Origin of the sequence: Stenotrophomonas sp. JAG2 (assembly GCF_041080745.1) — a bacterium.
GTDB lineage: Bacteria > Pseudomonadota > Gammaproteobacteria > Xanthomonadales > Xanthomonadaceae > Stenotrophomonas > Stenotrophomonas maltophilia_AA.
The window spans coordinates 403271-460941 of record NZ_JBEUMH010000001.1; the positions used below are offsets into that span (position 1 = coordinate 403271).

Consider the following 57671-nt stretch of genomic DNA (forward strand, 5'->3'; position numbering starts at 1 on the left):
GCGCGCGCGCGCAAAGAAGTCCGTCCGGAGACAGCCACGCCAGGGGGTTTCCGGCGCAATTTCAGACAGTTGCGGCAGGGGCCGGAAACCGCCTTGCGGGCACCTCGTCGCACGGCCGCGCAGCCGGCCGGCGCCCGCCCACCGTCCCGCCTTCACACGCCCGGCCCCGGACGCCCGCCCCCAAACCCGGCCGGACCCCCTACACTGCCCCCGTGCCAGAAGGGGAGTTCCGGCGTGTCACCCAGTGCTTCATTGATCGACCGCATCGAATCGATACCGCGGCGCGAACTGTATTTCTTCGCGTTGTACCGCCTGCTGATGGCCACCGTCATCGGCGCGCTGCTGTTCAGCCCGTTGACCAGCCTGGTCGGGGCCGCCGACCACCCGAAGCTGGCGACGATCGTGGCCAGCGGCTACCTGCTGGTGGCCGTGCTGGTGCTGCTGTTCGGCCGCAACGAGCGCTGGCTGCGCACCATCGTGGTGTGGAGCGTGGCCGCCGACATCATCGCCGCCACCCTGCTCGCCCATGCCCTGCCCGGGGCCAGCGCGGGCATTTCGATGTCGCTGCTGTTCAACATCGCCGCGGCCGCCACCCTGCTGCCCTTGAGCATGGGGCTGGGCCTGGCCGCTGCCGCCAGCGCCGCCACCGCCGGCGAATACCTCTGGAAACAACTCGAAGGCGGCGACCCGACCCGCACCCTGGCCGAGCTGGCGATGTTCGTCACCAGCTACCTGGCCATCGCCTTCATCAGTTACCAGGTCGGCAACCGCGCCCGCATGAACCAGCAGCTGGCCAACCAGCGCGGCGATGAAGTGGCCAACCTGTTCCAGATCAACGAGCTGATCATCCGCCGCATGCGCACCGGCGTGATCGTGGTCGATGGTGCCAACCGCATCACCCTGGCCAACGAGGCCGCCTCCACCCTGCTCGGCGATGCCGACGGCAACAGTGGCAGCGGCCGGCTGGAACTGGGCAGCGCCGCGCCCGAGCTGAGCCGCCGGCTGCTGCGCTGGCGCAACGGCTGGACCAACGAGGAAATGCCGCTGCAGCTCTCGCCGGACCAGCCCGAAGTGCAGCCGCGTTTTGCCCGCCTGCTTGCCGGCAGCGACCTCACTCTGGTGTTCCTGGACGACTCCACCGTGGTCTCGCGGCGTGCCGAGTCCTTGACGCTCTCGGCGATGGGCCGCTTCTCGGCCAGCCTCGCCCATGAGATCCGCAACCCGCTGGCGGCGATCAACTACGCCGCCCAGCTGCTGGAAGAATCCGCCGACATCCGCGACACCGACCGCCGCCTGCTGCAGATCATCAACCAGCAGTGCCAGCGCACCAACGGCATCGTCGAGAGCGTGCTCGGGCTGGCCCGGCGCGAGCGCGCCAACCCGGAGAACGTGGACCTCGCCGCGTTCGTGCGCCGCTTCGTGCTCGAGTACAAACAGGGCCTCTCGCTGGAGACCGACAGCGTGGAGCCGATCATCAGCGAGACCTCGGTGCACGCCCTGGTGGACCCGCGCCACCTGCACCAGATCCTCACCGTGCTGGTCCACAACGCGCTCAAGTACGGCCGCGTGGCTGAAGAGCCAGCGCGCGTGCGGCTGCGCGTGGCGCGCCAGGACCGCACCGCCATCATCGATGTGATGGACCGCGGCCCCGGCATTCCCGAGACCGTCGCCAGCCAGCTGTTCCGGCCGTTCTTCACCACCTCCGAGCATGGCACCGGGCTGGGCCTGTACATCGCCCGCGAACTCTGCCGGGCCAACCAGGCACGGCTGGAGTACGTCTCGGTGCCCGCCGGCGGCGCCTGCTTCCGGCTGGTGCTTGCCGGCCCGCACACGATGATGGCCGGATGAGCCGCGCACACCTGCACACCCCCGTCAAACATTTGTCGCCAACGACCGCCCTCGGCTATCTTCCTTCCTTATGAATGACACCCGCAGCGCCCTCGTCGTCGACGACGAGCGTGACATCCGCGAACTCCTCGTACTGACCCTGGGCCGCATGGGCCTGCGCATCAGCACCGCGGCCAACCTCGCCGAAGCCCGCGAGCTGCTGGCCAGCAACCCGTACGACCTGTGCATCACCGACATGCGGCTGCCCGATGGCAACGGCATCGAGCTGGTCACCGAAATCGCGCAGCACTACCCGCGCACGCCGGTGGCGATGATCACCGCGTTCGGCAGCATGGACCTGGCGGTGGAAGCATTGAAGGCCGGCGCGTTCGATTTCGTCAGCAAGCCGGTGGACATTTCGGTGCTGCGCGGCCTGGTCAAGCACGCACTGGAACTCAACAACACCGAGCGTGCCGCGCCCGCTCCGCTGGCTCCGGAACAGGCCGCGCGCCTGCTCGGCGATTCGCCGTCGATGGATCTGCTGCGCGCCACCATCGCCAAGGTCGCGCGCAGCCAGGCGCCGGTCTACATCCTCGGCGAATCCGGCGTCGGCAAGGAACTGGTCGCCCGCACCATCCACGCGCAGAGCGCGCGTGCGCCGGGCGCCTTCGTACCGGTCAACTGCGGCGCGATTCCCTCGGAGTTGATGGAGAGCGAGTTCTTCGGCCACAAGAAGGGCAGCTTCAGCGGCGCGCATGCCGACAAACCCGGCCTGTTCCAGGCCGCGCACGGCGGCACCCTGTTCCTGGATGAAGTGGCCGAGCTGCCGCTGCAGATGCAGGTCAAGCTGCTGCGCGCGATCCAGGAGAAATCGATCCGCCCGGTCGGTGCCGCCACCGAGGTGCCGGTCGATGTGCGCATCCTCTCGGCCACGCACAAGGACCTGGGCGAGCTGGTCGAAGACGGCCGCTTCCGCCACGACCTGTATTACCGCATCAACGTGATCGAACTGCGCGTGCCGCCGCTGCGCGAGCGCCGCAGCGACCTGCCCGCGCTGGCCGCCTCGATCCTGGCACGGCTGGCCCGCACCCACGGCCGCCCGACCCCGCTGCTGGCGCCCTCGGCGCTGGACGCCCTGGCCCAGTACCACTTCCCCGGCAACGTGCGCGAACTGGAGAACATTCTCGAGCGCGCCTTGGCCTTGGCCGAGGAAGACCGCATCGGCGCCAGCGACCTGCGCCTGCCGCAGCACGCGCCGCGTTTCGGCGCCGGCAATGCACCCGCCACCCAGGAAGAAGCGGTGGTCGATCTGCCGGCCGGCAATGGCGCCCTGCCCTCCTACATCGAGCAGATGGAGCGCACCGCGATCCAGAAGGCGCTGGAGGAGAACCGCTGGAACAAGACGCGTACCGCCGCGCAGCTGGGCATTACCTTCCGCGCGTTGCGGTACAAGCTGAAGAAGCTCGGCATGGAGTAGAGCCACCCCATGGGTGGCTGCCCTGCATCCACCAGCCCAGAAACAAAAAGGCCCGCTTGCGCGGGCCTTTCCGTGTCAACCAACCGCGCTGATCAGTCCTTGGTCACCCGGTTGATCTCCGCCAGACCGGTCACACCGGCCGCGGCCTTGATCAACGCCGACTGGCGCAGATCGTTGACCCCGGCCAACTGCGCTGCTTCGGCAATCTGCAGCGCATTGCCACCGGCCAGCACGATCGTGGAAATCTCATCGGTCATCGGCATGACCTGGTACAGACCGGTACGGCCCTTGTAGCCCTCGGTGCACTCATCGCAGCCGACCGGCTCGAACAGCTTGATGCCGGCGTCCAGCTGGGCCTGGGTGAAACCTTCGGCCAGCAGTGCGTTGGCCGGCAGCTCCACCGGGCGCTTGCAGTTGTTGCACAGCCGGCGGGCCAGGCGCTGGGCGATCACCAAGGTCACCGAGCTGGTGATGTTGTACGGCGCGATGCCCATGTTCATCAGGCGCGCGATGGTCTGCGGCGCATCGTTGGTATGCAGCGTGGAGAGCACCATGTGGCCGGTCTGCGCGGCCTTGATCGCGATCTCGGCCGTTTCCAGATCGCGGATTTCGCCGACCATGATGATGTCCGGATCCTGGCGCAGGAACGAGCGCAGCGCCGCGGCGAAGGTCATTCCGCGCTTGACGTTCTGCTGCACCTGGTTGACGCCGGGCAGGCGGATTTCCACCGGGTCTTCCGCGGTGGAGATGTTGCGCGTTTCATCGTTGAGGATGCCCAGCGCGGTATACAGCGACACCGTCTTGCCCGAGCCGGTCGGGCCGGTGACCAGCACCATGCCATACGGCTTGTGGATCGCATCCAGGAACAGTTTCTGCTGGGCCGGCTCATAGCCGAGCTTGTCGATGCCCAGCTTGGCCGCGCTGCCATCGAGGATACGCAGCACCACTTTCTCGCCGAACAGGGTCGGCAGCGTGCTGACGCGGAAGTCGATCTGGCGGGTCTTGGACAGGTTGAGCTTGATGCGCCCATCCTGCGGCACGCGCTTCTCGGCGATATCCAGCTGCGCCATCACCTTCAGGCGCGCGGCGATGCGCTGGTTGAGCTTGACCGGGGCCTTGGCCACGTTCTTGAGCAGACCATCGATGCGCAGGCGCACCCGATAGTCGTCTTCGTAGGGTTCGAAATGGATGTCCGAGGCGCCTTTGCGGATGGCGTCGACGAGGACTTTGTTGATGAACTTGACTACCGGGGTGTCGTCGCCCTTGGCGTCGATGCCGGAATCGGTGGCAGCGCCCTCCTCGTCGCCGGACGAAACATCCAGGTCGCCCATGTCGTCGTCGCCGCCGCCCAGCGCGGAGCCCAGGCTGTCCTGGGTGGTCTGCCACTGCTCCAGCGTACGGCGGATCTGCTCTTCGTCGACCAGGATCGGCTCGACCACCAGGTTGGTGTGGAACTTGATCTCGTCCAGCGAATGGGTGGGGTTGCTGGTGCCGACGAACAGCTTGCCGCCACGTTTCAACAGCGGCAGGACGTGGTGCTTGCGCAGCAGCTCCTCACTGACCAGCTTCATGGCGTTGTGGCTGCTGTCGAACGCGGTCACGTCCAGCAGGGGCATGCCGAACTCAAGGGAGTTGGCGGCGGCCAGTTGCGCGGCAGTGACGAGCTTCTTGTCCGCGAACCACTGCGGCAGCGGCTGGCGGGCGGCCGTGGCGTCGGCCATTGCGGCGCGGGCGGCAGACTCCTCCAGCGCGCCATCCTGGACCAGGCGGCGGGCGATGCCTGTGATGCCTACTAGGTTGGCGGTGGCGCTGGAAACGACAGAGTTCATGGCAGTGACTCAATCAGAAGTAGATAGGTTATAGGCGCTAATGCCACCTGTTACAAACGCAGATGCCCGCGATCTCTCGCGGGCATCTGCATATCTGTCTTCATTAAAACAAGCTGACAGCTATACAGCGATTACGGCTCCAGTGCGTCGCAGGCATCGCCCTCGTAGCCTGCAACGCTGGAAGTGGTGACGCTGCACGCCCAAGTGACAGTGTCCGTGCCATCGCCGAAGTCCGGAACCAGACTGATGACTGCAGTGGTGTCGTTCGACGTGCCGGTAAGAGTACCGTCAGCGCAAGCGGCCGAAGTTGCAACACCAGTGCAAACGTCAGCAGCCTCGGCGGCATGATTTTCAGCAACCTTGATCTTCTCGCCGGCAACGCTGGCAACGGCCTGCGTAATCTTGGCCTTGGCGGTGTAGTTGCGGTACTGCGGCAGCGCGATGGCAGCCAGGATCGCGATGATCGCCACAACGATCATCAGTTCGATCAGGGTAAAGCCCTTCTGGTTCTTCATGTGTACATCCCCTAGAGATAGATAATTTTTAGGGCACTGGGCCGTCGCCGGACCGGCTAGCCGGTTGAGCGGGGCGGGCGCCCTGTGCGGGTGGATCGAAGCAGGTTGCATGCCAAGTGGATCGGCAATGCTCCCCAGCATTCCCCGGCGCAATGATGGCAGCAATCTTCCGGATTGGAACCCCCCGCACAATAATTTGCGATGGACCCGGCAATGTGACCGGTTGCGTCACCTTCTGACCCACCCGGTCCGGCCAGCCCATCGCTCCTGGGCACCTCCGAAGGACTGCCCAGCGTCCCCGGAACCGGCTAACATGCCGCGAGATAGCCCGCCTGGGGATGGTGTGGCTGGGGAGCCTGAAATGTCTGTCAGCCGTAGTGCGATCAAGAAAGAGCCCGTGGTCCGCAACACCATGGAGTTGCAGCCGTTTGTCTGGGTGGGGACCGACAAGCGGGGCGTCAAGATGAAAGGCGAAACGCCCGCCAAGAACGCCAACCTGCTGCGCGCCGAGCTGCGCCGCCAGGGCATCACGCCCACGGTGGTCAAGCCAAAGCCCAAGCCCTTGTTCGGCGCGACCGGCAGCGCGATCAGCACCAAGGACATCGCCTTCTTCAGCCGGCAGATGGCGACGATGATGAAGTCCGGCGTGCCCATCGTCAGCTCGCTGGAGATCATCGGCAGCGGGCACAAGAACCCGCGCATGCGCAAGATGGTGGAGAGCATCCGCACCGACATCGAGGGCGGCTCGTCGTTGCACGAGGCGATCAGCAAGCACCCGGTGCAGTTCGACGAGCTCTACCGCAACCTGGTCCGGGCCGGCGAAGGCGCCGGTGTGCTGGAAACCGTGCTCGACACGGTGGCGAACTACAAAGAGAACATCGAGGCCCTGAAGGGCAAGATCAAGAAGGCCCTGTTCTACCCGACGATGGTCATCGCGGTGGCGCTGATCGTCAGCGCCATCCTTCTGATCTTCGTGGTGCCGCAGTTCGAAGACGTGTTCAAGAGCTTCGGGGCCGACCTGCCCGCCTTCACTCAGCTGATCGTGGGCGCATCACGGTTCATGGTGGCGTGGTGGTGGTTGATTCTGTTCATTGTCATTGGCGCGATCGTGGGCTTCTTCTTTGCCTACAGACGCTCGCCCTCGATGCAGCACGGCATGGACCGCTTCATCCTGAAGGTGCCGGTGATCGGCCAGATCATGCACAACAGCTCGATCGCTCGTTTCGCACGGACCACGGCGGTGACCTTCAAGGCCGGCGTGCCGCTGGTGGAGGCACTCGGCATCGTGGCCGGCGCCACCGGCAACAAGGTCTACGAAGAAGCCGTGCTGCGCATGCGCGACGACGTCTCGGTCGGCTACCCGGTCAACATGGCCATGAAGCAGGTCAACATCTTCCCGCACATGGTGGTGCAGATGACCGCCATCGGCGAAGAGGCCGGCGCGCTGGACACCATGCTGTTCAAGGTGGCCGAGTACTTCGAGCAGGAGGTCAACAATGCGGTCGACGCCTTGAGCAGCCTGCTCGAACCGATGATCATGGTCTTCATCGGTGTGGTCGTCGGCGGTATGGTGGTCGGCATGTACCTGCCCATCTTCAAACTCGCCTCCGTGGTTGGATAATCAATAAATGGCATTTCTCGACCAGCATCCCGGTCTCGGCTACCCCGCCGCGGTCGGACTGGGACTGCTGATCGGCAGTTTCCTCAACGTGGTGATCCTGCGCCTGCCCAAGCGGCTGGAGTGGGAGTGGAAGCGCGATGCGCGCGAGGTCCTGGAAGAACCGGACATCTACGAGCCGCCACCGCCCGGGATCGTGGTGGAGCCCTCGCACTGCCCGCACTGCAAGCACAAGCTGTCCTGGTACGAGAACATCCCGCTGTTCAGCTGGCTGGCCCTACGCGGCAAGTGCCGCCATTGCCATGCCCCGATCTCGATCCAGTACCCGCTGGTGGAGCTGCTGACCGCCGTGCTGGTGGCTGCCAGCGTCTGGCAGTTCGGCTTCGGCTGGCAGGGCTTCGGTGCAATCGTGCTGAGCTGCTTCCTGGTGGCCTTGTCCGGGATCGACCTGCGTACCCAGCTGCTGCCCGACCAGTTGACCCTGCCACTGATGTGGCTCGGCCTGATCGCGGCCAGCGACAATCTCTACATGCCGGCCAAACCGGCCCTGCTGGGCGCGCTGGCCGGCTATCTGTCGCTGTGGTCGGTGTGGTGGCTGTTCAAGCAGCTGACCGGCAAGGAAGGCATGGGCCACGGCGACTTCAAGCTGCTGGCGGCCCTGGGCGCCTGGTGCGGGCTCAAGGGCATCCTGCCGATCATCCTGCTGTCGTCGATCGTGGGCGCCATCATCGGCTCGATCTGGCTGTACTCGCGCGGCCGCGACCGGGCCACGCCGATCCCGTTCGGACCGTACCTGGCCATCGCGGGCTGGATCGTGTTCATGTGGGGCGAGCCGTTGATCAACGGCTACCTGAGCTACGCCGGCCTGCGTTGAGGGCCGCGCGATGAGCCGCTTCGTGATCGGGCTGACCGGCGGCATTGCTGCCGGCAAGAGCGAGGTCAGCCGCCGCTTCGAGGCGCTGGGCATCACCGTGGCCGATGCCGACCTGGCCGCACGCGCGGTGGTGGCCCCCGGCAGCGAAGGGCTCGCCCGGATTGCCGCCCACTTCGGCACCGACATCCTGCTGGCTGATGGCCAGTTGGACCGCGCTGCACTGCGTGCGCGCATCTTCGATTCGGCGCAGGACCGGCAGGCGCTGGAGGCGATCACCCATCCGGCGATCCGCCAGCAGCTGCGCCAGGCCTGCGAGCAGGCCGAGGGGCCGTATGCGATCGCAGCGATTCCCCTGCTCATCGAGGCGGGTGGCCGCCAGCAGTACCCCTGGCTGGACCGGATCCTGGTGGTGGACGTGCCGGTGGCCGTGCAGCACGCGCGGCTGATGCAGCGCGATGGCATCGACGCCGCCCTGGCCGACCGCATGATCGCCGCGCAGGCCAGCCGCGAGGCGCGCCTGGCCCTGGCCGACGACGTGGTGGCCAATGACGGTCAGCCGGACCACCTGCAGGCGCATGTGGAGCGGCTGGACCGGGCCTATCGGGAGTTGGCGGCGCGGTAGATCTGGAGGAGCCGACCAACGGTCGGCTCGACCGTGTCAGGCGGGGGAGAAGGTCAGCGTGGCGATCACGCCGCGCCCGGCACCCGGACGGACGTTGACCTGCCAGCCGTAGAGATCGCACAGGCGGCTGACGATGGACAGGCCGATACCACCGCCCTGCGAATGCCCCGCGTGCGTGCCGCGGTAGCCACGCTGGAACAGCTTGGCCGCATCTTCCTCGCTCAGGCCCGGGCCGCTGTCGATCACCTCGACCGCGTTGGCACCGACGCGTACCCGCACCGCGCCTTCCTTGGAGTACTTCACGGCGTTGCCGATCAGGTTGCCGAGTGCGACCGACAGGGCCGACTCCGGCGCATCGATCACCAGATCGTGGTTGCCTTCCAGGACCAGCTCCAGCGGCTTGCCACCCAGCTGGGCGCGATGCGAATCCAGCAGCTGCTCCGAAACCCGGGCGACATTGCTGCTGCCCTGCCCGCGCTCGTTGCGCGAGAGCAGCAGCAGCGCGCCGATCAGATCGGTGCATTGCTGTTCGGCACGCTGGATGCGCTGCAGGCGCTGCAGCACCTTGGGATCGAGATCCGGGCGGGTCAGCAGCAGCTCTGTGGCGCCGCGGATCACGGCCAGCGGCGTGCGCAGTTCGTGGCTGACGTCCGCATTGAACTCACGGTCGCGCTGCACCACTTCGGTCAGTCGCGCGGAGTAGTCATCCAGCGCCTGGGCCAGCTGGCCCACTTCATCGTCCGGGAAACGCGGCGCCAGGGGTTCGGGCTCGCTGGTGCCACCGCGGTAGGCGCGCAGGCGGGCGGCCAGGTCGGACACCGGCTTCATCACCTTGGAGGCGGACCACCAGCCCAGAACGAGGGACAGCACACTGAACACCAGGACCGAGAAGAACAGCGCGCGGTTGAGCTGACTCTCGCCTCGGATGCTCTCCGTCATGTCATAGGCGAGGAAGAACCACACCTCTGGCGTCTTGCGTACCGCCAGCTTGTAGGAAAACGGCTTGCCGCCGTCATCCACGCCGCTGACACCGTGGATGCCATCGTTGAACTCATACCAGTCCGGCTGCTCCAGGCGCAGCGCCTCGAACTTGTCCGGCCGGACCAGTCGGGCGTACATCTGCTGCACCGGAAGGTCGGGGCTGCGCGAGGGGTCTGCCGCGAAACGCTTGGCGTACTCGTTGATGTTGCGGTTCATGACATCTTCGACCAGCTGGTTCTCCACGCGGGCGCGGGTCCAGTTGGTGGCGAACGCAAACAGCGTGGTCAGGCAGAAGCCCAACAGCACGAACGAGACGATGATGCGGCTGCGCAGCCGGCGCCGATATGGCGCGCGGCGACGCCCCCCCCTGCCCGTCACCGGATCAGGCTTCCGGCGCGGCGATGCGGTATCCGATGCCATGACGGGTCTGGATCATCGGAACCTCGAAAGGCTTGTCGACCACGGCGCGCAGGCCGTGGATATGCACGCGCAGGGAATCCGAATCCGGCAGCTCTTCGCCCCACACGCGGGTTTCCAGCTCCTGGCGGGTGACGACGGCCGGGGAGGCCTCCATCAGCGCCTGCAGGATCTTCAGCGCGGTCGGGTTGAGCTGGAGCAGCTTGCCCTGGCGACGTACTTCCAGCGTATCCAGGTTGTACTCCAGGTCACCGGTTTCCAGCACGCGGGTCTGCACGCCCTTGCCGCGACGCGACAGGGCGTTCAGACGCACCTCGACTTCCTGCAGCGCGAACGGCTTGATCAGGTAGTCATCGGCACCGGAATCGAAGCCGGCCAGTTTGTTGTCCAGGGAATCGCGGGCAGTCAGCATCAGCACCGGGGTCTGCTTGCGCGCCTCGTTGCGGAGCTTGCGACAGACCTCGATCCCATCCATGCCGGGCAGGTTGAGGTCCAGCACGATCGCGTCGAACTCATGGACGACGGCCAGGTGCAGACCGGTGACGCCATCGGCAGCGAAGTCCACGGTGTGGCCGCGGTCTTCGAGGTAATCGCCCAGGTTGGCGGCAATGTCGCTGTTGTCTTCGATTACAAGGATTCGCACTGTGACCTCTAGTTGGAAAAACGACCGACGCGCTGCGCTTGGTCCATGCTGCTCTGGGACGTGTTCTTGATCCGTTCCCGCTGGGCGACCGTCATGCACTGCGTCTGCGGCATGTTGGAGCCCACCACGCGCTCACGCCTGCATATTAGACGGCTATCTTCGCGCGCCTGTGTCAAAACGGTGTTCACCACCTGCTGGTCGTTGAACAGTTCGTTGCGGTTGGCCGCAGAAAGGGTGGCCTCGCTGCCGCTCCGCTCGATGATGCCACGCATATGCCCCAAGGCCTGACGGACCCGGCTACGCTGATCCACGGTGATTTCCGAGTAGGTCTCGCCGCCGTTCAAGTCCGCTTCGATCTTGGTGATCTGTTCAGCCATGGGCTTGCCCGGCTCAAAGATTTCCTTGTTCTTCGGCGCCGCTGCGGCGCTTCCCATTGCCAGTGCCAGTGCCGCGGCCGCCATGGCCATCGTCAAACGCTTCATGTCGAGCTGATCCGTGCTTTGAAGTGAACGCCGAATGTATGCCGGGCCTGCCAGTGGCAGCAAGTGCTGGAGGTCAGGGAGAAAAAGGCCCAGGCGTTTCCGCCTGGGCCTGAAGGTGTTTCCCGATTACCGATCCTGCTGAGGAGGGCAGAGCTGCGGTTCGACAGAGCCTACGCCGGGGTCGATTAAACCGATGTTAAGACCCTACCCCACCTTGAAAAAACGCATCAACCCTTTGTATTTGCTGGCTTTTTCAGCGATGCAACGTGGTCGATGATGCGTCCGGCGAGGTCGGCCTGGCAGATCGCCTCGATGCCTTCCAGCCCGGGGGTGGAATTGACCTCCAGCACCAGCGGGCCGCGGCTGGAGCGGATCAGGTCCACCCCGGCCACCCCCAGCCCCAGGGCTTTGGCCGAGCGCACGGCCACCAGCTGCTCGGCCCGGCTGGCCTTGGCGGCGCGGGCGCTGCCGCCGGCATGCAGGTTGGAGCGGAAGTCGCCGTCCGGGGCCTGCCGCTGCATGGCCCCGACCACCTGGTCGCCGACCACCAGGCAGCGCAGGTCGGCGCCCTGCGCCTCGCCGATGAACTCCTGCATCAGGAAGTTGGCATACAGCCCCCGCAACGCCTCCACGATGCCGCGCGAGGCGCTGGCCTTCTCGGTCAGGATCACGCCACGGCCCTGGGTGCCCTCGTTGAGCTTCACCACGTGCGGCGGCGGGCCGAGCATCGAAAGCAGATCGACGGTGTCATCCGGGTTGTCACCAAATACCGTGACCGGCATGTCGATGCCCTTGGAGGCCAGGATCTGATGCGCCCGCAGCTTGTCGCGCGCACGCAGGATCGCATCGGAGGGATTGGGGGTGCGCGCGCCCATCATCTCGAACTGGCGCAGGACCGCCGTGCCATAGCGGGTGACGGAGGCGCCGATGCGCGGGATCACCGCGTCCACCCCGGTGATCGGCCGCCCCTTGTAATGCATGGTGAAGCCGTCCGCCGCGATCCGCATGTAACAGCGCAGCGGATCGAGGATGCGCACGGTATGGCCACGCGCACGCGCGGCCTCCACCAGGCGGCGCGTGGAGTACAGCTTGCTGTTGCGGGACAGGATGGCGAGTTTCATCGCGGCGCAGGGGGCGGGAAAGCGCGAAGCATAGCGCGCTGGGCGCATGGGGGAAGTAAGGTCGCGCTCACTCGAGATGGACGTCGAAAGGGCAGCAGGCCGCCTCCCCTCTCACACCCACATCACGCTGCAACGAACACATCGAGTGCATGCGGGCGCTTGAGCAAAGGGCTGCCCTCGCCAAGAAGAGCGATGACCTGCTTCAATTATCCACAGGGGGCCGCTCGGGTTTCATTGGACCGGTGGTGACACTGCCGCCACTACTGCCCCCACCTCCACTGCCCCCGCTGTAACCACCGCCCGAATTGCCTCGTCCGCCTCGGCCACTGCTATTGCCGTCCCCGCCAGTGCCACCAGCCGGATCACCAGGCGCCGTGCGCGCAACTGGCTGCCCACCTGTGAAGTTCTGCGAGTTGCGGGTGTAAATGACACAGTAGCCCGCATTGCACACCATGAATTGATCACCGGCCATTGGCGTATAGGTGGCTTTTGTGGCCGAGAGCCAATTGCTCATGTACTCCAAGTAAGCCACGGTGCCCGGTTCGGGGCCAGGTGATTTCAATTGGCAGGCATTGCAATCGAAACTTCCGTAAAACTCTGGCTGACCAACCGCTCGGTTTCCTGCAACTCCTATAACAACTCCCGACGCGAATACAACCGACCCTAGCAGCAACTTCCTGATCATCAATGGCTCCATTTAATTTCCGCATCAGTCATCCGTAGCGACCTTTTGACCACGATCGCCCCCGAGCACCCCTCTCTTATTCATCAACGATCGCAACGAATCAGTGCCCACAGCACCTCGACACTATTTCTTGAGCAACTGCATGCGCTTCTTCCTGCTGCGACACGGTCAGTCCAGTCATGGCCAGGCCAATTGGCTTCGAGGGCACTTCAAGGGGAGCGACGCGCTCCGCCGCCAATCGATACGCAGCAGATCTCACCCGGTCGTGAGGCATCAGTTCACTGGCGCCATACATGATCGACAGCGCGAGCATTGCACCGGGATCCCCCTGATCAACGAGACCATCCATGAAGGCCACGCTGCGCTCCACATAGTCTGCAACCCGCTCAGGGTCCATCTCTGAAATAAGCCCATCGCCAAGGATTGCAGCAGGGTCTGCGGCATACAGCATCATGCCCTCGGGGTCGCCTTGACCTGCAGCCAGCTCCAGCCATTCACCCCTCGATGCAACAAGCTGTTCAGCGCCTTGGCAATCGTCACGCAGACGGCGCCCAGCCCTGTCGAGCTCTTCGTCGCCAACGCCCGCCGACCGATACGCTGCTCTGATCTGCTCTGTCACCTCATGAGAGGCGTGATCAAAACAGCGCGAGAGTTTTGCGTAAATTCTGAAGGCAGCATCTGCATCACCCCGCTTCGCAGAGACGCCCAGACGCTCCACGATATCAATCGCCCTGCCAGCAGGGACGTCATCAAAGCCCGGCGTGCGCGATGAAGCTCGGCGACTGGCGGCAGCGCTCTCAGCCGAGTCGACAGCCGGTAGTGCCAGTACGCGCTGGGCACCATCAGCGCCATTGATATGCAGCGACTCATTGCCTGCAAAGAAGACCTGCCAGATAGCTGCCACCACGACCAAAATTCCCAGCACTAACGACAGGAACCCAATACTGTTTCTCATTGCCCCTCTTCGATACCGATAGACTGCGCAGGAGTCTCAACTTTCGATAAGACACGATGCCCTGCCTGCACGCGCCTGAGTACAGGGCATGTCCGCCAAATTGGGTAGGGATAAGCCGTTGCAACGCGCCACCATGAAAGGTCGAATGCGAAGCAGGATTGGAGACTGGCGGGAAAGATGCCTTGCGGACGCATCGCTTACTGGCGAAACACGCAGGCGACCCGCGCGACCGACAAGTAGTTCGGTGGGCTGGGCTTTGCAGAGGGGAGCAGCAGGTACGGCGCGGGCTTTCCGAACAAAAGCCTTGGGAGACATGGAGCGGGTGAAGGGAATCGAACCCTCGTCAGTAGCTTGGGAAGCTACAGCTCTACCATTGAGCTACACCCGCAAGGCGCGGCGTAAGTCTATTCGGGCGGGGCCCTCAAACGCAACGGGCGGCACTGGGCCGCCCGTTGTTTCACGCTTTCAGCATGCGTGCGCGGCGCCCGCGGACGGGCGCTGCGCACGTTGGATCAGAAGCTACCGCCGAAGCTGGCGAACAGCGACACGTCACGGGCGCGCTTCTGCATCGAGGTGGTGCTCATGCCGATGTTGCTGCTCAGGCCCCACAGGTTCAGGCGCGCACCCAGCACGGCGGTGGCGTAGTCCTTGTCGAATTCGAGGCCCGGCACCTTGTACATGCCCACGTCCGGCATGGACTGCAGCCAGGCGCTGGCCTGCTTGCCGTCCTCGAACTCGTGGTCATAGGTCACCTGGACGTACGGCTTGACGTTGCCGCCGTCGAAGCGGGCCTGCCAGCCGACGCGGCCGACGGTCGAGTCCGTGTCCTGGTCGGCATAGCCCAGCGCCGAGGCGCTCGGGTTGGACTCGGTGTAGCCGTCCAGCTTCACCTTCTGCCAGATCACGGCGGCGACCGGACCGTGGCGGAAGCCGCCCTCGGTGCCGAACTCATACCCGGCGTTCAACGCGGCGGTCAGGTTGCTGCCTTCCGGCGAGCCCTTGTGGATGCGCGTGGCCGGGCCGAGCTGCAGCTTGCGGGTCACGTCGTAGTCCAGCCAGCTGTAGCTGAGCTGGCCATTGACCCAGGCGCGGTCGCCATACCAGCCGGCGAACAGGCCCAGCGTGGTGTCGGACTGGGTGAAGTCGCCCTTGTTGTGGCCGAAATCGGCGTCCATGCGGCCGTAGCCGGCGAAGCCGCCGACCACCATGCCGTCACGCGCCCAATCCACGCCGAACAGGCCGGCCGGGGCCATGCCGTCGTACAGATCGGCGTGGGCATAGCGCTGCATGTCGCCGCGCAGGTTGCCCCACCAGCTCAGGCCGTCGGCCGGACGGCCGTCGACGTGCCAGCTCACCTGGTCGGCGCGCGAGCGGCCGATGGTCTGCGCGGAGTGGGTCAGGATCTGCTGGTTGCGCGGGGCTTCCAGGATCGACAGCGTGTACTCGCCCAGCATCTGGTGGGTGGCGGTGGTCGGGTGCACGCCATCAGCGAACACGTAGCTGTTGGCCGCGTCCGGGGTGGCGTAGCTGGTCGGGTTGCAGGTCAGCGACGAGGCCGTGGTGCAGGCCGGGCTGGTGACGTTGACGAAGCCGTACTGGCCCGGGTTGGCGACGATTTCCTGCAGGATGTGGAAGGTGTCGACCGGGATCACCTGCAGGCCGGCGGCCTTCAGGCCACCGAACAGGGCGTCGTTGTAGGCCTTGGCCAGCGCGGTACCGGCGGCCATGCCGGCCGGGCCACCGGCGCGGGCGCCCGGGGTCAGGCCGACGTCCGGAATGGTCGGTACGACGATGTATTCGGCGCCGGCCGCCTTCAGGGTGCCGACGATGCCGACCTGGTCGCGGACCGCGTTGGTCAGGGTCGCGACCAGCGGTGCGCCGGCCTGGATGGCGAACAGGTCATTGGCACCGCCCCACACGGTGTACAGGGCGTTCGGGTCGGCCTTGCCGCCGTTGGCTGCCAGGTACTGCGCGGTCTGGGTCTTGAGCGAGTACACCGGCACTGCCGGCGCGCCCGGGGCGAGGATCTGGCTGGTGTCCACGCCGACACGGGCGCCGCCGATGGCGTAGTTGTCACCGTTCTGGCCGTTGCCGTGTGCAGCACCGTTGGTGCCGTAGTAATGCGCCACGTGCTCGGCCCAGACCCAGCCCGGGTTGGTGGTGAACTGGCCGGTCACCGGCTGCACCGAGGCCGGCAGCAGCGGACGGAAGTAGCCCGCATCGGACAGGCTGTCGCCGATGAAGACGGTCTTGGTGTACGGCGACTGCGCCATGGCCGGCATCGCCGCCAAGGCGATGGCCACGGCCATGAGGGAGCGGATCGGGCGTTTGGTGAGCAACATGAAAACTCCTTGAAGGTGGGGAAGACGGCGGACGTACGCCGGCGCACGGTGCATGGTTCCACTGCACCCCGCCGGCATCACGCTGCGCTGCGGCATGAACGCCCCAGCCCCGCCGCCCGGCCATCGTTGGCCTGGCGCTCGCGGCACCTCTGCCGCGGGGCGCACAGGGTACGCACTGTGGTGTGATTGGGGGACAATACCGTCATGAACATCCAGCTCAACGGCGAGAACCGCCAGCTTCCGCACACCGCCACCGTCCATGACCTGCTGCACAGCGAGCAATTGCTCGAGCGCCGGGTGGCGGTCGAGGTCAACGGCGAGATCGTCACCCGCAGCCAGCACGCCAGCCACGGCCTGCGCGAAGGCGACGTGGTCGAGATCGTGCATGCACTGGGCGGTGGTTGAGGCAGCATCGTGACGCGTGATAGGCGATAATTCGGGCCATGAATGCACCTGCCCCCACTGATTCGCTGGTGATCGCCGGCAAGACCTATGCTTCCCGCCTGCTCACCGGCACCGGCAAGTTCAAGGATCTGGAAGAAACCCGCCTGGCCACCGAGGCCGCTGGCGCCCGGATCGTCACCGTGGCGATCCGCCGCACGAACATCGGGCAGAACCCGGGCGAGCCGAACCTGCTCGACGTGCTGCCGCCGGACCGCTACACCATCCTGCCCAACACCGCCGGCTGCTACACCGCCGAAGACGCCGTGCGCACCTGCCGGCTGGCCCGCGAGCTGCTGGACGGCCACAACCTGACCAAGCTGGAAGTGCTCGGCGATCAAAAGAGCCTGTATCCGGACGTGGTGCAGACCCTCAAGGCGGCCGAGCAGCTGGTCAAGGACGGCTTCGAGGTGATGGTCTATACCTCCGATGATCCGATACTGGCCAAGCGCCTGGAAGAGATCGGCTGCGCCGCGGTGATGCCGCTGGCTGCGCCGATCGGCTCGGGCCTGGGCATCCAGAACAAGTACAACCTGCTGCAGATCATCGAAGACGCCAAGGTGCCGATCATCGTCGATGCCGGCGTGGGCACCGCCTCCGATGCGGCGATCGCGATGGAGCTGGGCTGCGATGGCGTGCTGATGAACACCGCCATCGCCGGCGCGCGCAACCCCGTGTTGATGGCCAGCGCGATGCGCAAGGCCGTGGAAGCGGGTCGCGAAGCCTTCCTGGCCGGGCGCATTCCACGCAAGCGCTACGCCAGTGCCTCCTCGCCGATCGACGGGTTGATCGGCTGATGACCAATCCTTTCGACAGCGCCGGTGCCAAGGCACCGCCCAAGCCCTTCACCATCACCGAAGGCCGCCGCGAGGTCCGCAGTTTCGTGCTGCGCCAGGGCCGCTTCACCCCGGCCCAGCAGCGTGCGTTCGATGACCGCTGGCCGCGCTTCGGGCTGGACTTCACCGGTGAGCCGCGCGATCTCGATGCCACCTTCGGGCGCGATGCGCACAAGGTGCTGGAAATCGGCTTCGGCAACGGTGCGGCGCTGCGCTTCGCCGCGCAGCAGGATCCCAGCCGCGATTACATCGGCCTGGAAGTGCACGCCCCCGGCGTGGGCCGCCTGCTCAACGCCCTGGCCGACGACGATGCCGACCACGTGCGCCTGTACCACCACGATGCCGTGGAGGTGCTGGAGAAGGAAATCGCCGATGGTGCGCTGGATGAAGTACGCATCTATTTCCCGGACCCGTGGCACAAGAAGCGCCACAACAAGCGTCGCCTGATCCAGCCCGGCTTTGCCGCGCTGCTGGTGCGCAAGCTGCGCGTGGGTGGCCGCCTGCACTGCGCCACGGATTGGGAAGACTATGCCGAGCAGATGTGGGAGGTGCTCGACGCCACCGCCGGGCTGACCAACCGCGCCGGTCCGCGCGGCCAGGTCGAGCGTCCGGAATGGCGCCCGCAGACCCATTTCGAAACCCGTGGCCAGAAACTCGGCCATGGCGTGTGGGACCTGTTGTACGACCGCACCTGATCCCTCAAGGAACCGCGCCACCCCATGGATACCGCGCTGACGCTGACTACCGACATGAAGCTCGTCCTCGGGCTGGTCGGCTTCACGATGGCGATGTTCCTGTTCGAGCGCATCCGCGCCGACGTGGTGGCGCTGGTGGTGCTGGTGGTACTCGGCGTCACCGGGCTGATCGCGCCGGAGGAGATCTTCGGCGGCTTCTCCGGTAACGCGGTGATGAGCATCATCGCCACCACCATCCTCGGTGCGGGCCTGGACCGTACCGGGGCACTGAACCGGTTGGCGGCATGGCTGCTGCGGCGCGGACACGGCGTGGAAACGCGCCTGCTGATGATGACCACCGCGATCGCCGGGTTGAACTCCTCGTTCATGCAGAACCCCTCGGTGATGGCGCTGTACCTGCCGGTCGCTTCGCGCCTGGCCGCGCGTACCGGGCTGACCCTGCAGCGCCTGCTGCTGCCGATCGCCGCGGCCATCGTGATGGGCGGCGCGCTGACCATGGTCGGCAACTCGCCGTTGATCCTGCTCAACGATCTGCTGGCCTCGGCCAACAACAACCTGCCCTCGGGCCTGGCCACCATCGAGCCACTGCGCATGTTCGCGCCGCTGCCGATCGGCGTGGCCCTGCTGATCGCCTCGCTGCTGTATTTCCGCTACTTCGGTGATCGCAAGCTGGTCGAGGAAGAGACGCTGGCCAACGACGGCGTCACCCCGTCGCGCACCGAAAGCTACTTCGCCAAGACCTACGGCATCGAAGGCGATGTGTTCGAGCTGGTGGTCACCGCCGAAAGCCCGCTGGTCGGCATGACCCTGGGCGAGGCCGAGAACGTGCATGACGCGCCGCTGCTGCTGGCGCTCAAGACCGGGAACGACACCCGCCTGGCACCGCCGGCCGAAATGCGGATCTGGGTCGGCAGCGTGCTCGGCGTGATGGGCGCGCGCCAGCAGGTCAGCGATTTCGCGCAGAACCAGTTCCTGCGGATGTCCTCGCGGCTGAAGCACCTGGGCGATCTGTTCAACCCGAGCCGCGCCGGTATTTCCGAAGCGGTGGTGCCGCCGACCTCCGATGTGATCGGCAAGAGCGCCTCGGACCTGCGCCTGCGCAAGCAGCGCGGCATCAGCCTGCTGGCGATCAACCGCGACAAGCAGGTGATCCGCGAAGACGTGCGCAACGTAGCGCTGCGCGCGGGCGACATGCTGGTCTTCCACAGCATCTGGACCGATCTGGCGCAGGCGGCCAAGAGCCGCGACTTCGTGGTGGTCACCGATTACCCGAAGGGTGAGCAGCGGCCGCACAAGTTCAAGATCGCGATGAGCATCTTCGCCATCACCATCCTGATCGCGCTGACCTCCAAGCTGCCGGTGGCGCTGACCCTGATGACCGGCGTGGCCGGCATGCTGCTGACCGGCGTGCTGCGCATGGACGAGGCCTACGCCTCGATCAACTGGAAAACCGTGTTCATGATGGCCGGGCTGATTCCGCTCGGCTGGGCGATGGACAGCAGTGGCGCGGCGGCGTGGATCGCCGGCCATACCATCGACCGCCTGCCGACCGGCATCCCGGTGTGGGTGCTGGAGATCGCGCTCGCCTTGTTGACCACGATGTTCTCGCTGGTGATCAGCCATGTGGGCGCGACGATCGTGATGGTGCCGATCGCGGTGAACCTGGCGCTGGCGGCGGGTGGCAGCCCGACCGCATTCGCGCTGATCGTGGCGTTGTCGGCGTCCAACAACCTGATGACCGCCTCGAACCCGGTGATTTCGATGATCACCGGCCCGGCCAACTACACCCCGCGCGAGCTGTGGCGCGTCGGCGCCCCGCTGTCGTTGATCTATACGGCGGTGGTGGTGCTGATGATCAACCTGATGTTCTAGGGTTTGCCGGCCAGCGGCCGGCACTACCCGTCGGGTGCGACCGACACCGGGGCGTAGCGACCAACGGTCGCTACCTACCCGTGGGTTGGCGACCCGCCGTTCGTTGTCACCCCAGCCAGACCTGGCCGTCGCGCACCTGCACGGGGACCGTGCGCAGGCGATCACCGCGGCACGGGCCGGCCACGCAGTCGCCGTTGTCCAGCGAGAACGAGGCGCCATGCGCCGCGCAGACCAGGTGTCCTTCCCTGCTTTTCAGGAACTGCCCCGGCGCCCAGTCCAACCGACGGCCCGCGTGCGGGCAGATGTTCAGCCAGGCGCGCACCTCATCACCCTCGCGGTACAGCACCACCGATTCGCTGTCGCCGTCGATACGCACGTCGGTTTCGGCAAATCCCCCGTCCGCCAAGGCGTCCAGGGCGATGAGAGCGGTGGTGGTGGTCTCGGGAACGGACATGGCATCCAGGTAACGGGCAGTGGAGGCACAGTGTCTCACGCGCTCATGTCACTGGCTCCCGGATGAATACAAGTCATTGATTTGCAATGAGTGCGCGGTACGTTTAACGACTTTTTCACTCAATGACAAAAGCCAGCACGGATACTCGTCCACTGCTGACCTCAGCCAAAAAGAGTGCCATGTACAGCCGCTTCTTCCAGTTCAACCAATTCCGCACCCTGTTCGCGCCGCGCAAGCCGCGCCATCCGCTGGTGCGCGTCGCGGTCGGTCTGTTGGGCCTGGCGATCCTGGCCGCGCTGGTGTTCGTCGGTGTGTTCGTGGGCGCGGCGATGATCATCGCCGGCCTGGCATGGAAGCTGCTCGCCCAGCGCAAGAGTGCGCGCACCGCTCCGTCGCAGGTCGTGGACGGTGAATACCGCGTGGTCCGCAAGCAGGCCTTGCCGATGTCGCGTTGATCGACGCGCTTCCCTCCTGATGACGGCCGCGCCCTGCGCGGCCGTTTCTGTTTGTGGGACCGGAAAAACGCTCTAGACTGCGGCGAAACCTCTCCACAGGACGCACGCATGACCGATGTAATCCCCACGCCCGAGCAGCCCCGCATTCCGGTCGCCGGTGGCGGTACGTTTCCGGTGCGTCGCATCTACTGTGTCGGCCGCAACTTCGCCGATCACGCGCGCGAAATGGGTGCAGCGGTGCCGTCTGCCGATGATCGCGGCCGCCCGATGTTCTTCAGCAAGCCGGCCGATGCGATCGTGGTCGGCCATGACGATGTGATCCCCTACCCGCTCGCCACCCAGGACCTGCACCACGAGGTGGAGCTGGTGGTGGCGATCGGCAAGGACGCGCCCGCCGGCGAGCTGCCGGTCGACCAGGCCGAAGCGCTGGTGTTCGGTTATGGCGTCGGCCTGGACCTGACCCGCCGCGACCTGCAGGCCCAGGCCAAGGCCAAGGGCTACCCATGGGATCCGGCCAAGGGCTTCGATCAGTCCGCCCCGGTCAGTGAGCTGGTCCCGGCCGGCGAAGTCGGTGACCTGGCCGCGCTGAACCTGTCGCTGGAGATCAATGGCGAAGTGCGCCAACAGTCGCTGCTGGACCAGATGATCTGGAACGTGCCGGAGATCCTGCACGAGCTGTCCAAGCTGTGGGCGCTGCGCGCAGGCGATCTGGTGTTCATGGGCACCCCGTCGGGCGTAGCCGCGTTGAAGCCGGGCGACCGTTTCAGCGCGCGCCTGGAAAACGTGGCCGAGCGCCACGGCGTCATCGCCGGATGACAATGCCTGCGTTACGCTGCGGCGTCATTTGATTCCCCACTACGACAGGAGAGCCCGATGGGTGTACTGACTGAGTTCAAAGAATTCGCCATGCGTGGCAACGTCATCGACCTGGCGGTCGGTGTGGTCATCGGTGCGGCGTTCGGCAAGATCGTCACCGCGCTGGTGGACAAGATCATCATGCCGCCGCTGGGCTGGATGATCGGCCGCGTGGACTTCTCCGAGCTGGCGTGGACCCTGGCCCCGGCCCGGATCGCCGCAGATGGCAAGGAGATTCCGGCGGTGGTGATCGGCTACGGCGACTTCCTCAACACCGTGGTGCAGTTCGTGATCGTGGCCTTTGCGATCTTCATGGTCGTGAAATTCATCAACCGCCTGGCCCGCAAGAAGCAGGCCGAGCCGGCCGCCCCGGCGGCGCCGAGCGAAGAAGTGCTGCTGCTGCGCGAAATCCGCGACAACCTGAAGCACTGAGGCAGCGACACCGGTAGTGCCGGCCGCTGGCCGGCAGCACGGAAACGGTAGTGCCGGCCGCTGGCCGGCTCCACGGATATCCTGCATCGCGCAGAGCCGGCCAGCGGCCGGCACTACCTGAAAGCCCCGCTCCGGCGGGGGTTTCGCTTTTGGAAAACAGCATTCGCCGGAGCATGACCTACCGCCCATGTGCGCGCCGGACAGGCTGGTAAGCTCGGACGCTTCCGCCCCGTTTCCGGAGTTCGTCCATGCGTCGCCGCGTCCTTGCCATCGCATCTTCCCTCGCCCTGCTGGCCGCGCCCGCGTTCGCGGCGACCGGTATCACCACGCTGCCGCCGAAGTCGCTGGCCACCGCCGCCGAGCTGCGTGAGCAGGCCCTCAAGGACGACACCGGCTGGAAGGTGGTCGAGTCGCTGACCACCGAAATCGGCCCGCGCATCGCCGGCAGCGAGGCCGACGCGCGCGCGGTGGCCTGGGCGGTCGCCAAGTTAACATCGCTCGGCTTCGACAAGGTCTGGACCGAGCCGGTCACCTTCCCCAAGTGGGAGCGCCGCAGCGAGCATGCCGCGGTGATCGGCAAGCATGCCCAGCCGCTGGCCATCACCGCCCTCGGTGGCAGCCCGGGCGGCACGGTCGAGGCCGAGGTGGTGCGTTTCGCCGATCTGGCCGCGCTGCAGGCCGCGCCGGAAGGTTCGCTGAAGGGCAAGATCGCCTTCGTCGATTACCAGATGACCGCCTACCGCGATGGCCGCGACTACGGCAACGGCGGCGCGGTGCGCAGCAAGGGCCCGTCCGAGGCGATCCGCAAGGGTGCGATCGGCTTCGTGATGCGCTCCGCCGGTACCGACTCGCATCGCGTGCCGCACACCGGCATCACCCGCTTCGATGACGGCCTGACCCCCGTGCCGGCCGCCGCGCTGTCGGTGCCGGACGCCAACCAGCTGGCGCGCCTGGTCGCGCTGGGCAGCACCACGCTCAAGCTCAGCCTGGATTGCGGCTGGGACGGCAAGGCGACCTCGTACAACGTGATCGGCGAGATCACCGGGCGCAGCCTGCCCAAGGAAGTGGTGGTGATCGGCGGCCATCTCGATTCCTGGGACTTGGGCACCGGCGCGGTCGATGACGGCGCCGGCGTGGGCATCACCATGGCCGCCGGTCATCTGATCGGCCAGCTCAAGCAGGCGCCGAAGCGCACCATCCGCGTGATCGCCTTCGCCAACGAGGAGCAGGGCCTGTACGGCGGCAAGGCGTACGCCGAAGCGCACGCCAAGGATGTGGTGCTGCACCAGCTCGCGGCCGAGAGCGATTTCGGCGCGGGCCGCATCTACGCCTTCAACACCGGCTCACCGAACCCGGCCAACTCGCGCGAAGCCACCCGCCAGATCGCCGAGGTGCTCAAGCCGCTCGGCATCGAGTACGCCGCCGACAAGGGCGGCCCGGGCCCGGACGTGGGTCCGCTGGCAGCCAAGGGCGGTGCGTGGGCGTGGCTGGCACAGGATGGCAGCGACTACTTCCACCTGCACCACACCGCGGACGACACGCTCGACAAGATCGACCCCGCCGCCCTGGCGCAGAACGTAGCGGCGTATACCGTGTTCGCCTATCTCGCCGCCGAGGCCGAGGGCAGCTTCGGCAGCGAAGCCAAGCCGACCACGCCGCCGAGCGAGTAATCCCAACAGGCAGGTACCCGACGTTGGCAAATGGTAGGTACCTGACGTGGGCAAATGGTAGGTACCGACCGTTGGTCGGTACAAAAAAAAGCCCGGTCGCATTGCGACCGGGCTACCGGGATAACGTCACACCCCACGCGGTGAGCGCCGCTAGACCTTCGCGGTCCGGACAAGCGGATCGCCGCGCTGCGGGGGTGTCTCTCCTCACCCACGCAGCACAGCGTCCACCCGGCACTGTGCGCAGTTTTCACTGCGTGCACTATGCGATTAATCCGAAAGCGATGTAGTCACGACGATTTCGGTGAAACCGATCACACCGTGGGTGGCGCGAATGACGCCGCGCTCTCCCCGAAAACGCACATACGGGTCAGACGCGACTGCGTCCGAACCACTGCGCCAGCAACACTGCCGTCGCCGAGGCGACGTTGAGGCTTTCCACCGCACCCGTGCCCGGGATGGACACCTGGTGGTCGCACGCCTGCGCCAGCTCGCGATCCATGCCTTCGCCTTCGGCGCCCATCACGTAGACCAGACGCGCCGGCAGCGTGCTGGCGAACAGATCATCGCCGCCCTCCACCAGCGTGGCGGCCAGGCTCAAGCCGGCGGCACGCAGCTGCTCCATCGCTTCGGGCAGCGCCGGCAGCCGCACCAGCGGGACCGATTCGGCGCCCCCTTCGGCTACGCGCGCCGCTGCACCGGACAACGCCAACGTCGCGCCCGGCGGCAGCAGCAGCCCGGCCACACCGAAATGCGCGGCCGAGCGCAGGATCGCGCCGAAGTTGTGCGGATTGCCCACGCCATCCAGCCACAGCGCCAGCACCGGCGCGTCGGCGGGCAGCGTGGCCAGCCACTCCTCCAGCTCCAGCATCGGCGCGCGCAGCACGTCGGCCACCAGGCCTTCGTGATGCGTGGTCGCGGCAAGCTTGTTCAGATCGCCGTCTTCCACCACGCGGTAACCGACGCGGTTGGCGACGCACCACTTCAGCACCGGCTGCATGCGCGGGATCAGCGCCTCGGTCAGGTACAGCTTGCGCAGCGCCTGCGGGCGATGCTCGAACAGGGCCTGCACGGCATTCCAGCCATACAGGCGCAGCTCGTCGTTGCCACGGCCGGGCGGCGGCGGCGTGCCACCTTCGCGGGGCGGCAGCGGCGTGGCGCGCGGCGGCCGCGAGGACGGACGGCGCGCATTCTTCCAGGGATCATTCACTACGGGACAGCTCCAGCTTGCGGGTACGCCAGAAATCGGCGTTCTTGATGCCCAGGGCATCGGGGTCGAAGGTCGGATCCAGGCCGAGCTTCTTTTGACGCTCATAGTCGCGCAGGGCCAGCATCGCTGGCTTCTGCACGATCAGGATCGCGATGATGTTCAACCAGGCCATCAGGCCCACGCCAATGTCGCCCAGCGCCCACGCCATGCCGGCATTGTGGAACGCACCGAAGATCACCATGCCGATGATGCCCAGGCGCAGCAGCAGCACGGTCAGCGGACGCTTGGCGTTGTTGTTGACGTAGGTCAGGTTGGTTTCGGCCATGTAGTAATAGGCCATGATCGTGGTGAAGGCGAAGAAGAAGATCGCGATCGCCACGAAGGCCGCGCCGAAGCCCGGAATGACGGTTTCCACTGCGGCCTGCGCATAGCCCGCGCCTTCGGCCACACCGGCCAGGCCGGCGAATACGGGCGCGCCGCCCGGCACCGGCGAATACACGTTGTAGGTGCCCGCGGCCAGGATCAGGAAGGCGGTGGCGGTGCACACCATCATGGTGTCGAAGTAGATCGCGAAGGCCTGCACGTAACCCTGCTTGGCCGGATGCGAGACCTCCGAGGCGGCCGCCGCGTGCGGGCCGGTACCCTGGCCTGCCTCGTTGGCGTAGATGCCACGCTTGACGCCCCACTCCACCGCCAGGCCCATCATCGCGCCGAAGGCCGCATGCGCGCCGAAGGCGCTGCTGAACACCGTGCGGAACATGTCCGGCACGCGGTCGTAGTTGATGATCATGATGACGATCGCCATCAGGATGAAGGCCGCCGCCATGAAGGGCACCACCACCTCGGCGAAGTTGGCGATGCGCTTGACGCCGCCGAAGATCACCACGGACAGCAGCAGCGCGACCACGACGCCGATGCCCAGCTTGAGCGCCTGCACCGATTCCAGGCCCATGAACTGGCCATCCAGCGGCCCGCACAGGCTGCCGCCGCGGCAGGCGTTGATGATGCTGTCGGCGATCGCATTGGCCTGCACGCCCGGCATCAGGAAGCCGGTAGCGATGATGGTCGCCACGGCGAAGGCCAAGGCATACCACTTCAGGCCCATGGCCTTTTCGATGTAATACGCCGGGCCACCGCGGTAGCGGCCTTCGGCATCCTTGGTCTTGTAGATCTGCGCCAGGGTGCATTCCACGTACGACGTGGAGGCACCGAGGAAGCCCATCACCCACATCCAGAAGATCGCACCGGGGCCGCCAAAGGCGATGGCGGTGGCCACGCCGGCGATGTTGCCGATGCCCATGCGCCCGGCCATGGACATGGCCAGCGCCTGGAACGAGGACACGCCCGCGTCGGATTTCTCACCGCGCACGGTCAGCCGGCACATCTCCATGAAACCGCGGATCTGCATGAAACGGGTACGGGCGCTGAAGTACAGGCCTGCGGCAAGACACAGGAAGATCAGAGCTTTGCTCCAGATGATCCCGTTGATGAAACTGACTACTTCTTCCACGCGCTCTCTCCAGTCGGCGGAAACAAAAGGAACGTCCCCGTCGGCTGGGACCCGGTCGATTCTCCACGATCCGCGCCGGGCTGCGTAGTGGCAATTTCGATGAATGGGCGACAATGCCGCCCATTCCGCTCAGGCATGGCCGCCCACGGAGGGGGTTTCGGCTTCCTGGCGGGCCAGTTCGCGCGCCACCGCTTCCGGCGAACGCGTATACGGCGCCAGCAGCGAGTAGAACGCCGGCACCACGAACAGCGACAGGAAGGTGGACACGGTCACGCCGAAGATCACCACCACGCCGATCGTGCCGCGGCTGGCCGAGCCGGGACCCCCGGCCACCACCAGCGGGATCGCACCGACCACGGTGGCGATGGAGGTCATCAGGATCGGGCGCAGGCGCACCATCGCCGATTCGACGATGGCCTGGTGCACGTTGCGGCCCTCGTCGCGCAGCTGGTTGGCGAACTCCACGATCAGGATGCCGTTCTTGGCCGCCAGGCCGACCAGCATCACGATGCCGATCTGGCTGAACAGGTTGATCGTGCCGCCGCTGACATACAGCCCCAGCAGCGCCCCGAGCACGCCCAGCGGCACGGTGAGCATGATCACCAGCGGATGGATGAAGCTCTCGAACTGCGCGGCCAGCACCAGGAACACCACCAGCAGGGCCATCGCGAAGGTCAGCAGCACGGCGCTGCCGGCGTTCTGGTACTCGCGCGATTCGCCCTTCCAGCTGACCTGCGCGTGCTGCGGCAGCTCCTCGCTGGCCACCTGCTGGGCCCAGGCGATCGCTTCGCCCAGCGGATAGCCCGGGGCCAGGCCGGCGTTGATGGTGATCGAGCGCAGGCGGTTGAAGCGGTTGAGGCTGCCGGCTTCGGCCACTTCGCTGAGCGTGACCAGGTTGGACAGCGGCACAAGCTCGCCACCACTGGCGCGCACCCGGATCGCGGCCAGATCGGCCGGCGAGGCGCGCCCTTCGCGGCCGGCCTGGACCAGCACGTCGTACTCCTCGCCGTTGTCGACGAAGGTGGTGACGCGGCGCGAGCCCATCATGGTTTCCAGCGCGCTGCCGATCGCGGTGACCGACACGCCCAGATCGGCCGCACGCTGGCGGTCGATGTTCACGCGCATCTGCGGGCGGGTTTCCTTGTAGTCCGAGTCCGCGCCGACCAGGCCGGGGTTGTCGGCCATGCGCAGCAGCATGCGGTCACGCCACTGTGCGATCTCTTCGTACTCCGGGCCACCGAGCACGATCTGGAACGGCTGGCCCTGGCTGCGGACCAGGCCGCCACCGACCTGGGTGCGCACGCGCACGCCGCGCAGATCGTTGAGGTGGGTCTGCAGCTCGGATGCCACATCCGGGGTGGAGACGTCGCGCTGGCGCCACGGCTGCAGGAACACGCTGATGCGACCGGTGTGCATTTCCTCGCTGGCACCGAAGCCGCCAGGCACGCGCGGGTTGGCGCGCACGATCGGCTGGTCTTCACCGACGAAGCCCGACACGATCTTCTCGACCTGCTGGACCTGGCCGACGGTGTAGTCGAAGCCGGCCCCTTCCGGGCCATCGATCATGATCTGGAACGAGCCGCGATCTTCGGCCGGGGCCAGTTCGGAGGGCAGCACCTTGAGCAGCAGCGCGCTGGCCAGCAGCGACAGGATCATCACCACGATGTAGATCCAGGTGCGGGTCACGTGCGCTTCCAGGAAGCGCCCGTAGGCCGCCGACAGGCGATCCAGATTTCGGTTGATCACCCCGTGCAGGCCCTTCGGTGCCTGGCCGGTATGCGGCTTGAGCAGCTTGGAGGCCATCATCGGGGTCAGCGTCAGCGACACGAACGCCGACAGCGCCACCGCCGCGGCCAATGCCACGGCCAGCTCGCGGAACAGCCGACCGGTATTGCCTTCCAGGAAGCCGACCGGCAGGAACACCGCGACCAGCACCGCCGTGGTGGCGATCACCGCGAACGCCACCTGCGTGGTGCCGCGCTTGGAGGCGACCAGCGGCGGCTCGCCCAGATCGATGCGGCGCTGCACGTTCTCGACCACGACGATGGCGTCATCCACCACCAGGCCGATACACAGCACCAGCGCGAGCAGGGTCAGCAGGTTGATCGAGAAGCCGAACGCATACAGCGCGATGAAGGCGGCGATCAGACACACTGGCACCGTCACTGCGGGAATCAGGGCCGCGCGGAAGCTGCCCAGGAACAGCCAGATCACCGCCAGCACCAGCAGCATCGCCTCCACCAGCGTGGCGTAGACGCGATCGACGGCGGCTTCGATGAAGGTGGTGTTGTCGAAGGCGACGAAGATGCGCGTGCCTTCCGGCAGCGTGCTGCTGATCCGCTCGGCTTCGGCGCGCGCTTCGCGGGCGACATCCAGCGCGTTGGCGGTGGAGGTCTTGACGATGCCCAGGCCGATGTTCGGCTCGCCGTTGCTGCGGTAGTAGGCGCGGCGTTCGGACGAGGCCAGTTCGATCTTGGCCACATCGCCCATGCGCACCACGTAGCCGTCGGCGCCCTTGCCCAGCGGGATCCCGGCGAAGTCCTCAGGTTTGACGTAGTTGCGCTCCACGCGCAGGGTGAAATCGCGGTCGGCGGATTCGATCCGGCCGGCCGGCAGTTCGACGTTCTCGTTGCGCAGCGCGCTTTCCACGTCGCCCACGGTCAGGCCACGTGCGGCGAGCTGGTCGCGGTCCAGCCAGATCCGCATCGCATAGCGCTGGCGGCCGCCGATGCGTACCTGCGCCACGCCATCCAGGCTGGAGAAACGGTCGACGATGTAGCGGTCGGCGTAGTCGCTCAGCTCCAGCGTGTCCATCGAGGTCGAGCTCATGTTGAGCCAGATGATGGGATCGGCGTCGCTCTCGACCTTGGCGATTTCCGGCGGCCGCGCCTCTTCGGGCATGCGGTCGGCGACGCGGCTGACCGCATCGCGCACGTCGTTGGCGGCCGCTTCGATATCGCGGTTGGAGGTGAACTCGATGCTGACCTGCGAGCGCCCGTTGGAACTGCGCGCGTTGATGGTGTCGATGCCTTCGATGCCGGCCAGGGCATCTTCCAGCACCTGGGTGATGCGGCTCTCGATGACCGCCGCGGAGGCACCGGTGTAATCCACCGAGACCGACACGATCGGCGGATCGATGGCAGGCAGCTCACGCAGGGTCAGGCGGGTGAACGACATGAAGCCCAGCACGACCAGCAGCAGGCTCATCACCACGGCGAAGACCGGCCGCTGGATGGAGACGTCGGAGAGTTTCATCCGGCGGCGTCCGGTTCGGCCGTCGTCGGCGCGGCCGGCCTGAGCGGTGCAGCCTCCTCGGCCTGGATCTTCAGGCCCGGGCGCAGCTTGCCGGTGCCGTCCACCACGATGCGGTCACCGGCGGTGAGGCCGTCGCGGATTTCGACCACGCCACTGCGACGCGCGCCGGCGGTGATGTCCACCCGCTCCACGATGTCGTCCTTGGCGACCCGGAACACATAGGAATCGCGCCCGACCTGGACCACCGCGATTTCGGGGATCACCAGTGCCTGGCGCTCGGGGCGGAACATCCGCACATCCAGCAGCATGCCCGGGCGCAGGGCGTGATCGGCGTTGATGAAATCGGCGCGCACGGTGACCGCGCGCGTGCCCGGATCGACCCGGGTATCGATGGTGGCGACCTGGCCTTCGAAGTTGCGGCCCGGATAGGCCACGCTGGTCGCGTTGACCTTGTCGCCGGTGCTCAGCGAGGCCAGCTCGGCTTCGGGCACCTGGAAGTCCACGTGCATGCGCTCGATGTCGTCCAGCGTGGTGATGGCCGTGCTCGGGGTGACCAGCGAACCGGCACTGACCTGGCGGATGCCGAGCACGCCGGCGAACGGTGCGCGCACGCGGCGATCACCGATATCCGACTGCATTTCACGCACGCGTGCATCGGCGGCATCGCGGATGGCGCGCTGCGTATCCAGGGTGGAGCTGGCCACCAGCTGCTGGGCGGCGAGTTCGCGCTGACGCTTGTACAGCTGGTCCGCTTCCAGGAACGTCGCCTGAGCCTGCAGCAGGGCCGCTTCCTGGGCCTGGCCGCGCAGGGTCACCAGGGGCGTGCCGGCGCTGACCTGCTGGCCACTCTCGAAGTGGACCGTCTCGATGATTTCGCTGACCTTGGCGGTGATCGTCACCGACTCGCGCGCCTTGGCGGTGCCCAGTGCCTGCAGGGTGTCGCTCCATGCCGAGGTCTGCACCACCTGGGTGGTGACCGGTACGGCGTCTGCCTGCCGGCGAGCGGCCTCGTCTTTACTGCCACACCCTGCCAATGCGACCAAGGCGATGCCAGCGGCGAAGCGCGCTGCGATGCGTCCCAACATGTAATGCAATCCCGGTTGTTTCTCGACCGCCGAGTGTATAGAGGGGTCGAGCCGGGGCATATGTGCCAAGCGTTTACCGGGGTCTTCACATCTGCCGGTGACGGGCGAAAGCCCTTTCGTGCTGGGAGGCAGCGAACGTGTATCGCCATGTATCGGCGCATGTCGAAGCGCGCGTCACCCTGCTGCCCTGTCGTGGCTGGCGCCGGAGACGCCGGGCGAGGCGTGAGTGCCCCGCCCGGCAGCCGGACTCAGTAGCGGTAGTTCACTTTCAGCCAGGCGGTGCGGCCGGGCTCGTTGATCCGCACCGGATCGGCCGGGAAGCCAAAATCGGCGCTGCCGGCGAGGTTCAGGTGCTCGCTGTAGGCGCGATCGAACAGGTTGTCGACACCGGCACTGAGCAGCAGCGCCGCGTTGAACCGGTAGCTCGCGTTCAAGGCCACCGTGGCGAAGCCGGCGCTGGGCCCCAGATCGCGGGCGACCACGTTGCCCTGCCCCGCCGCGACCCGCCCCTGGCGGGAGACCGCACGCGCCAGCGCACCGACGGACCAGCGCTCGCCTTCCCACGCCGTGCTGAGCCGGGCTTCCAGTGGCGGCATCTGCGGCAGCGCGCGGCCGTCGCTGCGGTTCTCGCCCCAGGCATAAGCCAGCGTGCCGCCGAGTTTCCACTGCTGCGCCAACTGCCACTCCGCGCCCGCCTCGGCGCCGGCAATGCGCGCATCGACATTGCTGGCCTGGCTGGTGCTGCCCGTCATGCCGCCGTCGCGGTAGGTGAACAGGATGTAGTTCTGGATGCGCCCGGCATAGGCCGAGACCCAGGCATTGAGGCGATCGGTGCGGTACTGCAGGCCGAGATCGAGCTGGGTGGTCTGCTCCGGCTGCACGCCGGTGAACGCATTCACCGCGCCGGCCGGGCCGAGGTCCGGCGAGAACAGCTCCCAGTAGTCGGGCATGCGCTCGCTGTGGCCGACACCCGCGTACCAGGTCAGGGCGGGCGCGACGTCACGCTCGAAGCGGACGAAGCCGCTGCCCAGGTTCTCGCGGCGGGTCTGCCCGGCGGTGGGATTCGGCATCGCCATCATGCCGCTGGTGGCGCGCTCGTCCTTCACCTCGGCACGGTCCATGCGCAGGCCACCTACCCAGCGCTGTGCGGTGCCCTCGCCCAGGGTGATCTCGGTGAACGCGCCGAGGTTCTCGAAGCGCGCATCCGTGCGCCACGGCTGCTGCCGGTACACATTGCGCCCCATTCCATTGCGGCTGCGGTGACGGCTGTCCTGCGCGTCCACGCCGGCCACGATGGCGATGTCCTGCCAGCGCCATTCCGAGGCGATACGGCCACCGGTGGTGCGGCGATCGACGTTGGACGCCATCGGCATCGGCATGCTGCTGGCCGGGTTCGGCGTGCGCAGCGTGTAATTGTCCATCACGTGGTCGGCGTCGTTGTAGTACAGGTTCGCCTGCAGCTTGTCCCACGCACCCGGCAGGTTGTCCTTTTCGAAGCGAGCGGCGTAGCTGGTGCGTTTGAACGACGCGCCGTCCATGCCGCGACCGGCATAGCGCGCGATCGCATCGCCGGTGCCGGCCGAGAGTTCCAGCACGGTGTCTGCATCGGGCGTCCAGCCGACGGCCACGTCGCTGTTCCACTTTCGCCACCTGGAGGGGACCACGTCGCCGTTGCCGTCCTTGTAATCATCCGATTCGGAGCGGTTGCCGTTGACGCGTACATAACCCGGCGAGGCGCCGGCGGTGAGGTCGAGCACCTGGTCGTTGCGGTTGCGCGAGCCGACCAGCGCGCTGGCGTTGATGTCCATGCCCGGCTGGTCGAAGCGCGGCGTATCGCGCTCGAAGCGCACCGTGCCCGCGGAAGCACCGGCACCCCAGCGCACGCTCTGCGGCCCCTTGATGATGGTCAGCCGATCGAAGGTTTCCGGCGCGATGTAGGACAGCGGGTTGTCCATCCGCGAGGGGCACGCACCGATCAGATTGCCTTCGTTGCTGACGATGTTCAGGCGCGAGCCGAACATGCCGCGCAGCACCGGATCGCCGTTGGTGCCGCCATTGCGGATCGCGGAAAAGCCGGGAACCGTCTTCAGATAGTCCGCGCCATCGCTGGCCGGGACCGGCTGGCGCGGCAGGCGCGGATCGGTGACCCAGTGCAGTGGCGAGGACGGCGCGGAGGCGGTGACCACCAGCGTATCGAGGGTGCGGGCGTCGTCGGCGGCCGCATGCAGCGGCAACGCGACCAGGGCCAGCGACAGGGAAACAGACAGGCGCGTCAGTGCGCCCGCGCTGCGGGAAGAAACGTTCATGGTGGAACTCCAGAAAAGCACGCAGGCACGCGTCGCCATCACGGCGACACGGGCAGGAAGGGCGGTGGTTTCAGGAGATCGCGGGCGGGCCGCGGGCGGCGTGGGCCGGCCAGCGCAGGCTGCGGGGCGTGGGCACGGCGCGCAGGACGCGCGGTGCGATGACCGGCATCGCCGGCAACAACAGGATCAGGACCGCCAGCCACGGCATCAGGCGCGAGGCCATCATGCAGTATTCGCAGGCGTCACCATGCCCGGCGTGCTCGCTCATCGGCGTGTGCTGCATGTCGCCGTGCTGCATGACGTGATGTTGACCGTCGTGCTGCGGCATGGCGTGCCCGGCGTGGGCATCCGGCAGCGCCGGCAGCGCGTGGGTCATGCCGGCCGGCATCAGCATCACCGGCGCCTCGGCATGCGCCTGCTGCCAGCGGCTGACCAGCGGCGCCAGCGCCATCAGCAGCGTCGCCACGAAGGCAAGCTGCAGAAAGACGGCATACGGGCGACGGCGGACGTTCACCCCGTCATGGTAGCGCCCGACCGTTGGCAGGGCAGCCCGAAGCCCTGCGACCAACCGTCGCAGCGGCTTCAACCGGCGCCATCGACGCGTCTGGGGGACTAGCCCCCTGAGTCAGGGGGCGGCCGCAAAGCGGCCGGGGTGTGGGTGCTGGTGAAGAGGGGCCCGCGGTTTGCGCAGCAAAGCGTGGGAGCGACAGCGCGAATGCGTTGACGCGTCCCGTTAGACGGTGATGGTCTGCGTCAACGACTCCCAGGTCGGCGGCAGCGGCCAGTTGGCCTCCTGGTTGCCGTCGATCACGCGGCGCAGGTCGCGGGTGTCGATCTGCGGGGCCAGCACGTGCACCAGCTCCAGCGCGTAATCGCGCAGTACGCGGTCACGGGGCAGCACCGCCCAGGCGATGCACTCGTCGATCGGCGCCGGGGCCGGCCACGCGCGCAGGTCTTCATCACTGGCGTTGACCGCCATTTCCGCGAGCAGGCCGACGCCCAGGCCGGTGCGCACATAGGTCTTGATCAGGTCCGCATCGAGGGCGGTCAAGGCGATGTCCGGGCTCAGTCCGGCACTGGCGAAGGCGCGCTGCAGCGAAGAACTGCCGCGGGTGGAGGATTCGTAGCTGATCAGCGGATGGCTGGCGAGCGCCTGCAGGTCCGGCGCGGCGCCCGGGCGGTCCAGCGCGTGACCGCGCGGCACCAGCACCAGCCGGCGCCAGCGGTACAGCGGAATGGCCAGGCCAGCCGTGGGCTCGCCGCCGGCGGTGCTGATGATGGCGATGTCCGCATCACCCTGGCTGAGCAGATCCAGCGCATCGCTTTCGGCGGCCTGCTGCAGATGCACGCTGACCTGCGGGTAGGCCTGCTTGATCCGCGCCACCGCCGGCGGCAGTACGAAGCGCGCCTGGGTGTGCGTGGTGGTCAGCACCAGCTGGCCCTGGCTTTCGCGCCGCTGGTTGGCCGCATAGGTGCGGATGTTGTTGGCTTCGCCGAGGACGGCGCGGGCGCGGCCGATCACTTCCACGCCGGCCGGGGTCACCGCTTCCAGGCTGCGGCCCTTGCGCACGAACAGCAGGAAGCCCAGTTCATCCTCCAGCTGCTTGAGCTGCTTGGACAGGCCGGGCTGGGTGGCGTGCACGCGGGACGCCGCCAGCGTGATGTTGAGCTCGGCGTCGGCGATGGCGACCAGATAGCGAAGTTGGGTCAGCGTCATGGGCGGGCGATACGGCGCATGGAGAGGGGGCCATCCGACTGTAGGGCAAATGCCGTCACCAGCTTATAACCAAACGTTGTTTAAGAAGGTAATCAGGTCATTTCGCGCGGTCATATGCCAGCGGTACGGTCTGACCGACCCCGGGCCGGCCGCGAGCAGGCGCCTGCCGCCGCCACCCGCCCGACCCTTCCCCGCCGCACGGCCCCCGGGCGGCAACGACTTCTCCGGAGCATCCCCATGGCCCTGTACGACTCCATCCTGGACACCATCGGCAACACCCCGGTGGTGCGCCTGCACCGCCTCGCCCCCGAGCACGTCACCCTCTATGCCAAGGTCGAGTCGTTCAACCCGGGTGGCTCGGTCAAGGACCGTCTGGCGCTTGCGATCATCCTCGACGCCGAAGCCAAGGGCCTGCTCAAGCCCGGCGACACCATCGTGGAGGCGACCTCCGGCAACACCGGCGTGGCCCTGGCGATGGTGGCGGCCGCGCGCGGCTACAAGTTCGTGGCCACGATGGTGGAGACCTTCTCGATCGAGCGCCGCAAGCTGATGCGCGCCTATGGTGCCAAGGTGATCCTGACCCCGGCCGCCGAGCGCGGCTCGGGCATGGTCCGCCGTGCGAAGGAACTGGCCGAGGAACACGGCTGGTTCCTGGCCAGCCAGTTCGCCAACCCGGCCAACCCCGCCTATCACCGCAACACCACGGCGCCGGAAATCCTGCGCGACTTCGCCGGCAAGCGGCTGGACTACTTCGTGACCGGCTGGGGCACCGGCGGCACCCTGACCGGCGTCGGCGAAGTGCTCAAGGTCGCCCGGCCCGAGACCCGCATCGTCGCCACCGAGCCGGAAGGCGCCGCCCTGCTCAAGGGCGATGAGTGGAAGCCGCACAAGATCCAGGGCTGGACCCCGGACTTCGTGCCGGAAGTACTCAACCGCGGGGTCTACGATGAGCTGCTGACCATCGACGACGCGCGGGCGATCGAGACCTCGCGCCGGCTCGCTGCCGAGGAAGGCATCTTCGTGGGCATCTCGGCCGGCGCCACCGTCGCCAGCGCGCTGGACATCGCCGCCAAGGCCGCGCCGGGATCGGTGATCCTGGCGATGCTGCCCGACACCGGCGAGCGCTACTTCTCGACCCCGCTGTTCGCCGACATCAACGAAGGCTCCGACGACGACTGGCTGGCCGGTCTGCCCTGATCCCCGCGTTGGTCCGTATGAACGGAACGCCCGCCCTGACCGGCGGGCGTTCTGCTTCCTGGCGCGCTTCATCTGCGGTGAAGCGATCCGGCGGCATCGTGTGAAGGTCAGCCAGCGCTCGCCGGGTCGCACTGCCTGAGACGACGATGACGCAGCCTAGATGTCCTGCAGGTTACGGTGCAGGTCAGGCACGTCATTTCGTTGTATGGACCCGGTATCAGTACGTAAGGAGCGGTACGCATGAAGATCGAAGTGTGGCAGGGCGACATCACGACCCTGGCGGTGGATGCGATCGTCAATGCGGCCAACGAATCCCTGCTGGGCGGCGGCGGCGTGGACGGCGCGATCCATCGCGCGGCCGGTCCGCAGCTGCTCGAAGCCTGCCGCGCCCTGCCGGAGATCCGCCCCGGCATGCGCTGCCCGACCGGTGAGGTGCGCGAGACGCCCGCGTTCGAGCTGCCGGCCAGGCATGTGTTCCATACGGTCGGCCCGGTCTGGCAGGACGGCCTGCGCGACGAGCCGGCGCTGCTGGCCAACTGCTACTGGAAATCGCTGCAGCTGGCAGAGAAGCTCGAGCTGGAATCGATCGCGTTCCCGGCGATCAGCTGCGGGGTGTTCGGGTATCCGCTGCACCAGGCCGCCCACATCGCCGCCACCGAAACGCTGACCTGGCAGCGCTCGCACCGCCAGCCGCGCCGGATCATCCTGGTGGCCTACAACGCGGCGACGTACAAGGCCTACCAGTCGGCGCTGGCCGCGCTGGGTCAGCCGGTCGAACCGTCGACCTCGGCGATCTTCGCGCCTCTGGCGTTGGGATCGCCGCCGGCCGCCGCGCACTGACGCGTCAGCCCACGCCATAGACCCACTGCGCGAAGAACGGCTGCAGTGAGCGGCCGGCCGCTGCTTCCATCGCACGCTGGAAATCGACGGTCACCACCGAGCGCCCATCGTTGGCCCGCGTGTAATCACGGAGGCCGCGCCAGAACGCGGCCTCGCCCATTTCGACGCGCAGCAGGTGCAGCACGTAGGCGCCCTTCTGGTACACCACCGCGCGGTCATCGCCGGTCGGCGCGTTCCAGTCCGCATACACCAGCGCGTGATCCGCCCCCTTGGCACGCAGCGCGTCCAACCGCATGCGCCAGATCGTCACCTGCGCCTGGTAGGCCGCCTCTCCCTGCGCCTGCTGGAGGTAGGCGGCGGTCATGAAGTTGGCCATGCCTTCGTTGAGCCAGAAGTGCTCCCAGCCGGCGCAGGTCACCCGGTTGCCCCACCACTGATGTGCGGCCTCGTGCGCCATCAACGCGGTCTGGCCGGGATCCTCCAGCAGTTGCTGGCCGTAGCGCTCGGACATCAGCGACAGCCCGGCCATTTCCTGCCCGATCGTGCGGGCCACCAGCGCCTGCTGATAGTCGCCGCGATACGGCAGGCCCGCGCGGTCGGCGAAGAAATCGAGCATCCCGCCGGTGGCGGTGAACACGCGCTGCAGCTGCGCGGGCGACCGCTCCCTGGACAGGAACCGCAAGCCGATGGCGCCATGCTGCTGCGTCGCTTCCTGATAGCGCCCCGCCGTGAAGCCATAGACATACCCCGGCATCGGCGTCTCCAGCTGCCAGCGATGTTCGATGCGTCCATCGGGAAGCGTGCGCAGCGGCAGCGCGCGACCGGTGCCCGCAGCCAGCAGGCCCGCCGGCAAGGTCACGGACAGGTCCAGCGTGGCGCGCTCGTCGGGGGCATCCACCGAGGGCATCCACTGACTGGTCGAGAAGATCGTGTAGACCTCGTCGCGCTCGGGGGCGAACTCCAGGCCGTACGGCGGTTCGCCGTGATAGCGGATCGTCACGCTGGCGGTGTCTCCCGGCTGAAGCGGTTCGGCCAGCGTGATCTGCACCTTCGCATCGTGCTGCGCGAAGGCCAGCGCGCGATCCCCCTGCATCGCGGCCGTCACGGTGAGCGCGCCGCTGTCCAGCGTCACTGCGCGCAGCTCCCGCTCGGCCCGGAACCGCAGCGTCTGCTGGCCGGTGACGCGCTTGTGGGCGATGTCCGGCACCAGCGCGACATCGTAGTGCAGCACATCGAAGCCACGCGGCGTCGATGCGTGCACCGCTGCGCTTCCCAGCAGCAATGACACCCCACACAGCGAGATACAGAGACGAACGAACATGGGATCCATCCACGCGAAGGTGGTTCGCATCGTGCCAGAGCACGCGTGCGTCTGCGCACCGCTGTCTCCCGCAAACAAAAACGCCGGCACGAGGCCGGCGTTTTCGTTGACTGCGGTCAGGCGTGAATCAGCCGTTCCACTTGCCCAGGGCGGCCTGGCCGTTTTCCTTGGCGCGATCGAAGATCGTCTGCTGCGCCTTGGCAACGTTGGCCTTGGTGTCCTTGGCCCACAGCTTCAGCGCGGCCTGCTGCATGGCGCGGCCGTAGGAGAAGCTCAGCGGCCACGGCAGGTTGCCCATCTGGTTCATGGCGTTCAGATGCGCGGTGGACTGCTCATCGCTCTGGCCACCGGACAGGAACACCACGCCCGGCAGGATCGCCGGCACGGTGCTCTTGAGGCACATCACGGTCGACTCGGCCACTTCCTCGACGTCGGCCTGCTCTTCGCAGCCCTTGCCGGAGATGACCATCGAGGCCTTCAGGATGGTGCCTTCCAGCAGCACGTTCTGCTGGTACAGCGCATCGAACAGCGAACGCAGGGTGGCTTCGGTGACTTCGTAGCAGGTCTCGATGTCGTGGTCGCCGTCCATGATCACTTCCGGCTCGACCATCGGCACCAGGCCGCATTCCTGGCACAGCGCCGCGTAACGGGCCAGCGCGTGGGCGTTGGACTCGATGCAGGTGCCCGAGGGGATGCTTTCACCGATGTTGATGACCGCACGCCACTTGGCGAAGCGCGCACCCAGCTTGTAGTACTCCTGCAGGCGCTCGCGCAGGCCGTCCAGGCCTTCGGTGACCAGCTCGCCCGGGCAGCCGGCCAGGGCATGCGCGCCCTTGTCGACCTTGATGCCCGGAATGATGCCCTGGGCCGCCATGTACTTGGCGAACGGGACGCCGTCCTTGGTGGACTGGCGGATGGTCTCGTCGTACAGGATCGCGCCGGAGATGTGCTCGTTCAGCTTGGGCGTGGTGAGCAGCAGTTCGCGGTAGGCGCGACGGTTCTCCTCGGTGTTCTCCAGGCCGACGCTGGCGAAGCGCTTGCCGATGGTGCCGGTGGATTCGTCGATCGCGATGATGCCCTTGCCCGGGGCGACCATGGCCTGTGCGGTTTCAGCCAGCTGTTCGATGCTCATGTACTTCCTGTGGCGGGTGCGGGAAAACCCCAATTATAGACCCCGCCTCCCGTGAACTGGCCGTCCACGGAATCTGGAAACGATTCCATCTGAAACGACGAACCCGCGCGGCCGTGAAGCCACGCGGGTCCGGGTGTTGCGGGGCGGTCGGTTAAAGCTCGCCCAGGCCGCTGGCACGGCCGTCTTCGCCCACTTCCAGCAGGCGCAGCGTGTTGGTGGCGCCATGGGTTTCCATGTGCTCACCGCTGGTGAAGACGACGCGGTCGCCGCTCTGCAGCTGGTTTGCTTCGAACAGCAGGCGGATGCTGCCGCGCGCGGCTTCGCGCGGGGTCAGGCCGCGGCTGTCGAAGTTGATCGGGAACACATCGCGCATCAGCGCCATCTGGCGGCGGGCGCCGTCATGGCGGGTCACCGCGAACACAGGCGCCGAGGCGCGGAAGCGCGACAGGTAACGCGCGGTGCCACCGGATTCGGTCATCGCCACGATCGCGCGTACGCCCACGTGCTGGGACAGGAACATGGTGGCCATGGCGATCGCCTGGTCGGCACGCTCCAGGTTGCGCGGCGAGGCACCGAAATCGGTCTCGGTCTGGAACTGGCGTTCGGCACCGAGGCAGATGCGTGCCATCGCTTCGACCGCCTTGACCGGGTACATGCCCGCGGCGGTTTCGGCCGACAGCATCACTGCGTCGGTACCGTCGATGACCGAGTTGGCCACGTCCAGCACTTCGGCGCGGGTCGGGATCGGGCTTTCGACCATCGACTGCAGCATCTGGGTAGCGGTGATCACCACTTTGTTCTGCGCCAGCGAGGCCTTGATGATCTTCTTCTGCAGGCCCGGCAGTTCGGCATCGCCGATTTCCACGCCCAGATCACCACGCGCGACCATGACCACGTCGCTGGCGTCGACGATCTCTTCGAGGTTGTCGATCGCTTCGGTGCGCTCGATCTTGGAGACCAGCGCGGCGTAGCAGCCGTGCGACTCGGCGATCTCGCGCGCGTCGTTCATGTCCTGCGCATTGCGGCAGAACGAGACGGCGATGAAGTCCACGCCGATCTTGGCCACGATGCCGATCAGTTCTTTGTCGCGCTCGGTCAGCGCGCCCAGCGACAGGCCACCGCCCTGCTTGTTCAGGCCCTTGCGGTCCGACAGCACACCGTCGTTGAGCACGGTGTTGATGATGCGCTCGCCCTGCACTTCGGTGACCTGCAGCTGCATCAGGCCATCGTCGAGCAGCAGGATGTCACCGGCCACCACGTCCTGCGGCAGGCCCAGGTAGCTCACGCCCACCTGGGTGGTGTCGCCAGCCGGTGCGTTCGGCGAGGCGACCAGATCGAAGCGGTCACCCGCCTTGAGCTTGATCTTGCCTTCGGCGAAACGCTCGATGCGGATCTTCGGGCCCGGCAGATCGGCCAGGATGCCCACTTCCACGCCCACGCGGGCAGCGGCGGCACGCACATCGGCGGCGCGCTTGGCCTGGCCGGACGGGTCACCGTGGCTGAAGTTGAGGCGAACCACGTTCACGCCGGCGCGGAAGAGATCCTCCAGCACGCCCGGCGGGTCGGTCGCCGGTCCGAGGGTGGCAAGGATCTTGGTGCGACGCTGACGCTCAATCATGGTTAATGGGCTCCCGTTAAAGGAGTGAAATTAGCACACCCATCACGTCCCATGAATACGATTACACCGCTGGCACGCTTGGGTTTCGCTGTTGTCCTGCAGACAGCCCGAGACGACCGGGCGGACAGTCGTTTGACCGCCCGGCGGCCAGCGCCAATCGCGGCGGGCCTTTGCGCGGGACATGCGGCGGCGTACGGATCGCCGCCGCGGCCCTCAATCGATCAGCGTGAGCAGGTCGTCCGGGGCCTGCGCGAGGTGCGCGGCCCCGGCCGCCGTGAGCTCTTCGGCACCGCCGAAGCCCCACAACACGCCGATATTGCGCAGCCCGTGATGACGGGCGCCTTCGATATCCATGCGCCGGTCGCCGATCATCCAGCACTGCCCCGGGGTCAACGACAGCCGGTGCAGCGCCTCGGCGACCAGCTGCGGCTTCTCGCTGCGGCTGCCATCCGGGGTGGCCCCGATCACGTCCTCGAAGCAGTCGCCGAACGGCAGGTGCTCGACGATGCGTCGCGCGTGCGGCTCGTTCTTGGCGGTGACGATCGCCAGCCGATGGCCGCGATCCTTGAAGGCCTGCACGACCTGGCCGATCCGCGGGTAGACCTCATGCTCGCGCCAGCCGACCACGTCGAAGCGTTCGCGGTAATACGTCACCGCCTGCTCGACCTGGGCCGGATCGTTGAACAACGGCGCGAAGCTGGTGCGCAGCGACGGGCCGATCCAGCGCCGCAGTTCGGCCTGCGGCGGGACCGGCTGGCCCATCTGCGTGAGCGCATGCGCCACGCACTGGGTGATCCCGACGGCCGAATCGATCAGCGTGCCGTCGAGATCGAAGAACAGGACATCGCGGCTCACGCGCCGCGAGCCTCCAGCGCGGCGACGGCCGGCAGGGTCTTGCCTTCCAGGAACTCCAGGAACGCGCCGCCACCGGTGGAGATGTAGCTCACCTCGCCCGCGATGTCGTACTTGTCGACCGCGGCCAGGGTATCGCCGCCGCCGGCGATCGAGAACGCCGGCGAGGTGGCGATGGCACGGGCCAGGGCTTCGGTGCCATGGCTGAAGGCCTCGAATTCGAACACACCGACCGGGCCGTTCCAGACCACGGTGCCGGCCTTGGCGATCAGGCCGGCGTACTGCTGCGCCGTTTCCGGGCCGATGTCCAGGATCAGGTCGTCCTCGGCCACGTCGGCGACGGCCTTCACCGTGGCTTCGGCGTCCGGCAGGAACTGCTTGGCCACGACCACGTCGGTCGGCAGCGGGATGTCGGCGCCGCGCGCCTTGGCATCGGCGACGATCTTCTTCGCGGTGTCCAGCAGGTCCGGCTCATACAGCGACTTGCCGACCGAGTAACCGGCGGCCGCGATGAAGGTGTTGGCGATGCCGCCGCCGACGATCAGCTGGTCGACCTTGCCGACCAGGCTGGAGAGCAGTTCGAGCTTGGTGCTGACCTTGCTGCCGGCCACGATCGCCAGCAGCGGCTGGGCCGGGGCGAGCAGCGCCTTGGCCAGCGCGTCCAGCTCGGCCATCAGCAGCGGGCCACCGGCAGCCACCGGGGCGAAGCGGATCACGCCGTGGGTGGAGGCCTGTGCACGGTGCGCGGTGCCGAAGGCATCCATCACGAACACATCGCAGAGCGCGGCGTACTTCTTCGCCAGCGCTTCATCGTCCTTGCCTTCGCCGACATTCATGCGGCAGTTTTCCAGCAGCACGATCGAACCCGGCGCGACGTCCACGCCGTCGACCCAATCGCGCACCAGCGGCACCTCGACACCCAGCAGCTGCGACAGACGCAGCGCCACCGGCGCCAGCGATTCCGCCTCGCTCCACACGCCTTCCTTCGGACGCCCGAGATGCGAGGTCACCATCACGGCGGCGCCCTTCTCCAGCGCCAGCTTCAGCGTCGGCAGCGACGCGGTGATGCGCTGCTCGGAGGTGATCTGGCCGTTGTCGATCGGCACGTTCAGATCCTGGCGGATCAGCACGCGCTTGCCGGAGAGATCGAGGTCGGTCATGCGAACGATGGACATAAGCAACTCTTTGGCTCTGAAGAAGGAAGGGCGCCGCACGGCGCAGGCCGTCATTGTCCCGGCTGGCGCGGTGCATCGCAAATTCATGACAGGAACGGAGGTAGGCGGCGACCGTTGGTCGTCGCGCTTCTTAACGGGGACGGAGGTAGTTAAGCGCGCTTAACTACCTCCGTCCCTATTTGGTTGGCGCAGCAGGCTGACTGCGAAGCCGCCGACGATCAGCACGCCGATCACCAGCAGCGCCCACAGCAGCCATTGTTTCCAGTCGCGCTGCGGCGCTACCGCGGCATCGCCAGCGAGTACCTGCGGTTCGCCCTGCATGCTCGCCTGCGCCGGCTGCCACTGCGCGCCGTGCTGTTCGCGCAGCTGCGCGATCACCGTGGCAACCGGGGCATCCTGGCGCTCCGCGCGTACGCTGCCGGCGGCTACCGTGTAGGGCGGCTCGCCCTGGCTGAGGAACACCAGCGCTTCGGGCTGGTAACCGAGCTTGAGCGTCGGGGCCGGCATCGACTGCGGCTGGCCGGCCACCAGCTTCCAGTAGCGGTCGCGCGTGCTGCGCGCCAGCGGCTGGGTCTGCGATTGGCGGCGGTCGGCGGCGTCCTGCAGCTGATAGGCCACCCAAGGGCCGGCCCGCACCTGCCACGGCTGGTCGGCATCGTCGCGGCTCAGCAGCGTCCACTGCACCACGCTGTTGTCGGCCGTCGCGATATCGGCCTGCGCGATCGGGAAGCGCCCATCAAGCTGATACTCGAACTCGCCGGGCTTGCCGGCGGTGCCGGTCAGCGACTGCCAGCGCCAGGCGATCGCCTGCGCGGTCGGCGCCAGCTCGGCCTGCACCGTGGACAGCGCCGGCAAGGCATCGGCACCGATCGGCAGGATGCGGAAATACCGCGCCTGGCGGGCGATCTCGATGCGGCGCTGCTGCAGGCGGCGGCCTTCGTGCTGCAGGTCGACCAGTGGCACGTCATCGGCAATGCGCAACCAGTCGCGCAGGTCGTTGCTCATCTCCACGCGCACGCGCGCCTGCAGGGGCGCCTGCGTCTGCCAGTCCAGGCGCAGCGCCTGCACGCCGGTCTTCAGCGCGCTGGCGTCGATCAGCCAGCCTGCGGGTTGTCCGGCCGCCCCGCCCCGCCCCAGCCGCGCCTCGACCCGGCGCACGCTGCCGTCGGTGTTGCGCTCGGTGAGCAGCTGCAGGTCATCGCCGGAGGTGCCGGCCATCGGCGGCAGCGGGAACCAGGACAGCGTCTGCCACTGCGGTGCCTGCGCCAGCGGCTGGTCGGCGGCCAACAACGCCGACGGCAGTGCCTGGCCCTGCGCGTTGAACACCTGCACATCGGCCAGACGTGGCGACACCGCGGTGCGGTACACGCCTTCGTCGAGGGTCAACCGGTACGCACCCGCCTGCGGCTGCGCGAGCTGCAGCGGCCATTGCTGGCGATAGGCCTGGCGGCCATCGGCGGCCTGGGCCTGGGCCTGGGCCTGGGCCTGGGCCAGCGCCGGAAGCGCCAGCGCGGCAAGGAGGATCAGCGGGCGAAAGGTCTTCAAGACTGCGACTCCACGGCGGGGTCCGGCGCGCGCGGCGGCGCCGGTGCCAGATAGCCCACGACCGTGCACAGCAGGCCGTAGGCGATGAAAGAAGAAATCCCGAGCAGGTTGCCCAGATGCTGGCGATCGATCAGTACCAGCTTGGCCAGCACCACGCCCATCAGCACCGCACCCACCAGCCACAGGACGCGTTGCCCGCGGCGCGAGCCCCACACCCAGCTGATCACGCCGAGCACGCTCCACACCACGGTCAGGCTGGTCTGGGCGAGGGTCGAGGACCACAGGCGCTCGTTCCACGGCACCCCGCCCCAGTGATGCACGGCATGCAGGGTGATGCTGGTCAGCGCGACGAAACCGGCAATCGCCAGCACCGGGATGCGGATCGCGCGAAGGCCCTCCGGCGCCTGTCCGGACCACAGCCAGCGCGCGGCGAGCACCAGTACTGCCAGCTGCACCAGTTCCACCGGGTTGAGCAGCGGCAACCACGGCAGCGGCGCAGCGCCGGCCGGCACCAGCAGCAGGCCCGTCCAGCTCACGCCGAGCACGGCGAACAGCGTGCATTGCAACGCGCCGCGCATGCGATCGAAGCGTTCGCCCAGCGGCACCGTCAGCCACGGCCAGCGCAGCAGCGCCACTGCAGTAACCAGCAGCCACGGCAGCAGCATCAACGCCAGGCCCCAGCCCTGTGCCAGCGCGAAGCGGTCGGCCAGCCACAGGCAGGCCAGCGACACCACGGTCGGCCACAGCAGCCACCACAGGAACTGCGCCGCCAGCGACGTGCGGTCGTCACCCGCACGCAGGCACCACAGGCTGCGCACGCCCAGCAGCGCGAACACCGCCCAGGCCAGTGCGCCGTAGCCGGCGAACGGTTGATCGTGCACATCGGCCTGCCACAGCGCCAACGGGAACGCGGCCAGCACCATCGCCAGCGTGGTCAGCACCAGCGCGCGCGCCGGCCAGCGACGATGCATCTCGGCGGCCAGCCAACCGGTCACCGCCGCAGCGATCAGCACCGCATCGGGCTCGCTGCGGTGGGCGACGAAGCGCAGGATCTCGTGGCTGACGCTGCCCAGCCACCACAGCAGGCCCCAGAGGTAGTAGACGATGGCCGGCGCATCCTGCTGCGCACGGCGATAGCTGAAGGCCGCGGCGAACCCGGCCAACCCCAGCAGCAGGCCGCTCATGAAGGTCGGGTTGGCGATGGCCGTGGCATCGAGATGCCAGTAGTCCGCGCCGACCACGAAGCCGAACGCGGCGCCCAGGGTCAGCAGCGCACCGGCGATCTGCGGCAGCCAGCGCTGCTGGCGCAGGCCCAGCCAGGCCAGCGCCGCCCCTTCCAGCGCGAACACGCTGGCGGTGGCGCGTGCGGACAGCGCCAGCGGCACCGCCAACGTGGCGAAGCCCACCGCGAGTACCGCATGCGACTGGCCCAGCGCGGCATAGCGCTCGCGCTTGATCAGCACCCACGCCAGACCCGCATACAACGCAGCCAGTGCCAGCGAGCACAACGCCAGCAGCAGGCGGTCGTCATGCAGCAGGCCGGCCTGCAGCGAGAACGCGATCAGCGGCGTGCCGAACACCAGGCTGCCATCGATCAGGTCGCGCTTCTCCGCGCTCTGCCGACGCGCATAAAGGATCGGAATCAGCAGGTAGAAGGCGAAGAACAGCAGCAGGAACGGCTCGGTGCTGGCGAACTTGTCCGCGCTGTACTGGAGCACGCCCCAGGCGGTGCCGATGCCGAAGGTGAAGGCGAAACCGAGCAGGTTCAGCGCGCGCCACGGACGCCACCAGGCAATCGCCAGGATCGCCGCATTGAGCACGGCGTAATACGAGAACAGCGCGACATGGTTGCCGCTGCCAGTGGACAGCCAGATCGGCGCCATGAAGCCGGCCAGGATGCCGAGCACAGCCAGCGTGCGCGAGTTCTGCACCACCGCCAGCACGCCCATGCCGGCAATCAGCAGCACGCTGAGCGCGAAAGCCGGCACGGCGGGAATCAGGTCGTAGCGCTTGAACGCGGCGAAGATGGTCAGCAGCAGGACGCCGATCGCCCCGCCCTGCAGCGCCAGCGCGAACAGGCGCCGGGTATCGCGCTGCACCCAGCCGAACACCAGCCCGGCCAGCGCCGCCACCGCGATGGCGGCCAGGCGCAGCTCGATCGGGGCGTTCAACCAGCCCTGGTCGCTGGCGTACTTGAGCAGCGCGGCCACACCGGCCAGCAGCACCAGCATGCCGATCTTGACCGGCACGTTGCCCTCGGTGAACCACTGCTTGATGGTGCCGACGATGCGTTCGCCGATGCCTGGGCCCTGCGGTTCAACCGGCACCACCGGCGGTGCGGGCCTGGGTGGCATCGACGCCGAGGACGGCAGCGGTGGCGGCATGGCGGCCGCCGCTGCGGGTGCAGCCACGGTATCCGCGGTCTCGACGGGCCTCTTGACCCCGGGCTGCAGGGCGAAGTCCAGCGGCGCGGCCACGGTGTCGACGGATTCGATATCCGTCCAGCGCAGCGGCCGTTCGGGTTCGGCTGGCGCCGGCGCGGCGTCCCAGGCGGACTCGGCCGCGCGGTGTTCCAGCGCGGCCACGCGGCGGCGCAGGCCCGCGATCATCACCAGGGCCACGATCAGCAGCAGCGGGATCGCCAGCAGTACCAGCACCAGCAGGACAATCAGAGCTTCCATTCCAGGCCATCCTCAAGAGGGTTGCCACGGCTGCACCGGGCAGGCGCAGTGCCGGCGGCACGCGGGCCATGCTAATGGATCGGCGGTACGCGCGGGATCACGGGCATGAATGGTCCGCCTGAAACGACAGACCCCGGCACGGGGCCGGGGTCTGTGGAATGACGCAGGGGCAGCGCTGGCTTATGCCGCGACGACCTTGACCATTTCCAGGCACTTGTTGGAGTAGCCCCATTCGTTGTCGTACCAGGACACCAGCTTGACGAAGGTGCTGTCCAGCGCGATGCCGGCGTCGGCGTCGAACACCGAGGTGTGGGTTTCGCCACGGAAGTCGGTCGCCACGACCTTGTCTTCGGTGTAGCCCAGGATGCCCTTCAGCGCGCCTTCGCTCTGTGCCTTCACTTCAGCGCAGATCTCGGCGTAGGTGGCTTCCTTCTCCAGCTCGACGGTCAGATCGACCACCGACACGTCCGAGGTCGGCACGCGGAAGCTCATGCCGGTCAGCTTCTTGTTCAATTCCGGGATCACCACGCCGACGGCCTTGGCCGCACCGGTCGAGGACGGAATGATGTTTTCCAGGATGCCACGGCCACCGCGCCAGTCCTTGTTGGACGGGCCATCGACGGTCTTCTGGGTCGCGGTCGCGGCGTGCACGGTGGTCATCAGGCCACGCTTGATGCCCCACTTGTCGTTGATGACCTTGGCCAGCGGGGCCAGGCAGTTGGTGGTGCACGAGGCGTTCGAGACGATCGCCTGGCCGGCATAGGTCTTGTCGTTCACGCCGAACACGAACATCGGGGTGTCGTCCTTCGACGGCGCCGACAGGATCACCTTCTTGGCGCCCGCATCGATGTGCTTCTGCGCGGTTTCCTTGGTCAGGAACAGGCCGGTGGATTCGATGACGACGTCCACGCCGACTTCGTCCCACTTCAGGTTGGCCGGATCGCGTTCCTGGGTCAGGCGGATCTTCTTGCCGTTGACCAGCAGGTCGTTGCCGGACACTTCCACGTCGGCCTTGAAGCGACCATGCACGGAGTCGTACTTCAGCATGTACGCCAGGTAGTCCGGCTCCAGCAGATCGTTGATGGCGACGATTTCGATGTCATTGCCGAAGTTCAGCACGGCCGAACGCAGCACGTTGCGCCCGATGCGACCGAAACCGTTGATGCCAACCTTGATTGCCATGTTCACAAGCTCCTGCAGCCGCGACGGTGCGGCGCCGATGGAAAGGGGTGTTCATTCTAGCAGGGCCGGAACCGGCCCGGCCCGGGGAAGACGAATGGGAACCGGTTACAACGGTAAATACCCGGATTGATCCGGATCAAGGCGCACAGCGGCGCGGGCGGGAAAACTGGCGCCATTCCAACCCGCCACGAGACCGTCTCATGCGCAAGACCTCCCCCCTCCTGCTCTCCAGCCTGGCCGCCGCCCTGGCGCTGGCCGCCGCCCCCGCCATGGCCCAGTCCAAGGGCGACTGGACGATCGGTGCCGGCGTGCACCAGGTCGCCCCGAAGTCCAACAACGGCTCGCTGGCCGGCGGCACGCTGAAGGTCGACGTCGACAACGACATCAAGCCGACCATCACCGGTGAGTACTTCATCGCCGACAACCTCGGCATCGAGCTCCTGGCCGCGTTGCCGTTCAAGCACGACATCAACATCGCCGGCCTCGGCAACGTGGGCAGCACCAAGCACCTGCCGCCGGTGGTGTCGCTGCAGTACCACTTCAACAGCACGGGCAAGGTGTCCCCGTTCCTGGGCGCCGGCATCAACTACACCACCTTCTTCAGCGAGAAGACCGGCGGCGCGCTGGCCGGCAGCAAGCTCAAGATGGAAGACTCCTGGGGCCTGGCCGCCCATGCCGGCGTGGACTTCGCGATCAACGACAAGGGCTCGCTGCGCGTGGACGTGCGCTGGATGGACATCGACAGCAAGGTCAAGCTCGACGGCGAAAAGATCGGCACCGTCAACATCGACCCGCTCGCCTACGGCGTGTCGTACGTGTTCAAGTTCTGATCGGCGGATCAGAACCCAACAAGGCAACACCCTCGCAGCAAGACAGTTTCCCCGGCTTCGGCCGGGGTTTTTTTTGGTTCTTCTTCCACCTTCGTGGTACGCCTGAGGCGGCGGTTAGTGGGTCGGGCGCTGGGCCTCGATGCCCTTGCCGGCGAATGTCCCCCGGCGTCGGCCTGCGGCCGCCCCCTCCTCCTTGATTTCGCCCACAAGGGCATCGCGACCCACGTATCCAGACCATTGGCGCCGCACACCAAACGCCGGTGCGCCCGTGCGCCTTGCGAGTACCGCAGGCCGAGCGCCGTAGCGGCTGGTAGGCTCCTGGGCAAAATAAAGGAGGAGGCCGTCGCCGCCAGGGGGCGGCCGGGGGACATTTGCCGAGGAGCCTGCCGGTCGCTGCGGCGCGTGACGCTCGCGGTTACCCTGCGGCCAACAGATGCCGCGCTGCGGCCTGCGCATGCAGCGTCGTCGTATCGAACACCGACACCGTCGCATCCTGCGCGCCGACCAGCAGCATGATCTCCGTGCAGCCCAGGATGATGCCCTGCGCGCCGCGCTCCACCAGCCGCTGCATCACCGCGCGGAACGCCTCGCGCGACGCCGGCAGCACCCGCCCCTGCACCAGCTCGTCATAGATGATCCGGTGCACCGCCGCGCGATCATCGGCCTCGGGAACCAGCACCTCCAGGCCGTGCGCCCGGGTGAGCCGCCCCTTGTAGAAGTCGTGCTCCATGGTGAACGCGGTGCCCAGCAAGCCGATCCGCTGCAGCCCGGCGGCCTTGATCGCCTCGGCGGTCGGGTCGGCGATGTGCAGCAGGGGAATCGCGATCGCCGCCTGCACCGCGTCGGCCATGCGATGCATCGTGTTGGTGCAGATCACGATGGCCGTCGCACCCGCGCCCTGCAGCCGCTGGGCGGCATCGATCACGCGCTGGGTGGCGGTGTCCCAGTCGCCGGCATGCTGCAGTGCCTCGATCTCGGCGAAATCGAACGACCACAACAGGATCCGGCCCGAATGCAGGCCGCCCAGCGTGTCGCGCACCTGCTCGTTGATCAGCCGGTAATAGTGGGCCGAGCTTTCCCAGCTCATGCCGCCGATCAGGCCAACGATGTGGGCCATGGGTACCTCCGGTGTCCGCCCGATGCCAGGCACCCGGCGAGCCTAGCCCAAGCTGACCGGCGCTGCAGCCGGCCAGATCCTGGCAAGCCGGCACGGCGGCCGGCCCGCTAGAATGCCGCGGATGAAAATGCCTTCCCTGCTTCCGGCCACCGCCCTCGCGCTGGCCCTCACCCTTGTCTCCACCGATGCCCTGGCCTGGGGCGCGCAAGGCCACCGGCTGGTGGCGCGGATCGCCGAAACCCGGCTGACCCCGCAGGCCCAGGCCGAGGTCGACCGCCTGCTCGCCGCCGAACCGGACCCGACCCTGCACGCCATCGCCCCGTGGGCCGATGAGCTGCGTGCCAAGGACCCGGGGCTGGGCAAGCGCTCGGCCGGCTGGCACTACGTCAACATCGGCGAAGACGATTGCCACTATGAGGTGCAGAAGCACTGCAGGAACGGCAACTGCGTGGTCGAGGCGCTGAAGGCGCAGACCGCGATCCTCGGCGACCGCAGCAGGTCCGACGCCGAGCGCGCGCAGGCGCTGAAGTTCGTGGTGCATTTCGCCGGCGACATCCACCAGCCGATGCATGCCGGCTACGGCCACGACAAGGGCGGCAACGATTTCCAGGTGCAGTTCAACAACCGCGGTACCAACCTGCACTCGCTGTGGGACAGCGGCATGCTGAACGAGCAGAAGCTGGATGACGACCAGTACCTCAAGCGCCTGCTCGCCCTGCCCAAGCCCACGCTCGGCAAGCGTTCGAACATCGATGTCGATGCCGTGCAGTGGGCCGAAGCCAGCTGCCGGATCGCCATTGCACCTGGCGTTTACCCGGACAAGCGTACGCTGGCTCCGAGCTATGCGGCGACCTATCGCCCGGTCGCCGAGCGCGAGCTGCGCCTGGCCGGTGAACGCCTGGCGGTGCTGCTCAACGACACCCTGGGCAAGCGCTGAGGTCAGTACCATGCCATTGCACGTCGCCAGTTTCTTCCACCCGGACAGCCACACCTTCAGCTACGTGGTGCATGACCCGGCGACGTTGCAGGCGGCGGTGATCGACCCCGTGCTGGACTACGACCCGGACACCGATGCACTTGGCGCCGGGCCGCTGCAGCCGTTGCTTGCGCATGTACGCGGGCACGGCCTGCAGGTGCACTGGCTGCTGGACACTCATGCCCACGCCGACCATGTCAGTGCCGGCCGCTGGCTGAAATCCCAGTGGCCGGACGCTACGCTGGCGATGGGCCAGGGCATCGTGCAGGTCCAGCGCACCTTCGCACCGCGTTACGCGCTCGATGTTCCGACCGACGGCTCGCAGTTCGATCATCTGTTCGCCGATGGCGAGCGCTTCACGCTCGGAGGAATCGAGGCCGAGGTGATCGCGGTGCCGGGACACACGAGTGACAGCGTCGCGTATCGGATCGGCGACGCGCTGTTCACCGGCGACTCGTTGTTCATGCCGGACGGCGGCACCGCCCGCTGCGACTTCCCGGGGGGTGACGCGGCGCAGCTGTACCGCTCGATCCAGCGATTACTGGCATTGCCGGACGCGACGCGGGTGTTCATCTGCCACGACTACGGCCCGGGCGGCCGCGAGGTCGCCAACCAGACCACCATCGGCGCGCAGCGCACGCACAACATCCACCTGCATGGCGGCATCAGCGAGGCCGAGTTCGTTGCCACCCGCCAGGCGCGTGATGCCACCCTGCCCGAGCCGAAACTGATGCAGCCCTCGGTGAAGGCGAACATCCAGGGCGGCCCGCCGAGGTAGTGCCGGCCGCTGGCCGGCTCCCCTGCAACGTGCGACCCGTCCGTCGTTTTCCTCAGCGCCCCTGCCGGCGCACCACGTGCTGCCCTTTCACGATCTCGAACGTGAAGCCATACAGCAGGCTCACCGGCACCGGTTCAATGCGCTCGGCGCCCTCGCAGTTGCCCCGATCCGTCGGCACGCGCTGCGGAGGGAAATGACAGACGGCCGCAGGTACAAAGCGCCACATCGCCACCGCTTCCTGGGCAGCCTGCATGAGGGGCGCGTTCTCAGGCGCATTGCCGGCGGCACAGTCGCTGCGATCGCTCACTGGCAGACTGCGTTCGACCTTGCCTTCCGCATCGATCACCAGCTGCAGGCACACCGTCGTCGGTGCCAGCGCGCGGCGCGGATCGCGATCACCGACAACCGGATCAGGCCCCGCATTGAGTTGCGGCATCCGGTAGCCCTCGGTCGGCCCCAGCTGATACGTCTCCACCTTTCCGCTCCCCTGAGCGCCGATGTCCGGATCCAGACGCTGGTGGCCCACGTTCTCGGCGCGGGTGTCCACCGTGGTGATCTGGTCGTGGCCGGCACAGCCTGCCAGGAGGGCCACCGACAGCACGGTCGCTGCCGCGCGCGTCACGCGCATCACGGCGCGGACTCCTCGTCATCCATCGCGAAGGTGACCGGAATCTTCAGCGCCGAGGCCACCGCCTTGCCGTTTCTGATCGCCGGTTCGAAGGTCCACTGCTTCGCGGCAGCGACCGTCGCGTCATCGAACACGCCCGCCGGAGTTGCGTCGAGGACGCGGACGTCGGTCGCCTTGCCGTCCGCATCGACGTCCACCCGGACGACGACCTTGCCGACGATACGCTGCTCGACGGCGATCTTCGGGTAGGACGGTGGCGGCATTCTGTGGGCAATGGCCGTGCGATCGGCCACCACGGCGCCCCCACCGATCCCGCTCGCGGCCGCGACCGCACTGCCCTGGCCAGCCCAGGCCACGGTCCCCATCCCCACGCACAGCCCGATCACCATCATCTGCCCCGTCAACCACGGCACCGTCCTGCGCTTGTGTTCCTTCAACATCGCAATACGCTCCCTCAACATCGGTTGGCTGCGCCAGTGGCAGGCCATCGGCGCAACCGGGTGGACCAACTGCGCCTTGAGCAGCGCGGTGGCGTAAAGACGGCGCAGGGCCGGATGCGGGTCGACCGTGCGGGCATCGCAGGCCAATTCCTGGTCACGCAGGAACCGGCGCGCGGCCCACGGCAGCAACGGGTGGAACCAGAACACGCAGCGCAGCAGGGCCAGCACAGCGTTTGCCCAAGGATCACCATGACGTCGATGGCTGTGTTCATGGCGCAGGATCAGGTCCTGCTCGGCCGGGCTGAAACGCTGCTCGAAATCAGGACCGACCACGATCCGCGGTCGCCACAGACCGACCAGCGCCGGCAGGCCGGGATCGCCACTGGCCTGCCAGCTGCCATCCCCCCGCGGCTGCAGCGCGCCCAGTGCATGCTCGAAGCGCCGCTGCGCCCGCCAACCGAGGCAGGCCGTCCCCACGGCCCCGAGCAGCCACACCGTCAACAGCAGCAGCGGCCACTGCGAGGTGTCGGTGGGCACGGCCGGCGCGCGCAGGACCGACGCCATCGCCATGACCGGCGCCGTCTCTGTGATCGGCAGCCGCTGCAGCGGCAGGTACGGGGCGATCAGCATCAGCGGCAACAGCCACCAGCTGCGGTAGGCCAGCGCTGCGCCCCCCAGGCGCAGCAGCAGAGGCCTGGCCGCGGCCAGCACCAGCGTCGCCACCGACAGCCACACGCTGGCCTGCAGCAGTCCATCGAGCAGGTCAGTCATGGTCCATCTCCTGGATCAGCTTTCTGAGCTCGGCGATGTCCTGCGCGCTGAGCTCGCCGCGCTGGCTGAAGTGCGCCACGAGCGGCGCGACGCGACCGTCGAAAACGCGACCGAGGAAGCCTTCACTCTGTTCGGCCACCCAGGCCTGGCGCTGCAGCACCGGCGCGTACAGATAGCGGCGTCCGTCGCGGCTGGCGCTGACCGCCCCCTTGGTCAGCAGCCGGTTGAGCAGCGTCTTGATGGTGGGCTCCGCCCAGTCGCGGCTGGCCAGCGCGGCCACTACATCGTCGGCGCCCAGCGGATGGCTGCGCCACAGCACCTCCATCACCACGGCTTCGGCCTCACTGATCTGGCTCATCATTTACACCCGTAATCGACAATCCGATTACGCCCGTAATCGAAGGGAGTGTCAACCCTTCGACAGCCGGTTCATGCAGCCGCTGCCAGCATCGGCGCATGCCCCACGGAGCCCTCGATGAGACGCTACCGAAAACTCGATGAAGTCTCGCGTCGCCGTCTGTTCAAACCGGAAATGCTGTAATGATCCGCATGATTTCGCAGGATAGCGCCGCATGACCGAACACCTGACCGACCTGGACGCCGCCGTCGACTGGCTGCTGCAGCGGGTCGATGGCCCCCTGCGCATCGGCGCCCCGCTTGCATTGGGCAAGCCGCACCGGCTGCTCAACGCGCTGTATGCACGCGTGGAAAACGATGCTTCGCGGCCACTGCAGTTGTATACCGCGCTGTCGCTGAATCCGCCGCGCGGGGGTGCGGGGCTGGAGGCACGCTTCATGAAGCCGTTCGCCGAGCGTCATTTCGGCGAGGATTTCCCGCGGTTGGCCTACGCCGATGCGATGGTGCGCGACCAGCTGCCGTCGCATGTGCAGGTGGAAGAGTTCTACATGCAGTCCGGCGCGCTGCTTGGCTCGTCGCAGGCCCAGCGCAGCTACACCAGCCTGAACTACACGCACGCCGCCGACGCGGTGGCGCAGCGCGCGCCGCACGCGATCGTGCAGAAAGTGGCGATGCGCGCGAATGATCGGCGACTGTCGCTGTCATGCAACAACGACATCACCCAGGACACGCTGGATGCGATGGTCGCGCGCGGGTTACCCCGCCCGTTGATGATCGCCGAGATCGATCCGCAACTGCCCTACCTGGCCGGTTCGGCCACGGTCGACGTGTCGTTCTTCGATCTGGTGATCACGCCACCGGGGCCGTATCCGGCGCTGTTCGGCCTGCCGCGCCAGCCGGTCAGCGATGCCGACTACGCGATCGGCCTGTATGCCAGCACGCTGGTGCGCGATGGCGGCACGCTGCAGATCGGCATCGGTACGCTGGCCGATGCGCTCAGCCATGCACTGGTGCTGCGGCATACCGACAACGCCCGCTACCGGCAGATCCTGCAGGCGCTGGATCCCAGCCTGGCCAGCCACCCGACCGTGCTGGAGTGCGGTGGCCTGGAGCCGTTCGATATCGGCCTGTACGGCTGCAGCGAAATGCTCAACGAGGGCTTCCGCCGGCTGGTCCAGACCGGCGTGATCCGGCGCAAGGTGCACGACGATCTGGCGCTGCTGCAGCGGATCGAGAACGGCACCGCCTGGACCACCGATTACGCCACCCTCGAGGCCGAGGGCGAGTACCTGCACGGCGCGTTCTACCTGGGCTCGCCGGAGTTCTACCAGTGGCTGCGCGACCTGCCCGATGACGAGCGCAGCGCGATCGGCATGCGCCGGATCAGCGAGATCAACCAGCTCTACGGCGGCGATGAAACGCTGGAGCGGATGCAGCGACGCGATGCGCGTTTCTTCAACTCCTGCATGATGGCCACCGCACTCGGCGCCGCCGTCTCCGATGCGCTCGACGACGGCCGCGTGGTCTCCGGCGTGGGCGGCCAGTACAACTTCGTGGCGATGGCGCATGCCCTGCCCGGCGCGCGCAGTGCGCTGATATTCCGCGCCACCCGCGAGGACAAGGGCACGCTGCAGTCCAACGTGCGCTGGAACTACGGACACACCACGATCCCCCGGCACCTGCGCGATCTCTACATCAACGAGTACGGCATCGCCGACCTGCGCAACATGACCGACGAGGACTGCGTGATCGCGATGGCCGCGATCACCGATGCGCAGTTCCAGGCCGCGTTGCTGGATACGGCGAAAGCCTCGAAGAAGCTGGCGACCGGTTTCACTCCGTCCGCCGATGGACAGCGCAACACGGCCGCGGCGGTCAGTGCGTCGCTGGCGCCGTTCCGCCAGTCCGGGCTGCTGCCGGATTACCCGCTGGGCAGCGATTTCACCGAGGTCGAGCAGCACCTGGTCAAGGCGCTGGGCTGGCTGAAGCAGAACACGCAGACGCCGATGGCGAAGCTGCGCACGGTGCTGGCCGCGGTGGCCCAACCTGCCGGCGATGGCGATCAGGCCTATCTGCAGCGTATGGGGCTGGAGGCGCCGAAGACGTTCGGCGAACGCATCGAGGCGCGGTTGGTGCGGTTGGGATTGGCGCGCACGGCGGCAGTGTGATGTAGATCCACGCCATGCGTGGATCCCCCCCTCAACAAACGAAAAGGCCGGGGATATCCCCGGCCTTTCGTGTTGCAGCGGCCGGGCTGAGCCCGGCGCCGCGATCAGTTCGCCAGCTGCGCCTTGGCCGCGGCCACGACGTGCTCGGCGGTGATGCCGAAGTGCTTGTACAGCGCCTCCGCCGGTGCCGAGGCACCGAAGGTGTCGATACCCACCACCGCACCGTCCAGGCCGACGTACTGGCGCCAGAAACCGGTGACGCCGGCTTCCACGGCCACGCGGTTGCGCACGGCGTTGGGCAGCACGGACTCGCGGTACGCCGCATCCTGGCGCTCGAACACGTCGGTCGACGGCATCGACACCACGCGGGTCTTGATGCCGGCGGCATCCAGTTCCGCCTTGGCGGTCACGGCCAGGCCCACTTCCGAACCGGTGCCGATCAGGATCACGTCCGGCACGCCGCCTTCGGCGTCGGCCAGCACGTAGCCACCGCGCGCGATCTGGGCGACCTGCTCGGTGCTGCGCGGCTGGTGCGGCAGGTTCTGGCGGCTGAACACCAGGCAGCTCGGACCGTCCTTGCGGGTGAGCGCCGACTTCCAGCTGACCGCCGATTCGACCGCATCGCACGGACGCCACACATCGTTGTTCGGGATGTAGCGCAGCGAGGCCAGGTGCTCCACCGGCTGGTGGGTCGGGCCGTCTTCGCCGAGGCCGATCGAATCGTGGGTGTACACGTGGATCGCGTGGGCCGGGATCAGCGCGCTCATGCGCACGCCGTTGCGGGCGTAATCGCTGAACACCAGGAAGGTGGCGTCGAACGGGATGAAACCGCCATGCAGGGCCAGGCCGTTGGCGATCGCGGTCATGCCGAACTCGCGCACGCCG

General features: G+C 67.2%; 48 protein-coding genes and 1 tRNA gene (1 of these 49 cut by a window edge). 19 read left to right on the plus strand and 30 right to left on the minus strand.

All coding sequences use genetic code 11. From position 1 onward, the window contains the following. The first annotated feature begins 234 nt into the window (after positions 1-234). A complete protein-coding gene (locus AB9O74_RS01705) occupies positions 235-1848 on the plus strand; it encodes a PAS domain-containing sensor histidine kinase (protein WP_369348177.1) in 1614 nt (537 codons plus the stop codon). Between the two features lie 70 nt (positions 1849-1918). After that, positions 1919-3304 carry a sigma-54 dependent transcriptional regulator gene (locus AB9O74_RS01710; protein ID WP_176988382.1) on the plus strand — a complete coding sequence of 462 codons (1386 nt, stop codon included), beginning with the start codon at positions 1919-1921 and terminating at the stop codon, positions 3302-3304. A gap of 92 nt (positions 3305-3396) precedes the next feature. On the opposite strand, the gene pilB is transcribed toward AB9O74_RS01710, so the two are convergent. Together pilB and AB9O74_RS01720 are read right to left on the minus strand one after the other, a co-directional pair. Then, positions 3397-5133, minus strand: a complete 1737-nt coding sequence (gene pilB / locus AB9O74_RS01715; protein ID WP_369348178.1) for a type IV-A pilus assembly ATPase PilB — start codon at positions 5131-5133, stop codon at positions 3397-3399. A gap of 131 nt (positions 5134-5264) precedes the next feature. After that, positions 5265-5648: a prepilin-type N-terminal cleavage/methylation domain-containing protein gene (locus AB9O74_RS01720; RefSeq protein WP_369348179.1), complete on the minus strand. Its 384-nt coding sequence runs from the start codon at positions 5646-5648 to the stop codon at positions 5265-5267. Between the two features lie 361 nt (positions 5649-6009). Between AB9O74_RS01720 and AB9O74_RS01725 the strand changes: the two genes are divergently transcribed. From AB9O74_RS01725 to coaE, 3 genes are read left to right on the plus strand one after another with little or no spacing between them, the layout of a single operon-like run. After that, positions 6010-7269 carry a type II secretion system F family protein gene (locus AB9O74_RS01725; RefSeq protein WP_369348180.1) on the plus strand — a complete coding sequence of 420 codons (1260 nt, stop codon included), beginning with the start codon at positions 6010-6012 and terminating at the stop codon, positions 7267-7269. A gap of 7 nt (positions 7270-7276) precedes the next feature. Beyond that, a complete protein-coding gene (locus AB9O74_RS01730) occupies positions 7277-8140 on the plus strand; it encodes an A24 family peptidase (RefSeq protein WP_176988378.1) in 864 nt (287 codons plus the stop codon). A gap of 10 nt (positions 8141-8150) precedes the next feature. Continuing rightward, complete coding sequence (gene coaE, locus AB9O74_RS01735; RefSeq protein ID WP_369348181.1) at positions 8151-8762, plus strand: dephospho-CoA kinase; 612 nt, start codon at positions 8151-8153, stop codon at positions 8760-8762. 36 nt (positions 8763-8798) lie between these two features. On the opposite strand, the gene AB9O74_RS01740 is transcribed toward coaE, so the two are convergent. The 7 genes from AB9O74_RS01740 to AB9O74_RS01770 all read right to left on the minus strand — a co-directional run bounded on the left by AB9O74_RS01740 (position 8799) and on the right by AB9O74_RS01770 (position 16388). Continuing rightward, positions 8799-10163, minus strand: a complete 1365-nt coding sequence (locus tag AB9O74_RS01740; protein WP_176988376.1) for a HAMP domain-containing sensor histidine kinase — start codon at positions 10161-10163, stop codon at positions 8799-8801. Then, a complete protein-coding gene (locus AB9O74_RS01745) occupies positions 10126-10803 on the minus strand; it encodes a response regulator transcription factor (protein WP_019183933.1) in 678 nt (225 codons plus the stop codon). Before AB9O74_RS01745 ends, AB9O74_RS01740 begins: the two co-directional genes overlap by 38 nt. Positions 10804-10811: 8 nt before the next feature. Continuing rightward, positions 10812-11285 carry a hypothetical protein gene (locus AB9O74_RS01750; protein WP_369348182.1) on the minus strand — a complete coding sequence of 158 codons (474 nt, stop codon included), beginning with the start codon at positions 11283-11285 and terminating at the stop codon, positions 10812-10814. Positions 11286-11512: 227 nt separating this feature from the next. Further along, positions 11513-12406 carry a 30S ribosomal protein S6--L-glutamate ligase gene (gene rimK, locus AB9O74_RS01755; RefSeq protein WP_176988374.1) on the minus strand — a complete coding sequence of 298 codons (894 nt, stop codon included), beginning with the start codon at positions 12404-12406 and terminating at the stop codon, positions 11513-11515. A 785-nt stretch (positions 12407-13191) separates the two neighbouring features. Beyond that, positions 13192-14046, minus strand: a complete 855-nt coding sequence (locus AB9O74_RS01760; protein ID WP_369348183.1) for a hypothetical protein — start codon at positions 14044-14046, stop codon at positions 13192-13194. A gap of 314 nt (positions 14047-14360) precedes the next feature. Continuing rightward, positions 14361-14434: transfer RNA gene (locus tag AB9O74_RS01765), tRNA-Gly, on the minus strand. Positions 14435-14558: 124 nt separating this feature from the next. Further along, positions 14559-16388: an autotransporter outer membrane beta-barrel domain-containing protein gene (locus tag AB9O74_RS01770; protein WP_369348184.1), complete on the minus strand. Its 1830-nt coding sequence runs from the start codon at positions 16386-16388 to the stop codon at positions 14559-14561. A gap of 204 nt (positions 16389-16592) precedes the next feature. Here AB9O74_RS01770 and thiS point away from each other — a divergent pair, with 204 nt between their 5' ends. The 4 genes from thiS to AB9O74_RS01790 are packed head-to-tail and all read left to right on the plus strand — an operon-like array spanning position 16593 to position 20232. Then, the gene (gene thiS, locus AB9O74_RS01775) at positions 16593-16793 is read left to right on the plus strand and encodes a sulfur carrier protein ThiS (RefSeq protein ID WP_176988371.1); all 201 of its coding nucleotides are present in this window, start codon (positions 16593-16595) and stop codon (positions 16791-16793) included. A 38-nt stretch (positions 16794-16831) separates the two neighbouring features. Next, complete coding sequence (locus AB9O74_RS01780) at positions 16832-17626, plus strand: thiazole synthase (protein ID WP_070471215.1); 795 nt, start codon at positions 16832-16834, stop codon at positions 17624-17626. Continuing rightward, positions 17626-18360: a tRNA (guanosine(46)-N7)-methyltransferase TrmB gene (trmB, locus tag AB9O74_RS01785; protein ID WP_176988370.1), complete on the plus strand. Its 735-nt coding sequence runs from the start codon at positions 17626-17628 to the stop codon at positions 18358-18360. The genes AB9O74_RS01780 and trmB overlap by 1 nt, the downstream gene beginning before the upstream one ends. Positions 18361-18384: 24 nt before the next feature. Continuing rightward, the gene (locus AB9O74_RS01790; protein WP_121039313.1) at positions 18385-20232 is read left to right on the plus strand and encodes an SLC13 family permease; all 1848 of its coding nucleotides are present in this window, start codon (positions 18385-18387) and stop codon (positions 20230-20232) included. A gap of 106 nt (positions 20233-20338) precedes the next feature. Here the strand turns inward: AB9O74_RS01790 and AB9O74_RS01795 are convergent, their stop codons facing one another. Then, positions 20339-20686 carry a Rieske (2Fe-2S) protein gene (locus tag AB9O74_RS01795; protein ID WP_369348185.1) on the minus strand — a complete coding sequence of 116 codons (348 nt, stop codon included), beginning with the start codon at positions 20684-20686 and terminating at the stop codon, positions 20339-20341. 179 nt (positions 20687-20865) lie between these two features. Here AB9O74_RS01795 and AB9O74_RS01800 point away from each other — a divergent pair, with 179 nt between their 5' ends. From AB9O74_RS01800 to AB9O74_RS01815, 4 genes are all read left to right on the plus strand, one after another. Then, positions 20866-21141 (plus strand): hypothetical protein, encoded by a 276-nt coding sequence (locus AB9O74_RS01800; RefSeq protein ID WP_176988368.1) that lies wholly within the window; start codon positions 20866-20868, stop codon positions 21139-21141. Positions 21142-21249: 108 nt separating this feature from the next. Continuing rightward, positions 21250-21957 (plus strand): fumarylacetoacetate hydrolase family protein, encoded by a 708-nt coding sequence (locus AB9O74_RS01805; protein WP_369348186.1) that lies wholly within the window; start codon positions 21250-21252, stop codon positions 21955-21957. Positions 21958-22014: 57 nt separating this feature from the next. Continuing rightward, positions 22015-22428: a large-conductance mechanosensitive channel protein MscL gene (mscL, locus tag AB9O74_RS01810; RefSeq protein WP_121039325.1), complete on the plus strand. Its 414-nt coding sequence runs from the start codon at positions 22015-22017 to the stop codon at positions 22426-22428. Between the two features lie 248 nt (positions 22429-22676). After that, positions 22677-24098 carry a M20/M25/M40 family metallo-hydrolase gene (locus tag AB9O74_RS01815; protein ID WP_369348187.1) on the plus strand — a complete coding sequence of 474 codons (1422 nt, stop codon included), beginning with the start codon at positions 22677-22679 and terminating at the stop codon, positions 24096-24098. A 367-nt stretch (positions 24099-24465) separates the two neighbouring features. Here AB9O74_RS01815 and AB9O74_RS01820 read toward each other — a convergent pair whose 3' ends face one another. The 7 genes from AB9O74_RS01820 to AB9O74_RS01850 all read right to left on the minus strand — a co-directional run bounded on the left by AB9O74_RS01820 (position 24466) and on the right by AB9O74_RS01850 (position 35178). Further along, positions 24466-25245, minus strand: a complete 780-nt coding sequence (locus AB9O74_RS01820) for a TrmH family RNA methyltransferase (protein ID WP_346479265.1) — start codon at positions 25243-25245, stop codon at positions 24466-24468. A 52-nt stretch (positions 25246-25297) separates the two neighbouring features. After that, the gene (locus AB9O74_RS01825; protein WP_369348188.1) at positions 25298-26815 is read right to left on the minus strand and encodes an alanine/glycine:cation symporter family protein; all 1518 of its coding nucleotides are present in this window, start codon (positions 26813-26815) and stop codon (positions 25298-25300) included. Positions 26816-26944: 129 nt separating this feature from the next. Further along, positions 26945-30070, minus strand: coding sequence for an efflux RND transporter permease subunit (locus tag AB9O74_RS01830; RefSeq protein ID WP_176988363.1), 3126 nt, complete (start codon positions 30068-30070; stop codon positions 26945-26947). Continuing rightward, positions 30067-31155, minus strand: coding sequence for an efflux RND transporter periplasmic adaptor subunit (locus AB9O74_RS01835; RefSeq protein ID WP_176988362.1), 1089 nt, complete (start codon positions 31153-31155; stop codon positions 30067-30069). The genes AB9O74_RS01830 and AB9O74_RS01835 overlap by 4 nt, the downstream gene beginning before the upstream one ends. 248 nt (positions 31156-31403) lie before the next feature. Then, a complete protein-coding gene (locus AB9O74_RS01840; protein ID WP_369348189.1) occupies positions 31404-33461 on the minus strand; it encodes a TonB-dependent copper receptor in 2058 nt (685 codons plus the stop codon). Positions 33462-33531: 70 nt separating this feature from the next. After that, positions 33532-33975, minus strand: coding sequence for a DUF2946 family protein (locus AB9O74_RS01845; protein ID WP_369348190.1), 444 nt, complete (start codon positions 33973-33975; stop codon positions 33532-33534). Between the two features lie 219 nt (positions 33976-34194). Further along, positions 34195-35178, minus strand: a complete 984-nt coding sequence (locus tag AB9O74_RS01850; RefSeq protein ID WP_176988360.1) for a LysR family transcriptional regulator — start codon at positions 35176-35178, stop codon at positions 34195-34197. Positions 35179-35415: 237 nt separating this feature from the next. Between AB9O74_RS01850 and cysK the strand changes: the two genes are divergently transcribed. Both cysK and AB9O74_RS01860 read left to right on the plus strand, forming a co-directional pair. Then, positions 35416-36375, plus strand: coding sequence for a cysteine synthase A (cysK, locus tag AB9O74_RS01855; protein WP_019183911.1), 960 nt, complete (start codon positions 35416-35418; stop codon positions 36373-36375). Positions 36376-36615: 240 nt separating this feature from the next. Continuing rightward, complete coding sequence (locus AB9O74_RS01860) at positions 36616-37215, plus strand: O-acetyl-ADP-ribose deacetylase (protein WP_369348191.1); 600 nt, start codon at positions 36616-36618, stop codon at positions 37213-37215. Positions 37216-37219: 4 nt separating this feature from the next. On the opposite strand, the gene AB9O74_RS01865 is transcribed toward AB9O74_RS01860, so the two are convergent. The 8 genes from AB9O74_RS01865 to gap form a co-directional block, all read right to left on the minus strand. Further along, on the minus strand, positions 37220-38536 hold the full coding sequence (locus tag AB9O74_RS01865; protein ID WP_369348192.1) for a M1 family metallopeptidase: 1317 nt from the start codon (positions 38534-38536) through the stop codon (positions 37220-37222). 127 nt (positions 38537-38663) lie between these two features. Continuing rightward, complete coding sequence (locus AB9O74_RS01870; protein ID WP_121039354.1) at positions 38664-39668, minus strand: class I fructose-bisphosphate aldolase; 1005 nt, start codon at positions 39666-39668, stop codon at positions 38664-38666. A 151-nt stretch (positions 39669-39819) separates the two neighbouring features. After that, positions 39820-41286, minus strand: a complete 1467-nt coding sequence (pyk, locus tag AB9O74_RS01875) for a pyruvate kinase (protein ID WP_121039358.1) — start codon at positions 41284-41286, stop codon at positions 39820-39822. Positions 41287-41499: 213 nt separating this feature from the next. Then, the gene (locus AB9O74_RS01880) at positions 41500-42141 is read right to left on the minus strand and encodes an HAD hydrolase-like protein (protein ID WP_369348193.1); all 642 of its coding nucleotides are present in this window, start codon (positions 42139-42141) and stop codon (positions 41500-41502) included. Further along, entirely contained in the window at positions 42138-43313 is a 1176-nt protein-coding gene (locus tag AB9O74_RS01885; protein ID WP_369348194.1) for a phosphoglycerate kinase, read from the minus strand. The genes AB9O74_RS01880 and AB9O74_RS01885 overlap by 4 nt, the downstream gene beginning before the upstream one ends. Before the next feature lie 159 nt (positions 43314-43472). Beyond that, complete coding sequence (locus AB9O74_RS01890; RefSeq protein WP_369348246.1) at positions 43473-44840, minus strand: DUF3999 domain-containing protein; 1368 nt, start codon at positions 44838-44840, stop codon at positions 43473-43475. A 14-nt stretch (positions 44841-44854) separates the two neighbouring features. Further along, positions 44855-47539, minus strand: a complete 2685-nt coding sequence (locus tag AB9O74_RS01895) for a DUF2339 domain-containing protein (RefSeq protein ID WP_369348195.1) — start codon at positions 47537-47539, stop codon at positions 44855-44857. 180 nt (positions 47540-47719) lie between these two features. Then, positions 47720-48721: a type I glyceraldehyde-3-phosphate dehydrogenase gene (gene gap / locus AB9O74_RS01900; protein ID WP_121039371.1), complete on the minus strand. Its 1002-nt coding sequence runs from the start codon at positions 48719-48721 to the stop codon at positions 47720-47722. 200 nt (positions 48722-48921) lie between these two features. On the opposite strand from gap, the gene AB9O74_RS01905 reads away from it, so the two are divergent. Then, positions 48922-49551 (plus strand): OmpW family protein, encoded by a 630-nt coding sequence (locus AB9O74_RS01905; protein WP_369348196.1) that lies wholly within the window; start codon positions 48922-48924, stop codon positions 49549-49551. 415 nt (positions 49552-49966) lie between these two features. On the opposite strand, the gene AB9O74_RS01910 is transcribed toward AB9O74_RS01905, so the two are convergent. Further along, positions 49967-50668 carry an aspartate/glutamate racemase family protein gene (locus tag AB9O74_RS01910; RefSeq protein ID WP_369348197.1) on the minus strand — a complete coding sequence of 234 codons (702 nt, stop codon included), beginning with the start codon at positions 50666-50668 and terminating at the stop codon, positions 49967-49969. A gap of 121 nt (positions 50669-50789) precedes the next feature. Here AB9O74_RS01910 and AB9O74_RS01915 point away from each other — a divergent pair, with 121 nt between their 5' ends. Together AB9O74_RS01915 and AB9O74_RS01920 are read left to right on the plus strand one after the other, a co-directional pair. Beyond that, a complete protein-coding gene (locus AB9O74_RS01915) occupies positions 50790-51605 on the plus strand; it encodes a S1/P1 nuclease (protein ID WP_176988351.1) in 816 nt (271 codons plus the stop codon). Positions 51606-51615: 10 nt separating this feature from the next. Continuing rightward, complete coding sequence (locus tag AB9O74_RS01920) at positions 51616-52422, plus strand: MBL fold metallo-hydrolase (RefSeq protein ID WP_369348198.1); 807 nt, start codon at positions 51616-51618, stop codon at positions 52420-52422. Between the two features lie 52 nt (positions 52423-52474). On the opposite strand, the gene AB9O74_RS01925 is transcribed toward AB9O74_RS01920, so the two are convergent. From AB9O74_RS01925 to AB9O74_RS01935, 3 genes are read right to left on the minus strand one after another with little or no spacing between them, the layout of a single operon-like run. Then, positions 52475-53050 carry a hypothetical protein gene (locus tag AB9O74_RS01925; protein WP_369348199.1) on the minus strand — a complete coding sequence of 192 codons (576 nt, stop codon included), beginning with the start codon at positions 53048-53050 and terminating at the stop codon, positions 52475-52477. Next, complete coding sequence (locus tag AB9O74_RS01930; protein ID WP_369348200.1) at positions 53050-54261, minus strand: TonB family protein; 1212 nt, start codon at positions 54259-54261, stop codon at positions 53050-53052. The genes AB9O74_RS01925 and AB9O74_RS01930 overlap by 1 nt, the downstream gene beginning before the upstream one ends. After that, entirely contained in the window at positions 54254-54619 is a 366-nt protein-coding gene (locus tag AB9O74_RS01935) for a BlaI/MecI/CopY family transcriptional regulator (protein WP_369348201.1), read from the minus strand. Before AB9O74_RS01935 ends, AB9O74_RS01930 begins: the two co-directional genes overlap by 8 nt. 214 nt (positions 54620-54833) lie before the next feature. On the opposite strand from AB9O74_RS01935, the gene AB9O74_RS01940 reads away from it, so the two are divergent. Beyond that, positions 54834-56786: an acetyl-CoA hydrolase/transferase C-terminal domain-containing protein gene (locus AB9O74_RS01940; RefSeq protein ID WP_369348202.1), complete on the plus strand. Its 1953-nt coding sequence runs from the start codon at positions 54834-54836 to the stop codon at positions 56784-56786. A 104-nt stretch (positions 56787-56890) separates the two neighbouring features. On the opposite strand, the gene tkt is transcribed toward AB9O74_RS01940, so the two are convergent. Then, a protein-coding gene (gene tkt / locus AB9O74_RS01945; protein ID WP_369348203.1) for a transketolase crosses the window boundary here: on the minus strand, positions 56891-57671 show its 3' portion. It continues 1229 nt past the right edge of the window; the window shows 781 of its 2010 coding nt (coding positions 1230-2010); the start codon falls outside the window, past its right edge — the gene reads right to left on this strand; the stop codon is at positions 56891-56893.

What these genes read in the sequence shown, in the direction of transcription:
- AB9O74_RS01710 (WP_176988382.1), top strand. Translation starts at nt 1,919, where the DNA reads ATGAATGACACCCGCAGCGCCCTCGTCGTCGACGACGAGCGTGACATC.
- pilB (WP_369348178.1), bottom strand. Translation starts at nt 5,133, where the DNA reads ATGAACTCTGTCGTTTCCAGCGCCACCGCCAACCTAGTAGGCATCACA.
- AB9O74_RS01720 (WP_369348179.1), bottom strand. Translation starts at nt 5,648, where the DNA reads ATGAAGAACCAGAAGGGCTTTACCCTGATCGAACTGATGATCGTTGTG.
- AB9O74_RS01725 (WP_369348180.1), top strand. Translation starts at nt 6,010, where the DNA reads ATGTCTGTCAGCCGTAGTGCGATCAAGAAAGAGCCCGTGGTCCGCAAC.
- AB9O74_RS01730 (WP_176988378.1), top strand. Translation starts at nt 7,277, where the DNA reads ATGGCATTTCTCGACCAGCATCCCGGTCTCGGCTACCCCGCCGCGGTC.
- coaE (WP_369348181.1), top strand. Translation starts at nt 8,151, where the DNA reads ATGAGCCGCTTCGTGATCGGGCTGACCGGCGGCATTGCTGCCGGCAAG.
- AB9O74_RS01740 (WP_176988376.1), bottom strand. Translation starts at nt 10,163, where the DNA reads ATGGCATCGGATACCGCATCGCCGCGCCGGAAGCCTGATCCGGTGACG.
- AB9O74_RS01750 (WP_369348182.1), bottom strand. Translation starts at nt 11,285, where the DNA reads ATGAAGCGTTTGACGATGGCCATGGCGGCCGCGGCACTGGCACTGGCA.
- rimK (WP_176988374.1), bottom strand. Translation starts at nt 12,406, where the DNA reads ATGAAACTCGCCATCCTGTCCCGCAACAGCAAGCTGTACTCCACGCGC.
- AB9O74_RS01760 (WP_369348183.1), bottom strand. Translation starts at nt 14,046, where the DNA reads ATGAGAAACAGTATTGGGTTCCTGTCGTTAGTGCTGGGAATTTTGGTC.
- AB9O74_RS01770 (WP_369348184.1), bottom strand. Translation starts at nt 16,388, where the DNA reads ATGTTGCTCACCAAACGCCCGATCCGCTCCCTCATGGCCGTGGCCATC.
- thiS (WP_176988371.1), top strand. Translation starts at nt 16,593, where the DNA reads ATGAACATCCAGCTCAACGGCGAGAACCGCCAGCTTCCGCACACCGCC.
- AB9O74_RS01780 (WP_070471215.1), top strand. Translation starts at nt 16,832, where the DNA reads ATGAATGCACCTGCCCCCACTGATTCGCTGGTGATCGCCGGCAAGACC.
- trmB (WP_176988370.1), top strand. Translation starts at nt 17,626, where the DNA reads ATGACCAATCCTTTCGACAGCGCCGGTGCCAAGGCACCGCCCAAGCCC.
- AB9O74_RS01790 (WP_121039313.1), top strand. Translation starts at nt 18,385, where the DNA reads ATGGATACCGCGCTGACGCTGACTACCGACATGAAGCTCGTCCTCGGG.
- AB9O74_RS01795 (WP_369348185.1), bottom strand. Translation starts at nt 20,686, where the DNA reads ATGTCCGTTCCCGAGACCACCACCACCGCTCTCATCGCCCTGGACGCC.
- AB9O74_RS01800 (WP_176988368.1), top strand. Translation starts at nt 20,866, where the DNA reads ATGTACAGCCGCTTCTTCCAGTTCAACCAATTCCGCACCCTGTTCGCG.
- AB9O74_RS01805 (WP_369348186.1), top strand. Translation starts at nt 21,250, where the DNA reads ATGACCGATGTAATCCCCACGCCCGAGCAGCCCCGCATTCCGGTCGCC.
- mscL (WP_121039325.1), top strand. Translation starts at nt 22,015, where the DNA reads ATGGGTGTACTGACTGAGTTCAAAGAATTCGCCATGCGTGGCAACGTC.
- AB9O74_RS01815 (WP_369348187.1), top strand. Translation starts at nt 22,677, where the DNA reads ATGCGTCGCCGCGTCCTTGCCATCGCATCTTCCCTCGCCCTGCTGGCC.
- AB9O74_RS01830 (WP_176988363.1), bottom strand. Translation starts at nt 30,070, where the DNA reads ATGAAACTCTCCGACGTCTCCATCCAGCGGCCGGTCTTCGCCGTGGTG.
- AB9O74_RS01835 (WP_176988362.1), bottom strand. Translation starts at nt 31,155, where the DNA reads ATGTTGGGACGCATCGCAGCGCGCTTCGCCGCTGGCATCGCCTTGGTC.
- AB9O74_RS01840 (WP_369348189.1), bottom strand. Translation starts at nt 33,461, where the DNA reads ATGAACGTTTCTTCCCGCAGCGCGGGCGCACTGACGCGCCTGTCTGTT.
- AB9O74_RS01850 (WP_176988360.1), bottom strand. Translation starts at nt 35,178, where the DNA reads ATGACGCTGACCCAACTTCGCTATCTGGTCGCCATCGCCGACGCCGAG.
- cysK (WP_019183911.1), top strand. Translation starts at nt 35,416, where the DNA reads ATGGCCCTGTACGACTCCATCCTGGACACCATCGGCAACACCCCGGTG.
- AB9O74_RS01860 (WP_369348191.1), top strand. Translation starts at nt 36,616, where the DNA reads ATGAAGATCGAAGTGTGGCAGGGCGACATCACGACCCTGGCGGTGGAT.
- AB9O74_RS01865 (WP_369348192.1), bottom strand. Translation starts at nt 38,536, where the DNA reads ATGTTCGTTCGTCTCTGTATCTCGCTGTGTGGGGTGTCATTGCTGCTG.
- AB9O74_RS01870 (WP_121039354.1), bottom strand. Translation starts at nt 39,668, where the DNA reads ATGAGCATCGAACAGCTGGCTGAAACCGCACAGGCCATGGTCGCCCCG.
- pyk (WP_121039358.1), bottom strand. Translation starts at nt 41,286, where the DNA reads ATGATTGAGCGTCAGCGTCGCACCAAGATCCTTGCCACCCTCGGACCG.
- AB9O74_RS01885 (WP_369348194.1), bottom strand. Translation starts at nt 43,313, where the DNA reads ATGTCCATCGTTCGCATGACCGACCTCGATCTCTCCGGCAAGCGCGTG.
- AB9O74_RS01895 (WP_369348195.1), bottom strand. Translation starts at nt 47,539, where the DNA reads ATGGAAGCTCTGATTGTCCTGCTGGTGCTGGTACTGCTGGCGATCCCG.
- gap (WP_121039371.1), bottom strand. Translation starts at nt 48,721, where the DNA reads ATGGCAATCAAGGTTGGCATCAACGGTTTCGGTCGCATCGGGCGCAAC.
- AB9O74_RS01905 (WP_369348196.1), top strand. Translation starts at nt 48,922, where the DNA reads ATGCGCAAGACCTCCCCCCTCCTGCTCTCCAGCCTGGCCGCCGCCCTG.
- AB9O74_RS01910 (WP_369348197.1), bottom strand. Translation starts at nt 50,668, where the DNA reads ATGGCCCACATCGTTGGCCTGATCGGCGGCATGAGCTGGGAAAGCTCG.
- AB9O74_RS01915 (WP_176988351.1), top strand. Translation starts at nt 50,790, where the DNA reads ATGAAAATGCCTTCCCTGCTTCCGGCCACCGCCCTCGCGCTGGCCCTC.
- AB9O74_RS01920 (WP_369348198.1), top strand. Translation starts at nt 51,616, where the DNA reads ATGCCATTGCACGTCGCCAGTTTCTTCCACCCGGACAGCCACACCTTC.
- AB9O74_RS01925 (WP_369348199.1), bottom strand. Translation starts at nt 53,050, where the DNA reads ATGCGCGTGACGCGCGCGGCAGCGACCGTGCTGTCGGTGGCCCTCCTG.
- AB9O74_RS01930 (WP_369348200.1), bottom strand. Translation starts at nt 54,261, where the DNA reads ATGACTGACCTGCTCGATGGACTGCTGCAGGCCAGCGTGTGGCTGTCG.
- AB9O74_RS01935 (WP_369348201.1), bottom strand. Translation starts at nt 54,619, where the DNA reads ATGAGCCAGATCAGTGAGGCCGAAGCCGTGGTGATGGAGGTGCTGTGG.
- AB9O74_RS01940 (WP_369348202.1), top strand. Translation starts at nt 54,834, where the DNA reads ATGACCGAACACCTGACCGACCTGGACGCCGCCGTCGACTGGCTGCTG.